This is a genomic window from Acidobacteriota bacterium, from assembly GCA_020349885.1.
Classification (GTDB): domain Bacteria; phylum Acidobacteriota.
In genome coordinates this window covers 1,260,439-1,316,368 of the sequence record CP070701.1, presented here as the reverse complement: position 1 = coordinate 1,316,368, position 55,930 = coordinate 1,260,439, and the positions used below count along the sequence as shown (strand labels likewise).

Below are 55,930 nucleotides of genomic sequence, written 5' to 3'. Positions count from 1 at the left end.
AAAGAAGCTGGTCAAAAAGGCCGTGATGAAGGTCCTCAGGATCGTTCCCCCGCCCAAGATTCCCCCTCCTCCCGCAAAGAAGGAGAAGAAAGTTCGCGTGATCGTTCCCGACCCCACGCCGGACGAGCCGGAGCCCATCCGCGAGCCGGAGCCTCCGGAAATTATCATCCCGCCGGGCGTGGAGGTCATGATCGGCATTCCCGACGGGCCGCCCGCGCCCGTCGGCGCCCTCGTCGCGGGCATGGCAGGCACCACGCCACCGAAGTGCGTTTACCGCGTCGAGCCGGATTACCCCGACGAGGCCAAGCGGGTGGGCCTGGAGGGCAATGTCTTCCTGAATGTTACCGTTGACGAAAGGGGAAACGTCGCCGATGTGGTAGTCGTCCAAGGAGGACCGCTCGGGATGACCGAAGAGGCCGTCGAGGCCGTCTGGAAGTGGAAGTACGAGCCCAGCACCCTTCACGGCAGGCCCATCAGCTTGCAGTTCAATGTGATCGTTCGGTTCACGCTCCAGTAGAAATCCAGTAGAAATCCCGCCCGCTGCCGCGCCTAGGCGCGGAGGCGCTCCACGCAGTGCTTGAGAATCCGCATCGCCTCAAGCACCTCCTCCCTCGTCGTGCTCTTGAGGGGTGCAAGGACAAGCGAGCTCTTGATGCGCTCGGGCGGAAGCCCCATGGCCTGAAGCACATGCGAGGGCTTTCCAATCTCAGAGGAGCACACCGAGCCGCTCGAGGCCGTGACGCCCTCTTCGTTCAGCAGAACGAGAAGCGCCTCACCGTCCACCCCTTCCACACAGAAGCTCTCGTGGCCGGGCAGGCGCTCCACGGGGTGACCCGTTAACGAGAGGCCGTCGAGGGATTGGAGCACCGCGCGGATTTCCCGCGCGAGTGATCCGAGGTGCGTGCCGCGCGAGTCCGCCTCCTCGCGCGCGAGGCGCGCCGCCTCCCCCAGGCCAGCGCAGCCAGCCACGTTCGGCGTCCCGGCGCGAAGGCCCTCTTCCTGGGCTCCGCCCTCGACGAGAGGCAGAAGGGAGAGGCCCTCCCGCCTGAAGAGCGCGCCCGCGCCCTTCGGCCCGTAGAAGTAGTGCGCCGAAAGGCTCAGAAGGTCGATGTTCATCTCACGGACATCGAGCGGAACGTGCCCGGCCGCATGGGTTGCGTCCACGAAAAAGGCGGCGCCGGCCTCGCGCGCGATTCGTCCCACACCGACGAGGGGCTCGAGCGTGCCCGCCTCGCCGCTTGCAGCCACCAGCGCCACGAGCGCCGCTTTCTCCCGCCGCAGCGTTTTCTGAACCTCGTCCGGATTCACCCGCCCCTCGGAGTCGACCGAAAGCCACGAGACGTCGAAGCCCTCGCGGCGCATGCGCTCGAGGGGGTGCCGGACGTGCAGGTTCTCGACGGGGGAAGCAAGGACGCGCCGCCCGGCGACGCGCGGGTGGCGCAGCAGGCCCTTGATCGCCCAGTTCGAGGCCTCCGCGCCGCCCGAGGTGAAGAAGATCTCCTCTGCCTTGCTTCCAACGAGCGCCGAGACGTCGGCGCGCGCCTTCTCAAGCGCAGCGGCCGGAGCGTCGCCCGCGCGGCCGAGGTTCGAGGGACTCCCCCAGTGCTCGCGCAGGTAGGGCTCCATGGTGCGAAAGACGCGCTCGTCGAGCGGCGTGGTCGTGATGCGGTCAAGGTAAATCACGAATAAACCCCTTTCGGGCGAAGGCCGATCCCGGCCGGCGGCTGAGCTACGGCACGCTGCTCCCCTAGACCGCCATCCCCTCGTAGGCGAAGGAAATTCCTTTCTCGAGGGCCTGCGCCGTGCGGAAGAGCGTGGCCTCCTGAAACGCGGGCGCCACGAGTTGAACTCCCAGTGGCAGACCTTCCGAGGTCTTGCCGCAAGGCATCGAAAGCCCCGGCAGGCCGCCAAGGTTGATCGAGACGGTGAAGATGTCGCAGAGGTACATCTGGAGGGGGTCGTCGATGTTTTCCCCGAGGCGGAACGCCGGCGTGGGCGTCGAGGGAAGAAGCAGCACACGCACGCGCTCGAACTTCTCGTTGAAATCGTTCGCGATGAGGCGCCGCCCCCGCTGCGCGCGGGCGTAGTAAGCGTCGTAGTACCCGGCGCTCAGCGCGTAGGTGCCGAGCATGATGCGGCGCTTCACCTCGGGGCCGAACCCCTCGCTCCGGGAGCGGACGTAGAGCTCCTCGACGTTTCCCGCCTCCGGGGCGCGGCGGCCGTAGCGCACCCCGTCGTAGCGGGCGAGGTTCGAGCTCGCCTCCGACGTGCAAAGAAGATAGTAGGTCGGAATCGCGTAGGAGATGGAAGGAAGCGAAAGGCGCTCCACGCGCGCGCCCAGGCCGCCGAGGATCTCCGCGGCCCGCTCGATGCCCTGCCGCACCTCCGGGGCCACGCCCTCGCCGAAGCCCTCCTCGACGAGGCCAACCTTGAGGTCCTTCACGCCCCGGTCGATTCCCTCAAGAAAATCCGCCTCGACCTCGACGGACGTGGAATCGCGCGGGTCGCGCCCCGCGACGGCGGCGAGAAGCGTAGCCGCGTCGTGCACGCTCCGTGCGAAGGGGCCGATCTGGTCGAGGGAGGAGGCGAACGCGACCAGCCCGTAGCGCGAGATGCGGCCGTACGTGGGCTTCATGCCGACGACGCCACAGAACGCGGCGGGCTGCCGGATGGAGCCGCCCGTGTCGGAGCCGAGCGCGACCGGCGCGCATCCCGAGGCCACGGCCGCGGCGCTCCCGCCGCTCGAGCCTCCCGTGACTCTTTCCAGATCCCAGGGGTTGTGCGCCGCGCCGAAGGCGCTGTGCTCGGTCGAGGAGCCCATGGCGAACTCGTCCATATTGGTTTTTCCGACGAAGACGGCGCCCGCCTCCTCGGCGCGCGCCACCGAGGTCGCGTTGTAGGGCGGGACGAAATTCTCCAGAATCTTCGAGGCGCACGTCATCCGCACGCCGCGCGTGCAGAGGTTGTCCTTGAGCGCCGTCGGGACGCCGTGAAGCGGTCCGCGCGACTTGCCCGCGCGGAGCTCCTCGTCGAGCGCCCGGGCCCGGGCGAGAGCCTCGTCGCGCATCACCGTGATAAAGGCGTTGAGCTTCGGGTTGACCTCCTCGATTCGCGCGAGCGCCTCCTCCGCCAGGGCGACGCACGTCGTCTCCTTTTTCTGCAGGCGCTCGGAGAGCGTGGCAAGCGGGGTGTTGCTCACGAGGATTCGATGACCTCCGGAACCTTGAACGCGCCGCCCTCCTGCTCGGGCGCGTTTTGAAGCGCCTCCTCGCGCGGGAGCGAGCTTTCCGTCGTATCGTCGCGCGCGGGGCAGACGACGTCGAGGGCGTGCGCGACCGGCTCGAGCCCTTCGAGAGGGGCTTTCTCCAGCACGCGGATGTGTTCGAGAATGGAGGCAAGCTCGCGCGTGAGGCGCTCAAGCTCATCCCCGGAGAGCGCCAGCTTCGCGAGCTTCGCGATGTGCCGAACGTCGTCTTTCGTAACGGCCATGACCCCTCTAGGATAAGCGCAACGGCGCGCAAACGCAACGGGAAAAGGGCCTGGCGTCATGGAAGTGTCCGCCGCGCTCCTCGGCGGATTCGGGGAAAAACCCTACGAGAAGGCGCCTATGCCCGTAAACGCCCTGCCGAGGATGAGGGTGTGAATGTCGTGGGTGCCCTCGTAAGTGATGACCGACTCGAGGTTGCACATGTGCCGCATGACTTGGTACTCGGAAGTGACGAAAGAGCGCAGGCTGCTGTCGCCGCGCCGCTCACGGAATGTCCCTTATTGGATAATGATGTCGTCGCCGAAGCGTTCACTCATGGCCCGGCGGATCTCGTCGCTTGGTTTCTCCTGATCCACGAGCGCCTGCAGGAGCGCCTTGGCGTCACGCTGGCCGGGCACTTTCGCGCAGTTGCATTCGATGAGCATGTGACCGCATCTGCAAGGGCAACGGAACTCGGTGGCGAGCACCTTCGAGCGCTGGCTCAGCTTCACCGGCGGCAAAGGCTCCGCAGGAGGCGTCACTTTGGGCGTGACCTGTATGGTACTATCGGTCGTAAGCGGCTGCGTTGCCGTGGGGTCGGCCGGAGAGGTTATCACTTCATCCAGCACCTCTTCCTCCGGCTGCCCGTGGTACTTCTGAACGACGATGATGCCGATCACGATGCCCACCACCAGAACGGCCACGAGGTTGATAATTTGGTACACACGTTCTTTCTTGGGATCCGCCATCAGAAATTCCTTTCGTTTTTAAGGTCGTGTTTCCCCATAGAATAGAAGAGCCTGGGCGTCTTGTCAACTCGAAGCGCGCCGCGATGCGGGCGGGAGGGCGGAATACTACTTGGACGGACGTGAACGCCGTCGTGAGCGCTTGCGCGGCGCGGATTTTTTCGCGGGCGAAAGGCTTTTTCGCCTGAGCGTGTTGCGGTGAATGCCCAAGGATTTCGCCGCGGCGGAGCGGCTGCCGTTGGCATGCTTCAGGGCCATCGCAATGTACTTGCGCTCGAAGTCTCGCACCGCCTCGTCGAGTTTAACGCCGTTTTCAATCATCTCCGAGACAATTCTCTCAAGCCGCTCTTTCAGCGACGGCATACCGATGGCACTCCTATTTCCCGAACGAGATACACCAGCCGCCTCCCTTCACGGGCGATTATGTGCTACCATGGTTGCGCCCCCACCGAAAGTAGTCTACGGAACGGCTGGCAAAAGTCAAGAGGCAATTCAGTGGATTCGAAAGAGACACTGCGCAAGCGCTTCCGCACCGCCCGCCAACGCCTCGAGGATACCGAGCGTCGGCGGCTTAACGCCGAGATTTTCGACCGCGTCGAGCGCTTTCCACTGGTTCAACGCGCCGCGAGTCTGCATCTCTATCTTTCCATGGCCGAGGAGGTCGAAACGCGCTCGATTCTGCGCGGCGCCCTTTCGCGGGGCAAGCGCGTGTCCGTGCCGGCGGTGGACGCCTCGAGCGATGCGCTGCTTGCGTGCGAGCTCACGTCCCCGGACGATCCCATGGAGCGCGACCCGTTCGGCATCGAGGCGCCCCGCGAGCGCCGCCCCGTCGATTCGGAATCTCTCGAGCTAGTCCTCGTGCCCGGAGTCGCGTTCGACTCCCGCGGCTTCCGACTCGGTTTCGGCCGCGGCTACTACGACCGCTTCTTGAAGAATCTCGCCGCCGCCCGCGCGGGGCTGGCCTACGAATGCCAGATTCTCGACGCGCCGCTTCCCGCTTCCCCAGACGACGTGCCGATGGATTTCGTCATCACGGAGCGCCGCGTCATCGCGCGGTGCAACGGGGCGGAGGAATTTCTTCTTCCCGCGGAACAGAAGCGCCTGCTCGGCGCCGCGCGCGGTGCCGTCGAACAATGGCTTGAACGGAGCGGGGGCGGCCGGACCGTGAAGGAAACGCCGCCTCTTTCGGCGAAGCGCGGCGCCTTCGTGACGCTTCGCGTGGACGGCGAACTGCGCGGCTGCATCGGTTACATCCAACCCACGCGGCCCCTCGCCGAGGTTGTTTCCCAATGCGCCCGCATGGCCGCGAGCGAGGACCTCCGCTTCGAGCCGCTTCGGGCCGAAGAGTTGCCTCGCCTGCACGTCGAGATTTCGGTCCTCTCGTCCCCCCGCCCCCTTTCCCGCCCCGAAGACGTCGACATCGGCCGGCACGGTCTTATCGTGGAACAGGGGGCGAGGCGGGGGCTTCTCCTTCCCCAGGTGGCGGTGGAGCACGCGATGGAGCGCGAGGAATTTCTGGAGCATACCTGCCTCAAGGCCGGCCTCTCGCCCGGCTCGTGGAAGGAGCCCGAGACGAAAATCGAGACGTTCACGGCGCAGGTCTTCGGTGAAGTGGCCGCCGGGGGTCATGGCCTGAAGCGCTTCCCGTTTTGACCCGAGAAAGCTGAGGAAAAATCGTCTGCGGCGCCTCCGTCGTGTATAATCATCCCTGATGGAAGGACGAGGACAGCGCTTCATCTTCTACGGCATCGTCGCGGGGGTGCTCGCGGGAGGTCTCTGCGGCTGGATCTTCGGCGAGCCCATGGCGCGCGTCAAGTTCCTGGGCGAGCTTTTCCTGCACGCGCTGTTTCTCCTCATCGTGCCCCTCGTCTTTTTCTCGATGATCGCGGGCATCGCATCGCTCGGGGACGTGAGAAAAATCGGCCGCACGGGCGGCGCGGCGCTCACCTACTACGCACTCACGACGCTTGCGGCGGTTTTCGTGGGCCTTCTCCTGGTGAACGTCATTCAACCCGGCCGTGGCTTTCAAGAGCATGCCGCAGCCCTGACCGACCCCGCCTTGGCTTCCCGCATCGAAGAGAGCATGGGCAAAACGCCCGCGGACGCTCTCAAGGACATCCTGTTCTCGATCTTTCCAAAAAACATTCTCGACGCGGCGGCACGGCAGCAAATCCTTCCCCTAATTGTGTTCGCCCTCGTGTTCGGGGGCGTGCTCACGACGCTCGGGAAGGCGGGAAAACCGGTGCTCGATTTCTGCCTCGGCGCGAACGAGGCCGTCATGGTTATGGTGCGCCTCGTGATGTACGCTGCGCCGGTGGGCATCTTCGGCCTCGTGGCGGGGCGCCTGGGAGAGCAGGGAGGCGGTGCGGCCGTCGGGCGCGAGCTCGCAGCCGTCGGGTGGTACGCCTCGACGGTTCTCCTCGGGCTCGCCGTGCACGCGCTCGTGGTGCTTCCGCTCCTTCTGTACTTTCTCGGCCGCCGCGCCCCGCACCGCTACGCGGCGGGGGTGGCGCCGGCGCTGCTTACGGCCTTTTCGACCGCGTCGAGCTCGGCGACGCTTCCCGTGACCATCCGCTCCATCACGGAGCGGAACCGGGTGCGCTCCGACGTGGCCACGTTCGTCCTTCCCATCGGGGCCACGGTCAACATGGACGGCACCGGCCTCTACGAGGCAGTCGCGGCCGTGTTCATCGGCCAAGCCTTCGCCGTGGCGGCGGGCATTCACATCGGTTTGGGAGGAATGCTCATTATCGCCGTTACCGCGACGCTTGCCGCCATCGGCGCGGCCGGAATCCCCGAAGCCGGCCTCGTGACGATGCTCATCGTGCTCACGTCGGTGGGCTACCCGCAGGAGGTCATCACCGCGGGCATGGCGAGCATTCTCTCGATCGACTGGCTCCTCGACCGCTGCCGCACCACCGTGAACGTCTGGGGTGACGCCGTCGGGGCCGCCGTGGTCGAACGCTGGGCGCCGCCCTCGTCGCCGGACTCGGAGCCGCATGAAGCAGCTAACTGATGAAATGCTATTCGCCGCGCAGCTTCGCTGCGGAAATTACACCCGTCCCCCGGCCCCGCCGTCGGAAAGAACCTCTAGCCCGAATAGGGAGGCTCGTACTCCTCGCCCTTCTTGATGGGATATTTTTCGCGGTCGGCGTAGTCGGGATGGTCTTCGAAGAATTTTCTGTTCTCTTCGATGTAGTGCTCCCACTGCGGCGGGGTGGCGCTTTCCTCGAAGACGGCGTCCACGGGGCACGCCGGCTCACAGAGGGCGCAGTTGATGCACTCCTCGGGATGGATGTAAAGAATCTTGCCCGCGTCGTAGATGCAGTCCACGGGGCAGACCTCGACGCACGCCGTGTCCTTGGTCCCGAGGCACGGTTCAGCAATAATGTAGGCCATAGCTCATTCTCCTGTTCACAGTTTTTCGCATCGCCAGCCGCTTATTCTATCATGCCATGGTAGAAGACAGAAAAAGAAAAATCAACCAAAATTCCGGCGCGGGCCTTCCATGACCTTTCTCGGCATCGACACCTCGTGCGACGAGACCTCCGCGGCCGTCGTGGAGCGGACGTCCGACGGGACGTGCCTCATCCGCTCGAACGTCGTCTCCTCGCAGATCGACCTGCACGCCCGGTTCGGGGGCGTGGTGCCCGAGATGGCCTCGCGGGCGCACATCGAGCGCATCGGCCCCGTCGTCGAGGCGGCGCTCTCGCAGGCCGGGGCGGGCGTCGACGGCCTCCATGGAGTCGCCGTGACCGCGGGGCCGGGACTCGTGGGCGCCCTCCTCGTGGGCGTTAACTTCGCCAAGGGCCTAGCCTACCAACACGGGCTGCCGCTCGTTTCGGTCCACCACATCCACGGCCACCTCGAGTCGGTTTTCCTCGCGCACCCCGGGCTGGAGAGGGAGCTTCCCTCGCTCGCCCTCGTGGTTTCTGGGGGCCACACGGCGCTCTACACCGTCGAGAACGGCAGACGCTCCGCGCGCCGCTACGCGCGCATCGGCACGACGCGCGACGACGCCGTCGGCGAAGCCTACGACAAGGTTTCCAAGCTCCTGGGGCTCGGCTATCCGGGGGGGCCCATCATCGAAAAGCTGGCGTGCAAGGGAAACGGAAACGCCGTCGAGCTACCGAGGCATCCCAAGATCGGAAAGACCGTGAACTACGATTTCTCCTACAGCGGGCTGAAGAGCGCCGTCGCGCGCTACGTGGCCTCGAAGAACATCGCCCCCGCCTCCTCGCACGAGGAGGCCCTCGAGCGGGGGGACATTTGCGACTTGGCGGCGTCGTTTCAAGAAGCGGCCGTCGAGATGCTCCGGTGGACGGCGAGGCGCGCCGCGAAGCGCATGAAGCCGCGAAGCCTCTCCGTCTCGGGAGGCGTCTCGGTCAACCGATACCTGCGGGAGCGCTTCGCGACGCTGGGCGAGGAGCTCGATGTTCCGGCCTACTTTCCGCCGCGCGAGCTTACGACCGACAACGGCGCCATGATCGCCTACTGCGGCATACTCGGACGACGCAGCGCCCTTTCCCCCGCAAAAGCCCTGGCCCTGAACGCCCGGGCCGACTGGCGGTTCTAGAATGCCCTTTTTTGAAGAAACACGCGATTTTCTTGACAAACCCGGAAATATGCGCTATTCTGTTTTGTTATGGACGTGCAGCCCGCTGGGGCCAACAATTATTTTTGGTGCTGGTATCGCCAGGGCGGGTGGAGTGCGTTCTGACGCCGGTTTAGCGACCCTTGAACGAAACCCGACCCGCCTTGAAGAAGGTGGGTTTTTTATTTGATGTCAGGTAGAAAAGAAATGTTGAGCCTGAAGGCTCTTCGGGAAAAAGCGCAGCGCGGGAACGTCATCCCGATGGTTTTCGAGATGACGTCGGACACGCTGACGCCCGTGGCGGCGTGTCTGCGCCTTGCCCTCCCCCGGCTGGAAAGCCGGGGGTCGGGTCGCGCTAAGACCCCGCACGGCGGAAGCTTTCTTCTTGAGAGCGTCGAGGGCGGTGACCGCCTGGCGCGCTATTCGTTCCTCGGCATCGAGCCCTACGAGACGCTTCGCATCCGGGACGGGCAGGCGTGGCTCGAGCGAGCGGGCGAGTGCCGCGCGCTCACCCCGGAGGGAGCGGGGCCCGAAGGAAATCCCCTGCGCGCGCTCGGGGCGTACCTCTCGCGCTTTCACGCCGTCGAGGACCCCGAGCTTCCCCGCTTCGCGGGCGGCGCCGTGGGCTTCGTGGCCTACGAGGCGATTCGTCATCTGGAAAAAATTCCCGTGCGCCCGCCGCGGAGCGGCGAGGACGAGGCGTGCCTGATGCTTTTCCGCTCCCTCGTCGCCTTCGACCACGTCCGCCACCGCCTTCTCCTTATATCAAACGTCATCACCGACCGTTCCAAGGATTTGCGCCGCGCCCACCGCGAGGCCGGCGACTCGATCGAATCCATGCGCGAACGCCTGCTCCGGCTCGAGGACGGCGCTGTCACCCGCGCGGCCTCCGGCAAGTCCCCGGTGCGTCGGGGCAGAACCCCGCGGATCCCCACCGAGGGTGCGATGGGGCGTGACGCTTTTTGCGAGGGCGTCCGCCGCCTCAAGCGCCACATCCGCGCCGGTGACATTCTCCAGGGCGTCCTGTCGGAACAATTTTCGCTTCCCGTCCGCGCCGAGCCTTTTTCCATCTACCGCGCGCTCCGCACCGTGAACCCATCGCCGTACATGTTCTATCTCAATACGGGCCGCGACGTGGTGCTGGGGGCGTCGCCCGAGATGCTCGTGCGCGTGGAGGGACGCACGCTGGAGACGTGCCCCATCGCCGGCACGCGCCCACGGGGCCGCACGTACGAGGAGGACCGGCGCCTCGAGCGCAACCTGCAGGCGAGCGTCAAGGAGCGCGCCGAGCACCTGATGCTCGTGGATTTGGGGCGAAACGACATCGGGCGCGTCGCGGCCCCGGGAAGCGTCTCCGTGAAAAACTTCATGCACATCGAATACTTCTCCCATGTCATGCACATCGTCACGTCGGTCCAGGGAAGGCTCCGAAAGACGCGCTCGCCCTGGGACGCCTTTTCATCATGTTTTCCCGCGGGCACGGTGACGGGAGCGCCCAAGATTCGCGCGATGGAAATTCTCGCGGACATCGAGCCCGTGCGCCGCGGGCCCTACGCGGGCGCCGTGGTGTATCATGATTTCCAGGGCAACCTCGACTCGGCCATCACCATCCGGAGCCTCCTCGTGAGGCCCTCCTCCCGCTCCGGCGGACGGGAGGCCGTCGTGCAGGCCGGCGCGGGCGTCGTGGCCGATTCGCGCCCCGAGCGCGAATGGCAGGAGGTCTTGAGCAAGTCCGGTGCCATGTTCGAGGCGATTCGACTCGCGGAGAACGCAATATGATCCTTTTGATTGACAATTACGATTCGTTCACCTACAACCTGTACCAGTATCTGTACGAGCTGGGGGGGCGGCTGCGCGTCGTGCGAAACGACAAGGTTACGGTCAAAGAGATTGAGAAGATGCGTCCCGAAAAAATCATCATCTCCCCGGGCCCCGGAACGCCCGACGACGCCGGCGTGAGCGTGGACGTGGTTCGCGCGCTGGGGGCGAAGGTGCCCACCCTGGGCGTCTGCCTCGGACACCAGGCGGTCGGCCGGGCCTACGGCGGCCGCATCACGCGCGCGCGGCGCCTCATGCACGGAAAGACCTCGGAAATCCGCCACGACGGCAAAGGCATTTTCCGGGGCGTCGCGAATCCCTTCACGGCGACGCGCTATCACTCGCTGGTCGTTGCGCGCAAGAGATTTCCCAAAGAGCTTGTGCTCGTCGCCCAGGCCGAGGACGGCACCGTCCAGGCCCTACGCCATAGGAAACATCCCGTGTTCGGCGTGCAGTTCCACCCCGAGTCCATCATGACCACGGAAGGGAAGAAGATTCTAAGAAATTTCCTGGAGGTAACCTCATGAGCGAATTCCGAAAGGCCCTGGAAACGGTGTTTGAGAAAAAGTCGCTCGGGCGCGAGGGCGCGCGCGAGGCGATGGCCTTCCTGATCTCGGGCGAGGCGACGGACGCCCAAATCGGGGCGTTCCTCGGCGCCATGCGCACGAAGGGCGCGACGGCGGAAGAGCTTGCGGGTTTCGTCGAGGGCATGCGCCGCGCCGCCGTGAAGCTCGAGGTTTCCCGCGAGCCCCTCATCGACACGTGCGGCACCGGGGGTGACGGGATGGGGAGCTTCAATTTTTCGACGGCGGCCGCTTTCGTCGCCGCGGGCGCCGGCGTAGCCGTCGCCAAGCACGGAAACCGCGCCGTCTCGAGCCGCTCGGGAAGCGCTGACGTGCTCGAGGCCCTCGGCGTTCCCCTGGACCTTCCGGCGGAACAGGCCAGGGAGGCGCTCGAGCGCCACGGCTTCGCGTTCCTCTTCGCCCCTCTCTACCACCCCGCGATGAAACACGTCGGAAAACCCCGCAAGGAGCTCGGCGTCCGCACCGTGTTCAACCTTCTCGGCCCACTCGCCAATCCGGCCGGCGTGCGCCGCCAGGTCGTGGGCATCTACGATGCCGCGTTCGCAGAAACCTACGCGCGGGTGCTCGGCCTGCTGGGCGCCGAGGCGGCCCTCGTGGTGCACGGCGAGGACGGCATGGACGAGCTCACCCTTGCTGGAAAAACCACCGTCCACCGTCTCGAGGGCGGAAAAGTTTCGCGGGAGGAAGTCTCTCCCGAGGACGTCGGCCTGGCGCGCGCCCCCGCCGAGGCGCTGCGCGGGGGCTCGGCGCAGGAAAACGCAAAAAAACTCGAAGCCGTTCTCCGGGGTGAAGAAAAAGGGCCGCTGCGCGACGGCGCCTTATTCAACGCCGCCGCGGCGCTCTGTGTGGCCGGCGTCGCCAACACTATTAAGGAAGGCGTCGAGGAGGCGCGAAAGAGCGTCGACTCGGGCGGCGCCGCCCGCGTGCTCGAGGCGCTGCGCGGCACCCGCAAGGAGGGCGCCTCATGAGCCAGCCTCTCGTGCAGCGCCGGAGCGTCGTGGACAAGATCGTCGCCGCGACGCGGGCGCGCGTCGAGCGCGAGAAAGAGAAGATTTCTCGCGACGCGCTCCGGACGATGAATCTCGAGCCGCGCCAGCCGCTCGATTTCGCCGCGCCCTTTCGCGAAGACGGCCTGCACGTCATCGCCGAGGTGAAGCTCGCGACGCCCTCCGAGGGGGAAATCGGAAAAAACCTCAACCCCCTCGACGTGGCGAACGCCTATGCCCGGAACGGCGCGGCAGCGATTTCCGTCCTGACGGAGCCGGAATTTTTTCAGGGAAACATAGATTATCTCGCGCGCATACGGAGAGACGTCTCCGTTCCGCTTTTGATGAAGGATTTCTTCGTGGACGACTACCAGGTTACGCAGGCGTGGGTCTACGGGGCCGACTGCGTACTTCTGATTGTATCCGTCCTCGGCCGCGACGGCCTTCACGATTTGCTTCAGGCCGCCAGGGAGTTGGGCCTTTCGGCCCTGGTCGAGGTGCACACGGAGTGGGAGACGGAGACCGCGCTCAAGGAAGGCGCCGTGCTCATCGGTGTCAACAACCGCGACCTGCAGACGCTCAAGACCGATTTGGAAGTTTCAAAGCGCCTGGCGCGCTACGCCGGGCGCGACGGCGTCGTGCTCATAAGCGAGAGCGGCATCCGAACGCGCGAGGAGATGGAGACTTTGCGCGGGCTCGGCTACCGCGGATTCCTCGTGGGAACGCGTTTGATAAAATCCGGTCGGCCCGGCGCGGCGCTTGCCGAGCTCCTTGGAAGGGAGGCTGCGTGATGGTCATTAAGATTTGCGGCGTCACGCGCAAGGAGGACGCGCTCCTTGCGGTGGACCTGGGGGCGTGGGCGGTCGGGTTCAACTTCTACGAGAAAAGCCCGCGCTGCGTGACCGTCGAGCAGGCGGCGAGCATGGCGGCGCGGCTTCCGCTCGGCGTGCGGCGCGTCGGCGTGTTCGTGAACGCCGGGCGCTCCGCCATCGAGCGCACCGTCGTGAGGGCGGGGCTCGACATGATTCAGCTCCACGGCGACGAGCCACCGGACATGTGCCGCAACTGGCCGTGCGAGGTGATAAAAGCTATGCCGCTCAGCTCTGGGGAGGACGCGGAGCGCCTCGCCGCATATAAAGTCTACCTGCATCTTGCTGATTCGGGGACCGGCGACGCCTACGGCGGCACCGGTAAACTCTCCGACTGGAAGCTTGCGGCCGAAGCGGCCGCCAGGCACCGCCTGCTTCTGGCCGGAGGCCTCACGCCGGAGAACGTGGCCGAGGCCGTCCGCGCCGTCCGTCCCTTCGGGGTGGACGTGGCGAGCGGCGTTGAGCGTGAACCGGGCGTCAAGGACGCGAGCAAAATGAAAGCCTTCTTCACCGCCGCGCGCGAAGCGGCCAAGGAGACGAAATCATGAGCGCAAAACAGATCGGCCGCTTCGGGGCCTACGGGGGCCAGTTCGCGCCGGAGACGTTGATGCATCCCCTAAGCGAGCTCATAGAGGCCTACGAGCGCTTTCGCCGGGACAAGGCGTTTAAGGATGAGCTCGCGGCGCTCCTGCGCGAATACGCCGGGCGGCCGACGCCGCTCACGCTCGCCGCGCGCATGGGCGAGGTGCTGGGCGGCCGCGCGAAAATTTACCTCAAGCGCGAGGACCTGGCGCACACCGGCGCGCACAAGATTAACAACACCGTCGGGCAGGTGCTTCTCGCCACGAAGATGTCGAAGCGCCGCGTCATCGCCGAGACGGGCGCGGGACAGCACGGCGTCGCGACGGCCACCGCCGCCGCGCTCTTCGGCCTCGAATGCACCGTCTACATGGGCGAGGTGGACATGGAGCGGCAGGCGCTCAACGTCTTCCGGATGCGCCAGCTCGGCGCCGAGGTCATTCCCGTCTCGGCTGGAAGCCGCACCCTCAAGGACGCCATAAACGAGGCGATGCGCGACTGGGTGACGAACGTCCGGACGACGCATTACGTGCTCGGCTCCGTCCTCGGGCCGCACCCTTACCCCACGATGGTTCGGGATTTCCAGAGCGTCATCGGGCGCGAGACCCGGAAACAAATCCTCAAGGCCGAGGGCCGCCTCCCTGACCTTCTCGTCGCCTGCGTCGGCGGGGGGAGCAACGCCATCGGACTGTTCTATCCGTTCCTGAAAGACAAGAACATCCGCATGGTCGGCGTCGAGGCCGGCGGCCTGGGAATCCCGAGCCTCATGCATGCGGCGCGCTTCGCCGGGGGCTCGCCCGGCGTCCTGCACGGCACCTACACCTACGTGCTCCAGGACGATGCGGGACAGATCCGCGAGACCCACAGCGTCTCCGCGGGACTCGATTACCCGGCCGTAGGGCCGGAGCACTCCTTCCTGTTCGAATCGGGGCGCGTCGAATACACCCACGTCACCGACTCGGAGGCGCTCGACGCCTTCACGCTCCTCGGGCACACGGAAGGCATACTGCCCGCGCTTGAAAGCGCCCACGCCATCGCGTACCTGAAGAAAACGGCTTCCGAGACGAAGCGCGACTCCGTGGTCATCATCAATCTTTCCGGCCGCGGCGACAAGGACGTCGAGACCGTACGCAAGAGTCTGGAGAAGGGCGATGGCCGGTCTTAGAAAACTCTTGGACAAGCTGAAGAACAAGGGCCGCACGGCCTTCATCCCCTATTTCACGGCGGGCGACCCCTCCATGGAATGGACTGATAAATTTCTGAAGACCCTCGCCTCGGCGGGCGCGGACGTCGTCGAGCTGGGCGTTCCGTTCTCCGATCCCATCGCGGACGGCCCGACGAACCAGCGCGCCGCCGAGCGCTCGCTCCGCGCCGGAACGACGCTCGCGGACATTATCGATTTCATCGAGCGCTTCCGCCGGGAGGGGAACAAGACGCCCGTCGTCCTGTTCTCGTACTTCAACCCCATCCTGCAGATGGGCCTCGAAGCGTTCGCCCGCCGCGCCCGGGAGGCCGGCGCGAACGGCGTTCTCGCCGTGGACCTGCCGCCCGAGGAGGCGCGCGAGTACGTGCGGGTGATGAAGGCGCACAAGCTCGACACCATATTCCTGGCCTCGCCCACGACGCCGCCCGAGCGCCTGCGCCTCGTGGACAAGGCCTCCTCCGGGTTCGTCTATTACGTCTCGCGCATGGGCGTCACGGGCGCGAGGGCGAGTCTCTCGGATACGCTCCGCGAAGAGCTCGCGCGCGTCCGCAAGGTGGTCAAGAAGCCAGTGGCCGTTGGCTTCGGCATCTCCACGCCCGAGCAGGCGCGCGAGGTCGCCGCCCGGAGCGACGGCGTCGTCGTGGGAAGCGCTCTCGTCTCGTTCGTCGAGAAGCACCCGCCGGAGCAGGCGCGGGAAAAGATGCGGGAATTGGCGTCGCAGATGGTTGCGGCGATTAGGAAATAATACTCATGGACAAACACAGAAAATGCATTGACCGGGTGGATCATGAGCTTTTGAAGCTCTTCAACGAGCGCGCCCGCGCGGTCGCCGCTATCGGCGAATGGAAGCGCGAGCACGGCGGCGAAATCTACGACCCGGAGCGCGAGGCGAGAATTCTCCGCAAGCTGACCCGCGCGAACCGCGGCCCCCTCGACCGGCGCACGGTGGTGCATCTTTTCGAGCGCATCATCGACGAGTTCCGCGGCTTCGAGCGCGCCGCCGCGGAGCGCCCCAAAGGAAGGAGGCGGCGGAAATGATCGTCGTCATGAAGGAAAGGGCGACGGACCGCCAGACGCGGCAGGTCATCCGCACCGTCGTGAACTGGGGGCTCGACGTGCACCGCTCCACGGGAACGCACCACGTCATCCTGGGCGTGGTGGGCGATTTGAGGAACGTGCCCGTCTCGGTGCTCGAGACGATGCCGGGCGTCGATCGCCTCATCTACATCTCCAAGCGCCCGCGCCGCATCGCCGCACCCCGCCCTACGGTGAAGCTCTCGAAGCCTCTCTCCGTCTCCATCGTGGGCCTCGGGCTCATGGGAGGCTCGCTCGCGAAAGCGCTCCGCGCGCAGTGGCCGGGCGCCACCGTCGTGGGCTACGTGCGCCCGAAGCCAGGGCGAAAAATCCCGCGCGGCATCCTGCGGCGCGTCACCTCGGACCCGCGCGAGGCGGCCTCGGCGGACCTCGTCGTCTTTGCAACGCCCATCGACGTGACCGTCCGAATGATTCGGGCATGGGCGAAGTGGGCCAAGCCCGGGAGCCTCTGGACCGACATGGGAAGCACGAAGGCCGAGGTGTGCCGCGCCGCGGCAAGCGCCCTGCCCAAGCACGCTACCTTCGTCGGGGGCCACCCCATGACGGGCTCCGAGGAGCGTGGCATCGAACATGCCCGCACCGACCTCTTCGAGGGCACGAAGTGGATTCTCACTCCCGTGCGGGGCAAGCGTCTGCCGCCGCGTGCGCGCATCCTGCGCAAGCTCGCGACCTCGCTCGGGGCGAAGACCATTTTGATGAATCCCCGTGAGCATGACCGGATCGTCGCCGCCACGAGCCACCTGCCCCAGCTTGTTTCGACGGTGCTCGCCGTCACCACGGGGCCGCCCCTGGCCCGAAGCCGGATGGCGCGCCGCCTCGTGGGGCCGGGGCTTCAGGGAATGACGCGCATCGCCTCCTCGCCTCACGCCATTTGGCGGGACATCTTCGCCACGAACCCCAAAGACATCAAGGCGGCCATGAAAATTTTTCTAAAACACCTTAAAGACCTGGAAACGCTCTCGCCGAAGCGAATCGAAGGGGCGTTCCGGCGCGCCCATCGGATGCGCCGAAACCTTAAACGCTAGATCGAAAGGAGAAATTGCGATGCTCATAGTCATGGATTCCATGCATACGGACGAACAACTGGAAACCGTCGTGAAGAAAATCGAAGGCATGGGCTTCAAGGCCCACGTCATTCCCGGCGCGCAGAACGTGGCCGTGGGCGTCACGGGAAACCCGGGCGCGCTCGACCCGGGAGAGTTCGAAATTCTTCCCGGCGTCAAGCAGGCGCTGCGCGTCACGAGGCCCTACAAACTGCCGGGGAGGGATTTCAAGCGCGAGAACACCGTCTTCCGCGTCGGGAAGGCGTCCATGGGCGGCAGCCAGTTCGTCGTGATTGCGGGTCCCTGCGCCGTCGAGACCGAGGAGCAGACGGTCCGCATCGCGCGCTTCGTCGCGCGCGCCGGGGCGCACTGGCTGCGCGGCGGCGCCTACAAGCCGCGCACCTCGCCCTACTCGTTTCAGGGGCTCGGCGAGGAGGGGCTGAAAATCCTCGCGGCGGCGCGCGAGGAAACCGGCCTCCCCGTCGTGACCGAAGTGCTCGACCAGCGGAGTCTCGAAAAGGTGGTAGAGTACGCCGACGTGCTTCAGATAGGCACGCGCAACATGCAGAATTTCGCCCTCCTGCGGGAGGTGGGCGAAGCCAAGAAGCCCGTCATGCTCAAGCGCGGCTTTTCGGCCACGATCGACGAGTGGCTCCAGGCGGCGGAATACCTGCTGAGCGGGGGAACGAGCGACGTCTTCCTATGCGAGCGCGGCATCCGCACGTTCTCGAGCCACACGCGCAACACGCTCGACCTGAGCGCCGTGCCCGTGGTCAAGCAGCTCAGCCACCTGCCCGTCATCGTGGACCCGAGCCACGGCGTGGGCGCCCGCGACAAGGTGATCCCCATGTCGCGCGCCGCCGCGGCCGTCGGGGCGCACGGCATCATGCTGGACGTGCACGACCGCCCCGAGGAGGCTCTCTGCGACGGCCCGCAGGCGCTTCTTCCGGACCAGTTCACGCTTCTTATGCGCGACCTGCGCGCCATGAGCAAGGCGCTCGGATTCGAGCTGTGACGACGCGGGCCGTGCATCCGGCCTCGAACCCGCTCCGCGGCGCCGTCGAGGTTCCCGGCGACAAATCCGTCTCGCACCGGGCGCTCATCCTCGGCGCCCTGGCGGAGGGCGCGACGCGAATCGAGAACCTCGCTCCCGGTGCCGACGTCGCGGCCACGCGGCGCTGCCTCGAGGCGCTCGGCGTGCGCGTGGAAGCGGAGGGCGAGACCGTCGTCGTGCACGGGCGCGGCCTCGAAGAGTCCCTCGCGCCCTCCCCGCACGCGCTCGACGCGCAGAACTCCGGCACCACGACGCGCCTTCTCATGGGCGTGCTCTCGGGACAGACGTTCGAGGCGGAAATCACGGGGGACGATTCGCTCCGCCGCAGGCCGATGAAGCGCGTGGCCGAGCCGCTGCGGCGGATGGGCGCCGAGATCGAGCTCCGGGACGGCGAGTATTCTCCGGTCAGGATTCGCGGCCGGCGCCCGCTCCACGCCCTCCGCTACGAGCTCCCCGTGCCGAGCGCGCAGGTGAAGTCGGCGCTTCTTCTCGCCTCGCTCTTCGCCGACGAGAAATCCTCGGTGCGCGACCCCTTCGGGACGCGCGACCACACCGAGCGCATGCTGAGCGCCATGACGACGAGCGAGGGCCTGAGCGCAAGCGGCGACCGCATCACGTTCCGGCCTACGGCGCTCCACGGAGGCTGCTCGATAAGCGTCCCGAGAGACGTTTCGTCGGCCTCGTTTTTTCTCGCGGCCGCGGCGCTCGTCGAGGGCTCCGACGTCACGCTCCCCGGCGTCGGCCTCAATCCCACGCGCACGGGCTTTTTAGAAATTATCCGGGAGATGGGCGGGCGCGTGCGCGCGAGCGGGAGGAACGAGGCGGAGGTGGAGCCGCGCGGAACGTTGCGCGCGCGCTTCTCGCCCCTGTACGGCGTGCGCGTCGAGGCGAGGCGCCTGCCCGCGCTCGTGGACGAGGTGCCGGTCCTGGCCGTACTGGCCACCCAGGCGCACGGCGCGACGCGAATCGAGGGCGCGGGCGAGCTCCGCGTGAAGGAATCGAACCGCCTCGAAGGCGTCGCGTCCAACCTGCGCCGGATGGGCGCGCGCGCCGAGGTGCAGGGCGACGCGCTCTGCGTCGAGGGGCCGACGCCGCTTCGCGGCGCGGAAGTGGATACGACGGGCGACCACCGGCTCGCGATGGCGTTCGCCGTCGCTGCACTCGTGGCCGAGGGCGAGACGGTCCTCTCGGACGCGCGGTGCGTTGAGGTTTCGTACCCGGGATTTTTCGAGGACTTGGAGAAACTCTCCTCATGAAATTCGCCGCCGTCATCGGCCATCCCGTGAAGCACTCGCTTTCGCCCGCGATTTTCCGCGCGTTCTCCGAAGCGATGCGCGCGCCCCTCGAATACACGGCCATCGACGTACGGCCGGAGGGCCTCGCCGCGACGCTCGACGCCGTCTGCGAGTCCCCGTGGGTGGGCCTCAACGTCACGCTTCCGCACAAGGAAAAAATCGTCCCGCTGCTCGACCGCACGGCCCCGGAGGCGCGGGCGCTCGGGGCGGTGAACGTGGTGCGGTTTCGCGGAGGAAAACGCAGCGGCTATAATACGGACGTGGCAGGATTTATGGCCCCGCTCAAGCGGCAGCGGACGACGCTCCGAGGGAAGGTATGCGTCGTACTCGGCGCGGGCGGGGCCTCCCGGGCTGTGTGCGCGGCGTTAAAGAAGGAACGCGTCGGGGCGATACATCTTTTCAACCGGACCCCGGCGCGCGCCGCGCGGCTCGCAAGAGAGATGAAGGGCAAGATCAACGTCCATTCGCTCTCGAGGAAGCCGCTTGAGGAAATTCTGGAGGAGGAAAAGCCGGCGCTCGTCGTGAACGCCACCTCCGCTGGCCTCGACGGCCGCTCGTCGCCGCTTCCGCGCGGCGTGCGTCTCCCGAAGGAAGCCGTCGCGTACGACCTGATCTACCGTCCAGAATGGACGCCGTTTCTCCGCGCGGCGCGCAAGCAGGGGTGCGACGTGGTCTTCGGCCTCGGCATGCTCGTCGCGCAGGCCGCCGAGACGTGGAAGATCTGGTTCGGGGAATCCATTTCGCCTAAAACGTTGCTTGCGATAGAGAAGGCATTACAAGACTAGGTATGGGCTTTGTACTTTTTCGGGCTCGGTCAAGAAGAATCAAGGGTGACAAAGAGCAGTGTCCTTGCATCTCTCTTAATGTTGCCATAGTAAGGTTTGCGAAGGAGATAATTGACATGCTCCCCAGCGGCTGCGCTACCCTTTCCGTTGAAAAGCTGGATGGTGGTGACATCTCTGCTACAATCGCTCCCCTCCGTTCTGGCGCTGCTGAGATCACCATAATCGGTGATGACGAGCCGCAATTCCCAAAATATTTTTCCCTGTCATTTGGCCGAGGAATCACGTACGAGGGGCCGTGGGATATTGAACATAGCAAAGATATCGAACAGGATGTCCGAGAACTCTGCCAAGCCGTGGTGGCTGGAAATTATGTGGAAACAGTTTGGCTGAAGAATGGAGTCGAGGTTGCTGAGCTAGCGGAAGTTAAAACTAAAGATAGAGTCGCTCGCAGCTATTGGAGTCATACGTTTGCCTTACCTATAAGTGATTTTTTCCGTGTGCTCTTCCGAAAGAGTGAAAAAAAGGAAATCCATTATGGTCCGTACTTCGACTCGTGTAAACAAAACGTTGAGGAAAGAGCATGCCACTCCGCTATCTGACCGCAGGTGAATCGCACGGGCGCGGCCTCGTGGGCATCCTCGAGGGCATGCCCGCCGGACTCGCGCTAGAAGCCGCCTACATCGACGCCCACCTCGCGCGCCGCCAGATGGGCTACGGGCGCGGCGGGCGTATGAAAATCGAAAGGGACAAGGCGGAAATCCTGAGCGGCGTCCGCCACGGGAAGACGCTCGGAAGCCCCATCGGGCTCCTGGTGCACAACCGCGACTGGAAGAACTGGGAAGAGGTGATGGCCGTGGAGGCGGGAGGCGACGAATCGCTCCGCGCGGTGCGCGTCCCACGCCCCGGCCACGCCGACATGCAGGGCGTCGTCAAGTACGGCTTCAGTGACGTGCGGAACGTCCTCGAGCGCGCAAGCGCCCGCGAGACCGCCATGCGCGTTGCGCTCGCGAGCATCGCGCGGAAATTTCTCGAAGAGTTCGGCATCCACGTCGGAAGCCGCGTCGTCTCCATAGGCGACGTGCGCGACGAGAGCGAAATTAATTTCCCGGTATCCGAGCTCAACACGCGCGCGGACGCCTCGCCGGTACGCTGCCTCGACAAGGGCGCGGAAAAGCGCATGGTGAAAGCAATCGACGACGCCGGGGAGGCGGGCGACACGCTGGGCGGCGTCGTCGAGGTCGCGGCCGGCGGCCTTCCCGTGGGCCTCGGGAGCTACGCCCATTGGGACCGCCGCCTCGAGGGCGCGCTCGCGCAGGCCTTGATGAGCCTCAACGCCATCAAGGGCGTCGAGGTCGGCCTCGGCTTCGAGGCTGCGCGGCGCCGGGGCTCCGAGGTGCACGACGAGATTTTCTGGAGCGGGGACAAAACGCGCGCCGAGCGGAAGACGAACCGCTCGGGCGGCGTCGACGGCGGCGTCACGACGGGCCAGCCGCTCGTCGTGCGCGCGGCGATGAAGCCGATCGCGACGCTCATGCGCCCCGTGCGGAGCATCAACCTCGAAACGAAAGAGGAGGCCGAGGCGCACGTGGAGCGCTCCGACGTCTGCGCCGTTCCCACGGCGGGCGTCGTGGCCGAGTCGCTCGTGGCGCTCGTGCTGGCGGACGCTTTTCTGGAAAAATACGGGGGCGATTCCATGGAGGAAATCAAGGCGCACCATGCCGCACGGCCGCACAAGTAAGAAAAATATCTACCTGACCGGCTTTATGGCCTCGGGAAAGACCACCGTGGGAAAGCGCCTGGCGCAGCGCCTCGGCTGGCGGTTTCACGATGTGGACAGCGCCATCGAGCACCGCGCGCGCAAACCCATCGCGAAAATCTTTTCCTCCAAGGGCGAAGCCGCCTTCCGCAAAATGGAGGAGCTGGAAATCCAACGCGCCGCAAGGAAGCGCCGAACCGTGATAGCGCTCGGGGGCGGCGCCCTCGCGAGCGAGCGGAACCGGCACGCCGTCGAGGAAAGCGGCCTCCTCATCTACCTGTGCGTCTCCCCCGCGGAGGCGCTTCGGCGGATCGAAAACGACGGGATCGAGAATCGCCCTATGCTCCGCGGCGTGCCGCCCGCCAAGCGGAAAAATTATCTGGCCGCCCTCCTGTCGAAGCGGCGCCCCCTCTACCGGCGCGCCTCGATCCGGGTCGCCACCGGCGGGTCGACGCCCCGGCAGATCGTCGAGCGCATTCTGAGAAAACTTTTGTGGGACGGAATCGCGCCCCCGCAGTCCAAGTCCTCCCGGCCCCGCCAATGAAAACCGTCCGCGTCGCCCTCGCGAGAAAACCCTACCCCGTCTACATCGGCGCGGGGCTCCTGGACAAGCTGCCGCACCTCATGGCGCGGCACGGGTTCAAGGAGCGGGCCGTATTGGTCACCGATTACCATTTAAGACACCGCCACGCGCAGCGCGCGGAGGAGGCCTTCCGTCGCGCGAAGTGGAAAGTATCCACCATGGCGCTTCCGTGCGGAGAGCGCGCCAAGGACCTGGACGTGCTTGCGCGCATCTACGACTTCCTTCTTCGAAACAACGTCGAGCGCCGCACGCCCCTCATCGCCCTGGGCGGCGGCACGGTGGGCGACGCGGCGGGATTCGCCGCCGGGACGTTCTACCGCGGCATCCCGCTCGTGCAGGCGCCGACGACGCTCCTTGCGCAGGTCGACAGCGCCATCGGGGGGAAGACGGGCGTCAACCACCCGCGCGCCAAGAACGCCGTGGGCGTTTTCCACCAGCCGCGCCTCGTCGTCTGCGACGTCTCGGTCTTGAAGACCCTTCCGCGCCGCGAGGTTCTCGCGAGCCTGGGCGAGGTCGTAAAATACGCGCTCGCCTTCGACCGGCCCTTCGTGCGCCACCTCGCACTGCACTGGAAGAAAATCCTCGCGTGCGACGCGGCGACGCTCGTGGACGTCGTGGCGCGCTCGGCGCGCCACAAGGCGCACATCGTGGCGAAGGACGAGCTCGACACGGCCGGCGTCCGCGAGTTCCTCAACTTCGGCCACACCACCGCCCACGCGCTCGAGTCGGCCACAAATTATCGGCACCTCCTGCACGGCGAGGCCGTCGTGTGGGGCATGCGCGCGGCGGTCGCGCTCTCCCGCGCGCGCGGGCTCCTCTCGGCGAAAGAGCACGAGGAGGCCGCGGCGCTCCTTGGGAAATTCTCGCCGCCCCCGTGCCCACGGCGGCTGCATTTTGCGGACATATTCAAACACCTGCGCTACGACAAGAAGGTGCGCGGCGCGAAGAACGTGTTCGTCCTGCTCAAGGGCCTCGGGAAACCCGTGCGCGTAAGCGACGTCACCCGCGCGGAGCTTCGCCGCGCGTTCCACGACGTGGGATTGCCGTCATGAACGTCAGGCGCGTCCTCGTCCTCCACGGCCCCAACCTGAACCTCCTCGGCGAGCGCGAGCCGGAGATTTACGGCACGATGACGCTCGCCAAGCTCAACCGGCTGATCCGCGCCGAGGCGAAGCGCCTGAAGCTCACCGTGCGCATCGTCCAGTCAAACGGCGAGGGCGCGCTCATCGATTGCCTTCATAAAAACCGCCGCTGGGCGCAGGCCGTGGTCATCAACCCCGGCGCCTACACCCACTACTCCTACGCGCTGCACGACGCCGTCGCCGGCGTGAACCTCCCCGCCGTCGAGGTGCACCTGTCGGACATCCGCAAGCGCGAGGCGTGGCGGCGGCGCTCGGTCGTCGCGCCCGCGTGCCGGAAGCAGATCATGGGAAAGGGGGCGGGAAGCTACCTCGAGGCGCTCCGGTACCTGGCGCGCCTGAAATTGCCCGATGGCCGGTGAGCGGGAGATCCTGCGCTCCGCCTCGGTAGTCGGCGCAAACACCCTCCTCAGCCGCATCCTGGGCTACGTGCGCGACCGCGTCATCGCGTACCTCCTGGGCACCTCGCTCTTCGCGGACGCGTTCTACGCGCTTTTTCGCCTCCCGAACACCTTCCGCCGCCTGATGGGTGAGGGCGCGCTCACGGCCGCCGTGGTTCCCGTCTTCACCGAGGTGCGCGAGCGCGAGGGCGAGGAGGCGGGCTGGACGCTCGCCGCGCGGCTTTTCTTCGTCGTCGGGGCCGTGCTGGCCGTCGTGACGCTCGCGGGCGTGGTCTTCTCGGCGCAGCTACTTTCCGTCACGGGCTTCGCCGAGCGGCATGCGGACGTCGTCCTAGATGACGCCGTCCTCCTGAACCGAATCATTTTCCCCTACCTCTTCTTCATATGCCTCGCCGCGCTCGCCATGGCGCTCCTCAACAGCGTGGGCGTCTTCGGGCCGTCGGCGTTCACGCCGGTGCTTCTGAATTTATCCATCATAGCCGCGGCGCTTGTTTTCGGGCGCCGCATGGAGGAGCCCGTGCGCGCCCTCGCGTGGGGCGTCCTCGCGGGAGGAATTCTTCAGCTTTCCTTCCAGATTCCGTTCCTCTGGCGGCGCGGCTTCCGCCTACGCGCGAGGGGAAAAATCCTGTCGCGGCGCGTCCTCGAGGTCGCGTGGCTTTTCGTTCCCGCCGCCTTCGGCGCGGGCATCACCCAAATCAACATTCTTGTGGGCACCTTGGTCGCCACCTACCTCGACCCGGGGAGCGTCTCCTCGCTCTACTACGCCGACCGCGTCATGGAGCTCACGTACGGCGTTTACGCCCTCGGCATCGCGACGGTCATCCTGCCCGCCATGAGCCGCTTCGCCGCGCGCGGCGAGCTCGAGCGCGTCAAGGAGACGCTCGTCTTCGCCCTTCGCGCCACCTTCTTCATCATGATTCCCTCCGCGGCGGGCCTCATCCTCCTTCGCGGGCCCATCATCGAGACGCTCTTTCTCGGCGGAAGCTACGACGCGCGCTCCGTGGAGATGACGGCGTTCGCGCTCCTCTTCTACGCCCTCGGGCTCGCGGGCTACGCGGCCGTGAAGGTGGTCGTGGCGGTCTTCTACGCGGAAAAGGACACGAAGACGCCCGTGCGCGCCGCGTTCGCGGCGTTCGCCGCAAACGTCCTGCTCATGGCGTGGCTCGTGGGGCCGCTCTCGCACGGGGGCATCGCGCTCGCGACCTCGTGCGCCGCCTACCTGAACGCGGGGCTCCTGTTCGCAGTCTTCCTCAAACGCAGGGGACGCGTCGCCCTGGGGGAATTGGGCGCCTCGCTTGCGCGCACCCTGGCGGCCACGGCCGTCATGGGGGCGGTCGTGTGGTTTGTCGCGGAGAAAATTTCTCTGCACGAGACCGCCGCGCTCGGCGAGAAGGCGTTGCGCCTGGGCGTTGTCATCGCCGTCGGCGCCGCGGTGTACTTCCTCGCGGCCGCGCTTCTTGGCGCCCGGGAAATCGGAGAGCTTCGCTCCGTGTTCCGGAGAAAACTTCCTGAATCTTCGAGAGGCGCCCATGAGTAAAGAGCCCGCGCGGACCGTCACCGTGTACGAGCACGGTTTTCTCACTACGTTCCGCTGGAGCGGCGGAAAGATTGAAAGCGTTGACATTAAGCGCACCAGCGCCGAAAGGGGAAAAAAAACCGAAGGCACCGAGAAGGAGCGCCGCTGGCTCCGCGCCTTCTTCGCGGGACGGAACGTGAAAGGCATCCCGCTCGACACGGGCGCGCTCACGTTTTTTCAGAAAAGGGTCTACAAGGTGGTAAGCGCCATCCCGCCGGGGAGGACGTTGACGTACGGCGAGGTGGCGAAAAGAATCGGCCGCCCCCGCGCGGCGCGCGCCGTGGGGCAGGCCATGCGCGCGAACCCCCATGCGCCCTTCATGCCCTGCCACCGCGTCGTAGCGGCGGACGGCCTCGGCGGCTACAGCGGGAAGATGCACTCGAAGACCAAGACGGCGCTCCTTGAGTGGGAGCGGGGAAGGCGGGAAAAATCGTGAAAGCCGTCGTCCAGCGTGTTTCCCGCGCGAACGTTTCCGTGGATGGGGAAAAAGTTGCGGAAATCGGCCGCGGCTTCGTCGTGCTCCTGGGCGTCGAGCGCGGCGACACGGATAAGGAAGCCGGGTGGCTCGCCGAGAAAATCGTCAACCTGAGAATCTTTCCGGCCGAAGGACCCGAGGGCGAGCACAAGAACATGGACCGCTCGCTACTCGAGGTGGGAGGCTCGATCCTCGCGGTCTCGCAGTTCACGCTCGCGGGCGACTGCCGCAAGGGGCGGCGCCCGTCGTTCGTGCGGGCCGCGCCGCCCGAAGAGGCCGAGCCGCTTTACGAAAAATTCGTCGCCGCATGCCGCGCGTGCGGCGTCCGGGTCGAGACGGGAAGATTCGGCGCCATGATGGGCGTGGAACTCGTGAACGACGGCCCCGTGACCATCCTGGTGGAGACGAAGGGGTAGCCGCCGCCCGGCCGGGCAAAACGAGCGGTTTGATGGTAAAATATCTGGATGACCTCACAAGGCACGGCATCAAGCAAGGGCCGGCGGCGAACGCGTAGGCCGCGCCCACGGCCACGCCTCCTCCCCGGCGGCAAGCCCCGATGCGTGCATCGGGGCAAGTCCCGAAAGAATCAAGGCATGGTGGTCGCGGACAGCCCCAAGAAAAAGAGCTATTCCCTGGACGCGGCGCTCAACAAGGTCATCCTGGGCGACGCCCTCGGAGTGCTCAAGAAACTGCCCGGGGAGTCGGTGGATATGGCCTTCCTGGACCCGCCGTACTTTTTGCAGCTTCCCAAGAAGACGCTGAAAAGATGGAGCGTCAAAACGCACGTGGACGGGGTGGACGATGCATGGGACAAGTTCGACTCGTTCGGGGAGTACGACCGCTTCATCCGAAGTCTTCTCCATGAAACCAAGCGCGTCATGAAGCCCAACGCGACCCTCTGGATCATCGCCACCTACCACAGCATATTCCGCATCGGTCGGATCATGCAGGACCTGGGCTACTGGATACTGAACGACGTAATCTGGCTCAAGACGAACCCCATGCCCAACTGGCTGGGCGTCCGATTCACGAACGCCACGGAAACGCTCATCTGGGCCGTGACGGACAAGAAGGCGAAGAAATACACGTTCGACAAGAAGTCGGCCAAGGAATTCGGCGTGGGCAAGGTCGGCGCGAACGTGTGGACGCTTCCCGTTTGCAACGGCAGGGAGAGGCTGAAGGGCGAAAACGGAGAAAAACTCCACTCCACGCAGAAGCCCGCGGAATTGCTCCGAAGGGTGATCCTAACTTCGACAAAGGAAGGAGACGTCGTGCTGGACCCCGTGGCCGGCGTCGGTACCACGGGGTATGTCGCTCAGGCGCTGGGACGGAATTTTATAATGATCGAAATCAACGGAAACTACGTGGAAGGCATAAGAGAAAGATTTCAAGAACCCCTGAAGCTCGGTGCTTCCCTACAACACAATTACGGAGGCGTAGCAATATGAAAGATTCTTCTGTAAAAGCCGTCACCCCCCCCGACCGCTGGGACGTCTCACTCCTGAAGGAACGCTTCGCGGATAAGGCCCAAGTGTACGCCTCGCCGCAGGGCGACGTGTTCGCCGAGGTGGCAAGGGAGCATGTCTTCGAGGTCGCGAAGGCGCTCCATGCCGAGGGCTACGACTACTGCGCCGAGGTGACGGCCGTGGACTATCTCAAGCACAAGAGTTACCGGCCGGAGGAGGGAACGCCGCGCTTCACCGTGGTCTACGTGCTCTACTCCACCGTGAAGAACACGCAAATCATCCTGCGCGTGCCCGTGCCGGAGGACGACTGCAAAGCGCTGTCGCTTGCGCCCATCTGGAAGGGCGCGGACTGGTTCGAGCGCGAGGTCTACGACACGATGGGCGTCGTGTTCGAGGGGCACCCCGACCTGCGGCGCATTCTGACGTGGGAGGGCTTCGAGGGACATCCCGAGCGCAAGGATTTTCCATGGCGCGACCCCGAGTGGGAGAGCCCGTGGAGGAACCGGCACCCGGGGAAAGTCTAGGTAAGTAGCCAGTGGCTGCTTAAATGCAAGAAAGTCTCCTCGTTCTCGACTTCGGCTCCCAGTACACGCAGCTCATCGCGCGGCGCGTCCGGGAGCTGAACGTCTATTCCGAAATTCTTCCCTTTTCCGTCCCGGTGGACGAGATCAAGCGCCTTGCTCCGAAGGGGCTGATTCTCTCGGGCGGTCCCCAGAGCGTCTACGACAGGGGCGCTCCCCAGGGCGACCCTGGAATTCTGGAGCTCGGCATTCCCGTACTCGGCATCTGCTATGGGATGCATTGGATGTGCCGGGCGCTCGGGGGGAAGGTCGCGGCGTCCGCAAAGCGCGAGTACGGCCACGCGGAGATTTCTCCGCAGCACGAGAGCATTTTCTTCCGGGGTCTTTCGGAGAAAGGAAAAGTCTGGATGAGCCACGGTGACCGCGTCGAGGCGCTACCCGAGGGGTTTCAAAGCATCGCCGCGTCGGACAACTCCCCCTTCGCGGCCGTCGAGCATCCGGATAAAAAGATGGTCTGCATCCAGTTCCACCCCGAGGTCTCGCACACGCCGCAAGGAAAGCCGATGCTCCGGAATTTCCTTTATGAAATTTGCGGATTCCGGGGCGGCTGGACGAGCGCGCGGTTCATCGAGGAGGCGGTCGAGGCGATCCGGAAAAAAGTCGGCGGCGGCGCCGTGGTGTGCGGCCTCTCGGGCGGCGTCGACTCGTCCGTCGCGGCGACGCTCATCCACCGGGCCGTGGGCGACCAGCTGCAGTGCATCTTCGTGGACACGGGCCTTCTGCGCCTCGACGAGGGCGACGTCGTCATGGAGACTTTCGCGGAAAAGCTGCGCTTGAAGGTGCACCGCGTGGACGCGGGCGAGCGCTTCTTCGCCGCCCTGAGCGGCGTCGAGGACCCGGAGGAAAAACGCCGGATCATCGGCGGCCTCTTCATCGAGATATTCGCGGAGGAGGCCAGGAAATTCAAGGACGCGAAATTCCTGGCGCAGGGAACGCTCTATCCCGACGTCATCGAGAGCACGTCGGTGAAGGGGCCCTCGGCGGTCATCAAGACGCACCACAACGTGGGCGGCCTCCCCGAGGTGCTTCCGTTCGAGCTCGTCGAGCCGCTCCGGTTCCTCTTCAAGGACGAGGTGCGGCGCGCGGGGCTCGAGCTCGGCCTTTCGGAAGAAATTATCTGGCGCCATCCCTTTCCCGGCCCCGGGCTCGCCGTGCGCATCCTGGGCGAGGTGACGCCGGAGCACGTCGCCGTGCTTCAGCGGGCCGACGACATTTTCATCTCGGAGCTCCGCGCCGAGGGGCACTACCGCGGCACGGCGCAGGCCTTCGCCGTGCTGCTTCCCGTCAGGAGCGTGGGCGTGATGGGCGACGGGCGCAGCTACGAGAACGTCGTGGCGCTCCGGGCCGTCACCACCGAGGACTTCATGACGGCCGACTGGGCGCGCCTGCCCGACGCGCTCTTGAACCGCGTCGCCACGCGCATCGTGAACGAGGTGAAGGGAGTCAACCGCGTCGCCTACGACGTGACGACGAAGCCGCCCGCTACGATCGAGTGGGAGTGAGCGCATGACCGGGTGGATCGTCGCGATTGTTCTCCTTGTTCTCGCGCTTCCCGTTGCCTGGTGGCTGGGACGGGGCAAACAAACCGCGTCGGCGACGGGCGGGGAAGATCGTTGGGGAACCGTCGACAACCTGCTTCAGAACATTCAGCGTGTAATCGGGGACCAGACGAAAGCGATCGCCGCGTTGGAGGAGCGGACGAAATTTATCTATACAAAGGCAGAGGCGCATTCGGGAGAGCTTCACAAGATCTCCTCTTTTTCGGAGCAAGATATTAAGGCGCAGGAGAAAGTCCAGAAGCAGATAGGAGAAACCCAGACGCTCATCGTCAAGATGAAGGCCGATTATGAGGCGCGCCTTCAGGAGGAACAGCGCATCGCCGAAGCCGTCGGAAAACTCGAGGCCAAGCTTCTTGGAAGTCAGAGCAAGGGAGAAGCGGGGGAGAACCTCGTGGCGGACATTCTGGGTGCGCTTCCCACCGATATGGTGCGCACCAATCTCGTGATCAAGAACAAGCCCGTCGAGTTTGCCATTAAACTTCCCAACGGAAAGTTCGTGCCTCTTGATTCCAAGATGAATGAGAATTTTGATAAAGCGGTCCGGGACGTGCAGCAATACATCGACACGAACGTGACGGAAAGCTACGCGATATTGGCCCTTCCCGACAGCCGCCATGTCGAGACACGTCGCTCCCACTACGAGGCGTCGCGCCAAGGGGTGTTCGTGGTTTCCTACAGCATGCTGCTTCCCTATCTTCTGACTCTTATGCAGATGCAGCGGCGGTTTCAGACCCGCCTCGACCTCGATCGCCTCCACCAGTCCGTCGAACGCTTCGCCGTGCTCACGGAAGGACTGAGCGAACGGCTCGAGGGGCACATGGCGCGCGGCCTCACTATGATCCAGAACGCCCACCAGGAGTGCCAGCAATCCGTGGGCCAGCTGCGCGCCCTGTTGCTTCAGATGAAGGCCATGGACGAGATGGCGGTGAGTGACGGCGATTCGGGCGGAGAGACTACCCCCGCCCTATTTCCTTCTTCGGATTAATCCGCGACTTCCGGCCCTCCCCGCTCGGCGTCGAGGCCCGCTCCATCGCTTCCGTGCCGTGGAACCCTGCGGGGCCGGGGCGTGTTATATAATGGAAGCCTCATGAAATTCCGCGGCGCGCTCGTAGCCATCCTGATTCTCGCGGGCCTCGTGGCCTACCTCTTCCTCGTGGAGTTCCCCGGGCAGAAGGCAAAGAAGGAGCGCGAGAAGGAGGAGAAGAGCGTCTTCTCGCTCGTGCGCGACGACGTCGCCCGCGTCGCCCTGAAGCGCCTTGAGGGAGAATCTTTGGAATTCGAGCGGCTCGACGCGGAGGCACCCGAAGCCAGGGATAAACTCTGGGAGTGGCGCTTGAAGAATCCTCTCGAAACCTACGCCGACAAGGTGCGCGTCGAGGACCTCCTGCGCGAACTCGAGGACCTGCGCAAGCAGCACGACCTGGAGTCCGTGGACTTCGCGCAATTCGGGCTCGCGAACCCCGAGGTGCGCGTGGAGATCGAGATGCGCGACGGGCGGAGCCTGGGGCTCAGCGTCGGTGCTGACGCGCCAGTGGAGGCCGCCGCCTACGCACGCGCCGACCACCAGGGCGGCGTTTTTCTCATCGACCGGTCCGTAAAAGAATCCCTCCTGAAGGATACTTTTCACTTCCGCGACCGCCGCGCCGTTAACTTCGACGCCATGCACCTCCTGCGCATGGCCGTGCGCCGCCCGGAGGAATCGCTCGCGCTCGAAAAGCGCGACAACGCGTGGCGCCTCGTGGAGCCGCAGGCATCGCCCGCCGAAAAGGAGGCCGTGGACGATTTCCTCTACGCCCTCGAACACATGAGCGCGTCTTCCGTCGTCTCCGAGCATGCCGCGGGCACCGAACGCAGGGCCCACGGCCTGGGCGCGCCGTACCTCGACGTCGAGCTCGTCGAAAAACGCGGTGAGGGCGAGCGTACGACGGACGTCTTGTTTGGCAAGGAGGACGACAAGCTCTACGCGCTGCGCGACTGGGACCAGGCGCTCCTGGAAATCGAAAGCCCGAGCTGGGAAAAACTCGACGTTTCCTTCGACGCGCTGCGCCGCAAGCGCCTCTTCACGCTCCCCAAGTGGGAAGTTTCCCGCGTGGAGGTGAAGAATCCCGAAGGCTCCTACGTCCTCGCGAAAGAGGACTGGACGTGGCGCGTTCTCGAGCCCGAGGGCGAGAAAGACCCCGACCGCATGCAGGCCGACGACGTTATTTCGACAATCACCCACTTGAGGGCGTCGGGGTTTTCCCCCGTGCCCGAGGACGAGGCGCCCCTCGGCCTCGACGAGCCGTTTCTCCAATTGCGAGCCGGAAGCGACGAGCGCTCCGAGTCCGCGTCCTTCGGGCGCGGCCCGGAGGATGGCCGCGTCTACGCCCGCGTCGAGGGGTGGGACGACACGCTACTCGTCGTGGAAGAGTCCTCCCTGGAGATTCTCCTCAAACCCTACGCGTATCTTCTCGAGCCCACGCCCGAGCACGAGAAGCTGTCGGAAGAGCTGATGAAGCACTAGGGGAAGAGGAAAGGGGAGGGGTAACACCAAGACGGCAGGGATTCTAAATTAGGTATCTGCCGATTCGCTGTTTTCTTCGGATTCAACTGGTTTGCTAAGATATCTTGCAATCAATTTTGCAAATTTCTTGGCGTCTTCAAGATTATAGAAGGTGTCAATAGAGATCTCTTGTTTTCCCGTATGGATGGCGACAGCCCACAGCAGCCGATTGTAACTCCCAGCCAACGTGCTTGAGACCCACACTTTCTCTATGTTTTCGAAGTGAATCTGTTGATTAAAAGCAAGTCGGCGGCCCAGGAAGACAATTTCTTCTTTGCGGTCTATAGTGAACACTCTGTGGTTCGCAAAGGCAAAGAATCCTACTGCTATCATAAGAAACCAAAGAAAAACCCATAGCCACCAACGCCAATCATATTGTGATAGTGCCATAATCGGCCCACCTGCCTCAAAGCTCTTTCCTTGAAAAAACATCCATGTTACCCACAGCATGAAGAGAGAAAATCCAATCAATAAAAGACTTCCAAGCCTTAAGAAGAACCTTTCTTTTAAATGTAGCCGTCCGTCTTCCTGAATGGCGTTTCTATAGTTAAAATGCGGGATTGTTCCGCTCATTGCAGACCGTTCTGTATGGAAAGTAGAAAGAGAGCAATGTTGCGCTTCAGCACAATCATCGCCTCACGCCACCATCGAGATTTTCCTAATTTCCTTCACCACGCTGGGAAGCACCTTCAGCACGTACTCGATATCCTCCTCGGTGGTGCCGACGCCGAGGCTGAAGCGGATGCTCGCCTTGTTGTCCTCCTTGGAGATGCCGAGGGATTCGAGCACGGGCGAGGGATCGACCGAGCCCGAGGAGCACGCGGAGCCCGTCGAGACCGCGACGCCTTTCAGGTCCAGGCTGATGAGCACGGCCTCGCCGTCCACGCCCTTGAACGAGACGTTTAGGGTGTTCGAGACGCGGCGCTCGCGCGAGCCGTTCACCTGCACGTTCGGGATTTTTTCGAGGATGCCTTTCTCCAGCTTGTCGCGCAGGGCCGCCACATGCGGCGCGGCCTGAAGGAATTCCGTCCGGGCGAGCTCCGCAGCGCGCCCCATGCCCACGATGCCCACGACGTTCTCCGTGCCGCCGCGGCGGCCCTCCTCCTGGTGGCCGCCCGTGACGAAGCACTCCATTGGGGTGTCGCGCTTGACGTAGAGCGCGCCCGCGCCCTTCAGGGCGTAGAACTTGTGCCCCGAGACGGAAACCAGATCCGCGCCGAGCGCCCTGACGTCCACGGGAATCTTTCCCACGGCCTGCACGGCGTCGCAGTGAAAGAGCGCGCCGGCGTCGTGCGCGACGGGCACGAGCTCCTCGACGGGCTCGATGACGCCTATCTCGTTGTTTGTGAGCATCACGCTCACGAGCACCGTCTCCTTGCGAAGGGCCTGGCGCAGGACATCCGGGGTCACGAGGCCTTCCCGCGTCACGGGAAGGTAAGTGACGTCGCAACCTGTGTCCTTGAGCGCCTCGGCCGTGTCCGCGACGGCGGGATGCTCGATGGCGCTCGTGATGACGTGGGGGCGCTCCGCCTTTTGGCGCAGGGCGCGCACGGCGCCGTGGAGCGCCAGGTTGTCCGACTCGGTGCCGCCGCTCGTGAAGACGATCTCGTCCACGTCGGCGTTCAGAAGCCGCGCCACCTGCTCGCGCGCCCGCTCCACCGCGGCCCTCACGGCCTGGCCGAAGCGGTGGACGCTCGAGGGGTTCCCGAAGTCACCCTCGAGGAACGGCGCGACGGCGTCGCGGACGCGCGGGTCGACGGGACACGTGGCGTTATGGTCGAGGTAGACGCGTTTCATGAGTGCTCACCAAAGGGGATGCGTGCTGCGATGCATCGCTTCTGTCTTAGGATAGCGCAGGCACGGACGAAAAATCAAAGCTCCGGGTTTCCAAAAGACCGGAGGGGGCACGGGTTTGTCAAGCCGTTCATGAAACATTACACTGGAGAGGGAAGCGCTTGTTCGCGAAAAGAAATTCCTGATGGCAAAACCACTCCGGCTTCGGATCAACGAAATTTTTTTCAGCCTCCAGGGCGAAACCACGCGCGCCGGCCGGCCGTGCGTCTTCGTGCGCCTGACGGGCTGCGACCTCCGCTGCGTCTGGTGCGACACGGAATACGCCTTCTACGAAGGCCGGCAGATGACCCTGGCCGACGTGCACGGCGAGGTGCGCCGCCACCCGTGCCGCCTCGTGGAGTTCACGGGTGGCGAGCCCATGCTCCAGCACCGCGCGATGGTGCCGCTGATGCGCCGCCTCCTGAGCGAGGGCTACGACGTGATGGTCGAGACGAGCGGGGCGCGCGACGTTTCGCCGCTTCCGCGCGAGGTCATTAAAATCGTGGACCTCAAATGCCCCTCAAGCGGCGAGTGCGAGCGAAACGTTTACGCCAACCTGGAGCTCCTTGGAGAAAGGGACGAGGTCAAATTCGTCATCGCCGACCGCGGCGATTACGAGTGGGCGCGCGCCAAGACGCGGGCCCTGCGCCTCGCGGAGCGCTGCCCCGTGCTCTTCGCGCCCGTCTGGGGACGGATGGCGCCCGCGGTGCTGGCCGAATGGATTCTTGAGGACCGCCTTCCGGTGCGCTTCCAGCCGCAGCTCCACAAGATTCTCTGGGGCGAGCGCCGCGGCGCGTAGGGATAATCCCCGCACGCCGCGAGGGTTCCCCGAAACCGCCGGAAGCTCCGCTCTACTTTTTCTCCTCCGCCTTCGCCTTGGCCGCTGCGTCTATTTTTTCGAGGAATTCTTCCGGGTTCTTGCGGAATCCCCCGATGCAGCCGCTGCAGCAGAAGCGCACGAGGCGGTCGTCGTGGACGTAGTCCACGGGCTCGCCCATCGAGCCGAGCTTCATGCCGCTTACGACACACGTGTCGAGCGGGTAGTCCTCTTTCTGCTTGGCGAAGGAGGCCGCGTCGAGCTTTTTGAGATATTCCTCGGGCTCCGCCTGGAACCTCTTGATGCAGCCCTTGCAGCAGAAGCGCACGAGGCGGCCGTCGTGGTCGTAGTCCACGGGCTCGCCCATCGAGCCGAGCTTCTTGCCGCTTACGACACACGTGTCGAGCGGGTAGTCCTTTGCCTGCGGCTTTTCGTCCGCGGCCTTTGCCTCCTCCTGGGCGGAGGCGCAAGAGACGGTCAGCGCCAGCCCCAGTGCGGCAACCCCCAGCGCGAGCACCGCCACGGTGAGTTTGGTTCGCAGCTTCATGTTCGTTTCTCCTTCCTTATTGAGTGAATGGCTGTCCATTAATCGCCGTCCAAGGCGGGGGCTCCCTTGCCGTCCTCCGCCGGAGAACGCGGGCTATGCTTGACCTCGCCGTGCCACTTCCATAAAAGGTAAACGGCGGGATACACGGCGAGTTCCATGAGGAACGAAGTAAAGAGGCCGCCCACCATCGGCGCGGCGATGCGCTTCATCAGGTCCGCGCCCGTGCCCGTGCTCCACATCAGCGGCAGGAGGCCCGTGAACGTCGTCGCCACGGTCATGACCTTGGGGCGCACGCGCTGGACGGCGCCGTGGTGGATGGCGTCCTTGAGGTCGGCGAGCGTGCGCATCCTGCCCTTGCGCTTCCTCTCGTCGTAGGCCAGGTCCAGGTAGACCAGCATGAAGACGCCCGTCTCCGCGTCGAGCCCGAGGAGGGCGATGAGACCCACCCAAACGCCGATGGAAAGGTTGTAACCGAGGGCGTAGAGAAGCCAGATCGCCCCGATGGCCGAGAAGGGAATGGCGAGGAGAACGATGAGCGTCTTCGCCACGGAGCGCGTGTTGAAGAAGAGGAGCATGAAGATGATAAAGAGCGTAATCGGCACGACGAGAAGGAGTTTTTCCCTCACGCGCTCCATGGACTCGTACTGCCCGCTCCAGCGCAGGAAGTAGCCCTCGGGCAGGTCCACGCGCTCGTTCACGGCGCGCTTGGCGTCGGCCACGTAGGAGCCCACGTCGCGCTTCGCCATGTCGAGGTCCACGTAGACGTAGGAGGCGAGCATGCCGTTTTCGTTTCGTATCATGCCCGGCCCCGTCGTGTAGCGAAGGTCGGCTAGCTGCGCGAGGGGAACGTTTGCCCCCGACGGCGTGTTCACGAGGACGCGCTCCAGGCGGGCGAGGTCGTCGCGCAGCTCGCGCGGGTAGCGGATGTTCACTGGGTAGCGTTCGCGCCCCTCGATGGTCGTGGTGACGTTCTGGCCGCCGATGGCGCCCATGACGACGTCGTGGACGTCGTCTATGGTGAGGCCGTAGCGCGCGAGCTCCTCGCGGCGCGGGTCGAAGTCGAAGAAGTAGCCGCCGGCCACGCGCTCGGCGAAGACGCTCCGCGTGCCCGGCACGTCATGGAGCGCGGCTTCAACCTGCTCGCCGATGCGCTCTAGCTCCTCCAGGTCGGAGCCCATAATTTTGATTCCCACCGGAGTGCGGACGCCCGTCGTGAGCATGTCGATGCGCGCCTTGATGGGCATCGTCCAGGCGTTCGTCCAGCCCGGGAAGCGCATGGCCCTGTCCAGCTCGTTCACCAGGTCGTCCCACGAGATGCGGTCGGGCCATACGGGGCGAAGCGCGGCTTGAGCCCACTCCGGCGCCCACGAGGAGTACCAGCGTTCCTTTTTGCGCCATTCGTTCGGGGGCTTCAGAAGAACCGTGGTCTCGACCATGGCGAAGGGTGCCGGATCGGTCGAAGTGTCCGCGCGGCCGATCTTTCCGAACACGCGCTCCACCTCGGGAAACCCGCGGAAAATTTTGTCCTGCGTCTGCAGGATCTGCATGGCCTCCGTCACGGAGATCCCGGGAAGGGTCGTCGGCATGTAGAGTATGCTCCCCTCGTTGAGCGGCGGCATGAACTCCTTCCCGAGCTGGAGATAGGCGGGCACCGTGCAGAGCACGGCAAGCGCGGCAAGCAGAATAACAACCTTGGGCCAGCGCAGGACGAAATTGACGACGGGCTCGTACAGGCGGTGCAGGAGGCGGCTCACGGGATGCTTTTCTTCGCTCCAGATTTTTCCCACCACCACCGCGTTGGCGACGGCGGCGAGGAACCTCGGGCGGAAGGCGAAGCGCTTGAGGCGGGTGACCGCGAGCAGCACGGCCGGCGAAAGCGTAACCGCCAGGATGGCCGCCATGAGCATGGCGAGGTTCTTGGTGTAGGCGAGCGGCTTGAAGAGCCGGCCCTCCTGTTCTTCAAGGGCGAAGATTGGGATAAACGCCACGGCGATGACAAGCAACGCGAAGAACGCCGGCCTTCCCACTTCCTTGGCGGCTTCGATGATGACCTCCCGGTAGTCGCCCTTGCCGCCTCCTTCGGCGCGCCAGGCTTCGATCTTTTTGTGCGTGTTTTCGACGAGCACGATGGCGGCGTCCACCATCGCGCCGATGGCCACGGCGATGCCTCCGAGCGACATGATGTTGCTTCCCACGCCCATCCACAGCATCGGAATGAACGAAAGCAGCACGGCCACGGGGAGCGTCAGGACGGGGACGAATGACGAGGGCGCGTGAAGCAGGAAGAGGAAAATCACGACGGCGACCACGATCATTTCGTGCTCCAGCGTCCTCGTGAGCGTGGCGATGGATTTCTTGATGAGCTCCGAGCGGTCGTAGGTCACGACGAGCTCGACGCCTTCGGGGAACGCCTTCTGCTCGCGCAGTTCCTCGATGCGCGCCTCGACGCGCTCGATGACCGTCAGGGCGTTCTCGCCGTAGCGCATCACGATGATGCCGCCCACGACGTCGCCCTCGCCGTCGAGGTCGGCCACGCCGCGCCGGATGTCGGGGCCGAGCTGAACCCTGGCGATGTCCCTCAAAAGGAGGGGCACGCCCTGCGGGTTGGCGCGGATGACGATTTGCTCGAGGTCCTCGATGCTCTGGATGTAGCCGCGCCCGCGCACCATGTACTCCGTGCCGGCAAACTCCAGGAGGCGGCCGCCCACCTCGTTGTTGCTCGCGCGAATCCTGCGCCCCACGTCGGTGACGGAAAGGTTGTGCGCCAGCAGCAGGTTCGGATCAATCGTGACCTGATACTGCCGCACGAAGCCGCCGAAGGTCGCCACCTCGGCCACGCCTTCGACGCCCTGGAGATAGTAGCGCAGGTACCAGTCCTGGAAGGAGCGCAGCTCGGAAAGGTCGTTCGTTCCGCTTCGGTCCACGAGGGCGTATTCGAACACCCACCCGACGCCCGTGGCGTCGGGACCCAATTCTGTTTGAACGCCCTCGGGAAGGCTTGGAATAATCTTGGAGAGATATTCCAGCACCCGGCTCCGCGCCCAGTAGATGTCCGTGCCGTCCTCGAACAGGACGTAGACGTAAGAGAATCCAAAGTCCGAGAACCCTCGGATGTCCTTGACGCGGGGGGCGCCGAGGAGCGCCGTCACCAGGGGATAGGTCACCTGGTCCTCCATGATGTCGGGGCTTCGTCCCGGCCACTTGGAGTAGACGATGACCTGCGTGTCGGAGAGGTCGGGGATGGCGTCGAGTGGGATCTGCTCGAGGCTCCAGGCGGCGTAGACGGCCGCCGCCGCCACGCACAGGATCACGATGAAGCGGTTGCGCGCGCAGAACTCGATGACGCGCTCGATCATGGCACGACCTCCTCTAGTGCCCCTCGTGTCCGCCGGCCGTCATCTGGTCGAGAGCGGCCTTGATGCGCGACTCGGAGTCAATCATGAAGTTGGCGTTCGTGACCACCTCGTCGCCTTCACGAAGCCCGCCGAGCACTTCGTAGTATCCCTCGGCCTCGCGGCCTACGGTGATATCGCGCGGCTCGAATCTCCCGTCGCCCAGGGCCACAAACACGATCTTGCGCGTGCCCGTGTCCAGGACGACGTCCCGCGGTACGGAGAGCGCCCTGCCCAGCGGAATTTCCATGTTCACGTTGGCGTACATGTCGGGCTTGAGATGAAACTCCGGATTTTCAAATTCGAACCGCACCCGCGCCGTGCGCGTTTTGGCGTCCAGCGTGGGGTAGATGTAGATGACCTTGCCGTAGAAACGCCGCCCTGGAAAGTACGAGAGCGTAAGCCACGCATTCTGACCTTCTTTTATCAGGCCGAGCTCGTATTCGTAGACGGCCGCCTCGACCCACACCCACGAGAGGTCGGCAAGGGAGAACAGCTCCATTTCTGGCGTGACGTACATGCCGTGGCGCATGGTGATGCGTTCGACGAAGCCGTCCATGTAGGAATGGAACGTCACCGCCCGCTGCGGCTTGCGCGTACTCTCGAGGCGCTCGATCTCGCGCGGCTCGATGTCCCACAACTGGAGGCGCTGTCGCGCGGCTTCAAGAATGGCCTGCGCGCCCAGCGCGGCCTCGCTCTGCTCGCCTTTGCCGATTTTCCGCACAGTCTCAAGCGCCAGGACAAACTCCTGCTCCGTGGCGAACAGCTCGGGACTGTATAGGGTGAACAGGGGTTGTCCCCTGTACAGCTTCTGTCCCTCGTAGGTGACGAACGCCTCCTCGATCCAGCCGTTGACTTTAAGGTGCGTGTGGTAGATGCGATCCTCGTCGAATTGAACGACGCCCACGGTGCGGAGCTTTTTCGTAAGGGCGCGCCGCTCCACCGCCGCCGTGCGGACGCCGATGAGCTGCTGGCGTTCGGGGCTGAGCTTCACCGTGGCGTACCCTTCGGGTGTGGACGCGTCGTCCTCGTGCCCCCCGTGCCCTTCTTCCTCCACCTCCACGATGTCCATGCCGCAGATGGGGCACGCCCCGGGCTGGTTCGACATGTAGGTCGGGTGCATCGGGCAGTGGTACAGTGGGGCTTCCCCTTCTTACTGCTCTTGCTCCACCTCCACGATGTCCATGCCGCAGATGGGGCACTCCCCGGGACGGTCGGAGGTGTATGTCGGGTGCATCGGGCAGTGGTAGAGAGTGCTCTGTTCGGCGGTCCGCGAGCCCTTGCAGGCCGTCACCGAGAGCGCCGCCGCTCCCAGCGCAAGTGCCAGAACAAAAAGCGGAAAAATTTTCTTACCCGTCATGGCGATCCTCCACCTTTGGCTGCGACACCGAAACGCCGACGAGCGCTTTGAGGCGCGCGATTTGTTTTTCGTAATCCGTCCATTCGCGCATCTCGTTCAACTCGGCGCGAAGGAGCGCGAGGAAATCTTCGAGATAGGCGTCGAAGTCCACCTGGCCGACGGCGTAGGCGCTCTCCGAAGAGCGAAGCGACGCGCGGGCCTGGGGAATCAGGGCGTCGCGGTAAAGGTTGCGCGTCTCCTCGGCGCGCCGTAGCCGCTCGTAGGCGTCGCGGATTTCGTAAAACACCTCGAGTCGCTTGGCTTCGAGCGCGTCTTCGCTCGCTCCCAGGCGGGCCCCGGACTCCACAATTTGCCGGCGCTGTTTGTTCCGTGCGTAGAGCGGCACTTCGACGCCGATGAAAGCTTCCCACAGTGGCTCCAGCCCGCCGCGATTCCAGTAGCCGCCCTGGATGACAAAATCGGGCCGCCGTTCCCGCTTGGCGAGCCGAAGCGCAGCGTCCCCTCGTTCCACACCGAGGCGTGCCGCGGCAATGGCGGGCGAGTAGCTCTCGGTGAGGCGTTCCAGCTCTTCCAGGGAATACGAGAGCGCGCTTTCCCCGAGAGTTTCCAGCCGCCCGAGGGGCATGAACGGCGAGCGTCCGAGCGTTCGATTGAGAAGGGCCGTCGCGGACTCTTGCTCCTGCCGAATCGCGAAGATCTCTTCCCCGATCTCTGAAAGCGCCACCTCGGCGCGGAACGCATGCTGCTGGATGCCGCGCCCCGTGGCGTACTGGGCGTTCACGGCCTCGGTCATGCTTTGCAGGTACGCTTTGCTTTCAAGCAGAACGGTCTCCGCCCGGTCGAGATACAAAAGGTCGAAGACGAGCGTCCGCACCTGCATCTCGACGCGAAGGCGCTCGGCCTCGTAGCGCAGCTGCGCCTGCTCCATCTCGATTCGCGCCACCTCTGACCGGAGGGAGCGCGTGCCCGGCGAAGGGAACTTCTGGGACACGTGAACTCCGGCTATGGTCATTTCTTCCTCGCCGAGGGTGAAGTCGTCGAACGAGACGTTGCGAACGTGTGCGATCAACAGGGGATCGGGCAGCGCCCCCGCCCGAGGCGGCACGGCTTCGAGCGCGTCGAGCTCGGCCGCGAGGCGCCGCAAATCCGGGTTGTTGCGTAGCGCCTCCTCGACGAGGTCGTCGAGCACCGGCCCCCGGTCCGCCGGGGCAGGCGGAGACGCCTCTCCGGTCGACCCGCCAAAGAGCGGGACGGCGCACGCAAGCCACGTTGTCAAAACGATCCGTTTTCTCATAAAAATCACTCCTTGCCAATTGTTAATTCCAGCTCAGGGGAATCCGCACGTGCGGACCCATGAAAGAGAAATCCTTCGTGCACCTTAGTTTATTTTAACATAAAGACAGCCACACCGCCGTCGGGGGCGCACGAAGGATCGGAAATCACAATCGAAGGGGAGAAGAAAGGGGAGGAGGGGAAAGGTCGCCCGCCTGGAAGAGGGGAGCCGGAACGTTCGCGGCGGGGCGAACTTCGGCGCTCAGGACGGGGAATTCCAGGCTCGCGAGCGCAAGCGGAGGGAGCACGGGCGCCTCGGTCGAGACGGCGTCGCGCCGCTCTAGCACCAGGGTGGTCAGCTCGCAGCAATTGGTCTCTGGCGCCTCGGCCTCGCAACAGGCCTCCATGGAGCACATGCAGGTGCCCAGCTTGCTGTTTACGACCAGCATCTCCAGATTGGTGCAAAGCGGCGTAAAATAGATGCCTGCCGTCAGCCCAATGAGTCCCAGCGCTAAGGTTTTGGCTCCCATACAGCCTCCAATGTCTGAGCATAGCACATGGTTCCGGAAATTGCGAATTTTCAGGCAGGCCGACAGCTTCCCACCGGCCTTGTTGCAGGCGGGTATGGTAAAATGGTCTTTCTATATAGCCAAACAGGGACATTCAACGAAAGTCTCATGAACGATCTCCGCCGACTGCTCCGCTACGTGAAACCCTACCGAAAGCGCGTGGCCCTGGCCATCGCCAGCATGGTGGGCGTGTCGATGTGCACCGGCGCCTACATGGCCATCGTGAAATTCATCTTCGACGACCTCCTTGTTTCGAGGGGTGAAACATCGACCAAATTTGCCGAGATGCTCAACCGCCTAGGCCTGGGAGTGGCCGAGGACGTTCGCTCCAACCTCGTCTATATCCTGTCGGCCTTCGTGGCCCTGGCCTTTCTCAAAAGCCTGTTCGCGTACTTTTCGAGCTACCTCATGGGGCGCGCCGGACAGCACGTCGTCGAAGACGTCCGCAACGACCTGTATCGAACCTACCAGACCCAGTCGCTCTCCTTCCACCACCGGTACCCCACGGGCAACCTGATCAGCCACCTGATCAACGACGCCAACCAAGTCCAGGTAGCCGTCACGGGCAATCTCATCTCCCTGTTGCAGCAGTTCCTTACTATCTTGGTGCTGTTCGGCGTGATGCTCTACTACGATTGGGCGCTTGCCCTGGCGGTTTCCCTGGGAGGGCCGGTGGCCTTTGCGCTCATCTACCGGATGGGAAAGCGCCTCAAAAAGACAAGCCGCCGAACCCTCGAGCAGCTCTCGGGCCTCACGATGCTCCTCCAGGAGGTTCTGGCGGCGGTACGCATCGTCAAGGTTTTTCTAATGGAGACCTACGAAGTGGAACGCTTCCAGAATATGAACACCCGCCTGCGCCGGCTGGCCGTGCGCGCCACGCGCGTGCAGTCCATATCGTCGCCGCTGATGGAATTCGGCGGAGGGCTTCTGGCGGCGGGGCTCATCTGGATAGGACACATGAAGATTTCCAGCGGGGCGCTCTCGACGGGGGATCTCGCCGCGTTCCTGGCCTCCATGTTCAGCATCTACACCCCGCTCAAGCATCTCAGCAACGCCAACAACCAAATTCAGACGGGGCTGGCCTCGGCACGGCGCTTGTTCACGATGATGGACTCCGTGCCGAGCGTGCGGGAGCGCCCCGGAGCCGTCGAACTCGAAGGCGTTAAACGGAGCATCGAGTTCAAACACGCCGACTTCCAATACGAAGGAGCGGAAACACGGGCCCTGTGCGACGTATCTTTCTCCGTGGCCTCCGGCGAGGCGATCGCGCTCGTCGGCCCGAGCGGCGCCGGAAAGACCACCCTCGTCAATCTCCTGCCCCGCTTCTACGACGTCACGGAAGGCTCCATCGAGATCGACGGGCACGACATCCGTGACTGCACGCTTGCGTCGCTTCGCGGCCGCATCGCCATCGTTCCCCAGGAGACCCAGTTGTTTGACGACACGGTCGCGAACAACATCCGCTATGGGCGCCGGGACGCGGCCCCGCACGAGGTCGAGGCCGCGGCGCGCCACGCCAACGTCCACGAATTCGCCGCGGAGCTGCCGCAAGGTTACGAGACCATGATCGGGGAAAACGGGCACCTGCTTTCGGGAGGCGAGCGGCAGCGCCTCGCCATCGCGCGGGCACTTCTGAAGAATCCCGACATCTTGATTCTGGACGAAGCCACGAGCGACCTCGACGCCCGAAGCGAGGCCGCCATCCGGCAGGCCCTCGAGCGGCTTCTGGAAGGGCGGACGGCCTTCGTCATCGCCCACCGCCTCGCCACGGTGCTCCGCGCCGGCCGCATCGTGGTGATGGACCGGGGGCGGGTGGTAGCCCAGGGAACCCATGAGAGTCTTCTGAAAAGCTGTCCTCTCTACCGGGAGCTTTATGAACTGCAGTTCATGAAAGAGGCCGCGAATGCATGAGCGTTTCTCCGCAGCGCCGCCTGCCCGCTCCTCGTGTTAGCGTCGTCATCCCCACGTACAACCGTGCCCGCTACGTCGCGGAAGCGCTGGAAAGCGTCTTCGCTCAAACTTTCAAAGATTACGAAGCAATCGTCGTGGACGACGGCTCTACGGACAACACTCAAACCGTCCTTCAGCCCTACATGGAGCGCATTCGCTACGTGCGGCAAGAAAACCGCGGCCTCGCCGCGGCCCGGAACCGGGGCATACGCGAGGCGCGCGGGGAGTTCGTCGCGTTTCTGGACTCGGACGACTGCTGGGAGCCCCGGATGATCGAGGGGGTCCTCAGAACCTTTGAGAAACACCCGGACATGGGCGCGGTGTTCGTCGCGGAGCGCGAGATGGACGAGCAGGGCAATCTCTTGAAACGCGTCCACACGAAGCGCTCGCCCGGCCTTTTCTTCACTCCCGAGAGCATGGTCTCAAAGGACACGGGCGTGGGCTGCGGCCGCCCGCCCGTGGTGCGGAGAAAATGGCTCGACGCCCTGGGAGGCTTCGACGAGAGCATGCGCTCGGCCGTGGACTGCGAGATGTGGATACGCTACTCGTTCCACGTGCCGATGGTTCTGCACCCCGAGCCGCTAGTCCGGCGCCGCGTCCACGAAGGCCACCTGAGCGGTGACCGCGGCGTAAACGCCGAGCACTGGCTTCGCATTCTCGAAAAACTCAAGCGCGAGCACCCGGAGTTTGTCCGCGAGCATCCCTTGATTTACCGACGTGCCGTGGGAAAAGAGAAGCTGCGCCTCGGACGCGAGCGATTGGCCCAATGTGCGGAGAATCGACGGAACCTGCACGAGGCGCGGCGGGTGCTCCGCCAATCCATCCGCGCTTATCCTTTCTTTTTGCGCGCCTATCTCTACCTCGCGTGGAGCTATCTCTTCCCCTCGTCCTACGGCACATGGAGGAACTGGGAACGAAGGCGCACCTGATGCACCACGCCAGCAAGCAAGCAGACTCGCCGCTTCCACGTTGCGACCCATGAGGGCCTTGGAAAAACGCGCCTCTCTCGCGGCCATAGGCATTGCGGTCTTGGTGTTTTTTGCCATGGCGCGCAAGGCGGACGAGCCCTTGCGGGATTACGGCGCGGGCTGGGACGAGGCCCTCGCGCTTACTGCCGGCGAGCACTTCGCCCGCGACGGGTTCCTTAAACACCGCCTCGCGCCCTACCTTCAAATCTCCCCGCTCGAAGCAACTCCCCCAGCGTATCGCGTCTATTACGTGCACTCCCAGCCTCTTTCCTTTCTCACGCACGGACTGCTCCGGCGGCTTGGAATGCAGGATATCGCGCCGTTCCGCTGGCTCGGCTCGGCGGTCTACGCCTTGGGCGTCGTCGCCTTCTTCGTGTTTTTGCGCATGGCCGTCTCCGCGCCGGTCGCCCTCCTCGCCACGTGGCTCTGCGCATGGACTCCCACGATGTACCTTTACGGCGACAGCCTGACCTTCCATTCCTACGTTCCCATTTTCCTCTTCGCGCCGCTTGCGCTGTGGCTCCATTTGGAAAATTGCCCGCAAGCGGGAAAGTGGGGCTGGCCGCTGCTTTGGCTCCTCCTTGTGCTTCAGATGCTCTACACGCAACACACGTACGCAATTTATTCCCAGTTGTTCTTTTGGAGCTATGTGATTGCATTTCGCAAAAAATGGTCATGGAGAAAATTTTCCCTTCTGCTGTCCGCACCCGCCGCGGCCACGGCGCTGATTCTTGCCAGGAACGCATGGCTTCTGGGCTGGCACGATGCGTTGTGGGACATTGTCGGAGTGGTCGTGTGGAGGATGTTCGAATGGGAAGCTGGCCCCTACAGCACCATGAAGGAATCCCATTTCGCGATAGGGACGCTTCTTTCGGCCCTGGCGAAACGAATGATACGCGATTTCGGCGTTCCGCTCGCGGCGGCAGGCGCGGCCGCGGGAATGGCACGGCGGCTGTCCGGAAAATTCCCCGCAACGCCCGATTACGCCTGCCGGGTGCGTCTTCTGGCGCTGGCCCTTTTCGTTCCCGCCCTGCTCTACGCCGCGGCGTTCCAGGAGGAAATTTTCACGCATGGGTTCCATCTTCGCAATTTCGCGCCGGCATTCTGCCTGCTCGCCGCCTGGTGGTTCTGGAAAGGATGGAAGCGGAGCGCGGCGTCGGAAAAGAAACTCGCCAGGACGGCCGCGGCCATGCTGGGTATAATTATGCTGGCCTGCACGCCGGTGCGAATGCTGCGGAAGGAAGCGAGACACACACCCCCCTTCCAGGAAGAGCGCGCCCTCGCCGAGACGCTCCCCAGAAACGCCGTGTGTATTTATTCCTGGATCAACCCAACTCTTATACGGTATGTCAACCGCCCCTACGCCGCAGTGGCGAGCGTGCCCGACGGGCGCACGTACTACACGGAAACGATTCCGACAATGGAGCGCCTGCTCAACGTCTGCGAAGAGGCCCGGCGCACCTGGGGCGGCGAGCATCCCATGTATTTCGTTCTGTTCAAAGGGCGGCCGGAAACGGTGGCGCTCCGGAAAGCTCTAAGCGAATCGGAGCACCGGCTGCTTTGGACCTACGAAGCCGTGGAAGTCTACCGCCTGGATTGCGAGCGGCTTGCCGCCGAACCGCCGCCCCGAACGGAGGCTCCCCGTGTCTAACCAGATGCGATTCGCCGCAAGCGTCGCCGTTCTCCTTCTGGCCGCAGCCGTAGTGTGGATCGCCCTGTACGACCGCTTTCGCCGGCCCGCACCCCGCATGTATCTTCCCGTCGTCCGTCCCACGGCTTTGGACGCATGGGAGCCGACCGCACCGGAGCGGGCAGACGCCGAGCCCCCCGGGCCGCCCTGCGAGGATTTGCCGCAAAAGTGGATGGTGTTTTGCTGGGACGGCGCCGATTGGGATATCGTGCTTCCGCTTCTCGAGGATGGAAAGCTGCCCCATCTGTCCCAGCTGATGCAGAAGGGAGCGTACGGGAACCTCTACACGATTCAACCCTCTCTGTCCCCCGTGTTATGGACGAGCGTCGCGACCGGCGTATCGCCCCGGCGGCACGGCATTCTGGCGTTTGCGAAGCCGCGCACCCGCATTCAGAAGATTGTGAACACCACGCGCCAGCTCTATTCCAACGCGGACCGAAACGTGAGGGCGCTTTGGAATCTTCTGTCAGAGCACGGCAGGCAGGTGATGATGGTCGGCTACCACAACACCTACCCCGCCGAAGAGGTCGAGGGGCTCATGGTTTCCAGCTATCTCGTGCACCAGCACATGGTGCGAACGCTTCAAAAGAGAACCGAGGTGGAAGAAGGGTTTTCCCGCGGTTTGATACATCCTTATGAATTTCTTAAAGAAGTTCTTTCCATGCAGCGCCCGATGGAAGACGCGACGCCGGAGGAGCTGGCCCGCTTTGCAATAATGGAGCCTCAAGAAAGCGACGTCCCGCCTTCGAAGGACGCCGCATGCGGAGAGGCCACGAGGCGGGAATTCCTGCGCAGGGCCTACCTGTACGACACGTTCCACGCCGACGTCGCCCGGCGTTTCTTGCCGCGCATCGAGCCCGACGTCATGGCCCTGCACTTTCAAGGCATGGATTGGGCCGCGCATTATTTCCTGTTTTTCCATGAGCCGGAGCCGTCCGCCCTGCTGAACTGGCCGAAGGACGTTTCCAATGCGCTCTCGGGGGAAAGGCGCAAACATCGAAACACGGTAAAGGCTTTCTACGAGTACGCCGACGAGTGGCTGGGGCGGTTTCTCGAGTTGCGCGACCCCGGCACCGGCGTGCTGGTGCTGTCGGACCACGGATTTGAACCGGAGCACAACTGCGAGCGCACCGGCTATCACGACGAAGCCCCTCCTGGCATCGTGGTGATCGAGGGGCCCGGCGTCCGACGGGGCGAGCGCCTTAGCTCGGCTACTATTTACGACATACTGCCCACGCTCATGGCCAGCCTCGGCCTTCCCGTGGCCCGCGACCTCGACGGGAGGGTGCTGCATGAAGCTTTTTGTTCCGACGCCCTGCCCCCCGACTCAATCGCCTACGTGGATACATACGAGAAAGGCGAGCGGTACGTACCGCACGCGGCGCTCCCGCCCGTTGTGGACGAGGAAATTCAAAAGCAGCTCGAATCGCTGGGCTACCTTAACTAACGGAAAGAACTATACCGTGCGGACATGAGCAACTCTCCAACGGCGGGCGCGGCGCCGAAGAATCCGCGCACGTGGCCATGGCTCGGCCTCACGGTCGTGCTGCTGATTATGCTGGCCATGGTGGCACGCAAGGCCGACGAGCCGCTTCGGGAATACGGCGCGGGGCGCTTCCAGGACCCCGAGTGGCTCCTGGCGGGTGAGCGCTTCGAGAAGGACGGCCTCATCAAAACACGGGCGGTGCCCCTTCTTCAAATAGGGCCTCTCGAGGAAGCCCCCCTGGGCAAAGAATATCCTTACCTTCACGGCTACGTGCTTCACTTCGCCGTGGGGAAGGTGTTGCGGGTGCTCGGAATGCATTCCCTTGCGGGATTTCGCATGTGGGCGGCGTGCGTATACGCGCTGGGGGTCGTTTGTTTCTTCTGGCTCGTCGCCCAGGCGACCGGGAACCGGTGGCTGGCCCTTTTGGCCGCGTCACTACTCGCGTTCTCCAGCCCCTTGTACGCGCATGCCGACAGCGTCGCATGGTATTCGCAGGTGCTCTTCTTTGTCTTCGCCCCGCTCTCCCTGTGGATGTATTCCGTTCGACGTCCCGACTGCCGGACGTGGGCGTGGTGGGGCGTCGGCATACTGCTCGTGCTACAGTGCCAGTTCGTTCTGATTACGGCCTACGCTCTATATTCCCAAGCCTTTTTCTGGCTTTTCGCCATACTCGTCGGCATTCCATGGCCCAAGCGGCAGCTTCTGTGGCTCATGGGCGGCCACGCGGCGGGCGTGGGATTGGTGCTTGCCAGAAACGCGTGGCATTTCGGACTCAAGAACACCCTGATTGACATCACGGCGGCCGTGGTATGGCGAATATCGAACACGGAACTGCCCGGTCTCACGTTCGCGCGCGAAGAGCTCGTGTTGGGCATGGTCCCGGACTGGAACTTGTTGACCTACCTCGGAACAATTATTAATCGGCTCTCGCGCACGTTCGTGGGATTCCGAGGCGTAATCGGGCTGATGGTTTTTCTTGCCCTCCTTGCCGTCACCCTGTATCGAATCTGGAAATTGCCATCTCTCAAAGCCGGCGCACGGGAGAAAAAATTCCGCCGCGCTTTCCTGTTCGGCCTTGCCCTGTTGCTTTCGTCGGTCCCGTTTGCGCTGATTTTCATGCAGAACGTCGTCACGCACCACTTCACGGGCGTGGACTATATTCCCGGCGTCGCGGTGCTGCTCGCGGTGTTAGTATGGCGCCTGTCGTGGACGCGGCGAAAACTGGCCGTCGTCCTGGCGGCCCTGTTCGTTCTGGGGAGCGTCGCCGACTGCCTAAGAAAGGAAATCCAGCGTCCGGGGCATTACGGGGAGACGGCGAAGATCGGCTCGGCGCTTCCCGATGACGCCGTCGTCGGAATGTCGAGCCACCTGCCCGTGATCGCCTACTACGTCCACCGCCCCTTCGTGCGCTCCCTGGAAACCGTCGAACAAGTGGAAGAGTTTCATCAAAAGGCCAGGGGGCAATTTCCCGACCGTCCCCTTTATTTCGTGCTCACCCCCACGGTGGTAGCCCCCTATGAGCCTCTGCGGAGGCATCTGGACTCACACTACTCCTTCATCATGGAAGTCCAAAGCATAGGGCCTACCCGCGTCTACGAACTGGGCGCCTCCCCCACCCCGTTGAGTGGTGGGCCTGGACAGACTCGAACTGTCGACCTTACGCTTATCAGGCGTACGCTCTAACCACCTGAGCTACAGGCCCGCGACGCGCGTCCATGTTAGCACACAAGCGATGGTGGAGCTGAGCGGGCTCGAACCGCCGACCCCCTGCGTGCAAGGCAGGTGCTCTCCCAACTGAGCTACAGCCCCGCATTCCGCGCGCGGCAAGGCTCAGTATAGCAAATCCCGGCGGAACGGGACAGGCTCGCTTAAGCGACGCCGCCCACCACCATCTTGGGAATGCGCAGCGTCGGCTGTGCGTTCGAGACGGGCACCCACTGGCCGTCCTTGCCGCAGGTGCCGATGCCGAAGCCGAAGTCGCTTCCCACCATGTCGACGCTTTTCAGAACATCCGGCCCGCACCCCGTGAGCGTCGCGCCGCGGACGGGACGGTCGAGGCGGCCGTCGCGGACGAGATAGCCTTCGCTCACGTGGAATACGAAGTGGCCGCTCACGACGTCCACCTGCCCGCCGCCCATCTTCGCCACGTAGAGCCCGTCCTTCACGGACGCGACGATGTCCCGGGGATGGGTTTCGCCCCGTGCCACGTAGGTGTTGCGCATGCGCGGGATGGGGAGGTGGCGGAAACTCTGGCGGCGGCCGTTCCCCGTGAGTGGCATCGAGAGCGCCCGCGCCGTCTTGAGGCTGTGCAGGAAGCCCTTCAGCGCACCGCGCTCGATGAGGACGACCTTCCTCGTCGCAGCGCCCTCGTCGTCCATTTTCTCGGTGCCCCGGGCGTTGGGCATGGCGCCGTCGTCCACGACCGTGACGAGCGGCGAGGCGACCCGCTCCCCCACGCGGCCGGCGTAGATGGAGACGCCCGACATGACGAGGTCGCCCTCGAGGCCGTGGCCGCAGGCCTCGTGAATCATGACGCCTCCAGCGGAGGCCCCGAGCACCACGGCCATCTCGCCCGCGGGCGCGGGTGCCGCCTCGAGCTGAAGAACGGCGATGCGCGCCGCCTCGCGGCCCACCTCGAAGGGGGACTCTTGCTTAAATAGCTCGAACCCGACCGTCCCGCCCGCCGACTGGAAGCCCGTGAACATTCGCTGTTCGTCGCGCGCGACGGCCTCGACGAAGAGCGTCGTGCGGACGCGGCGGTCGGTGTCCCAGACCCCGTCGGAGTTCGCGACGAGGACGTCCTGCGCATGGTCGAGGTAGGTGGCGCGCACCTGGCGGACGCGGGCGTCGCGCTCGCGGGCGCCGCGCTCAGCCTCGCGCACGACCCCGGCCTTGGCTTCGAGAGAAATTTCCCCCGGCTGCACCTCGACCGGCGAGGGCGAGGCGAGGCTGCGCCGCGCGAAGTCCGGGCAGGAATTTTCCCGCTTCGCGCCGACGCCCCGGGCCACGCTCCGGGCGAGGGCCGCAAGCGCCTCCAGTGAGGCTTCGTTCGTCGAGGCGAAGTGAACCGTCTCCCGCCGCTCGACGCGGAGCCCAGCGCCGCCCGTCTGGCCCGAGGAAACGCGCTCGATGGAGCCGTCCTCGAGCGCGAGCTGCGTGTGGAACGAGTTTTCGTGGAAAAGCTCCGCGAACGTCCCGCCGAGGGAGAGCGCCTCGTCGAGGATTCGCCGGACCTCGCCGGGGGAAAGCGTCGTCATTTTGAAATTTTTCCCGTCAGCCGGGTGAGTGAACCGTACAACCGCAGCACCTGTCTCCGCGTCGCGCCGAGGCCCCCGGAGTTGTCCACGACGAAGTCGGCGTAGCGCCGCTTCTTGCGAAGCGGCATCTGGGCGCGGACGCGTGCGAGGGCCTCGCTCCGGCGAAGTCCGTCGCGCTCGCGCAGGCGCCGTATGCGCACGGCCTGCGGCGCATACACGACCACCACGACGTCGTACCGGGCGTGCAAGCCGGCCTCGACCAGTAGCGCCGCGCCCACGACGAAGAGGCCACGCTTTCCCTCCCGCGCCCACCGGCGCAGCATCCGCCGCTCGCGCTCGATGATTAGCGGGTGAAGAATCGACTCCAATTTCCTGCGCGCGGCGGGCTTTTCGAAAATTATCTCGGCCAGTCGCCCGCGGTCCAGTTCGCCGCCGGGCGCGAGAACGCCCCGCCCGAACGCCTTCACGACGCGCCTCCATCCCGCTTGCCCGCGCGCGGTGACCTCGCGGGCTATCGAGTCGGCCTCCACGAGATGCACCGCCCCCGTTGACGCGGGGCGCTTCGACGCGCCGAGCCGCCGCAGCATCCGGGCCACCGTGCTCTGGCCGGAGGCGATGCCTCCCGTAACTCCCACGGTCACGATGCCCGAAGGCAGGCGAAGCGAAGGTGCGCGCTTGCACATGGAAATCCATGGTAGCGGCGCTTCCCGCACGGAGCAAACGGGTACCATAGGTGCCACATCCGATTTAGGCCAATAACACGTAAAATCCAAGCCAGGAGGTGCTGGAATATTCGCCTGGAAAGCCCGCGGAACTCAGGCCCCGGGGGGCGGTTCCGTGACGACGCGTCCGGGATGGGTGAAGACGGTCGCACGGGTCTCGCGCACGAAGGCGCACAGGGTGACGTTGCACCTTGAGGCGACGTCGATCGCAAGCGCCGTGGGCGCGGAGACGGCGGTTATCAGCTCTATCCCGGCCCGGACGCACTTGGCTATCATCTCCAAGCTGACCCGTCCCGACAGCGCCGCCCCGCGGCCGGCGGTGGGAATGCCCTCAAGCAGGCACTTGCCGATCGCCTTGTCGAGCGCGTTGTGGCGGCCGATGTCCTCGGCGCAGGAGAGGATGTTCGCCTCCGCGTCGAAGATCCCAGCAGCGTGCGTGCAGCCGCACGCATCGAACAGGGTTTGCTTCTTCCGGAGGGAGTCGTAGACCGAGCGCAGCTTCCTGCCCTCGATCCGGAAGGCGTCGCCGATCGGCGGCAGCGCGTCGAGCCGCGCCCGGAGCTCCTCGCTGCCGCAGGCGCCGCAGGAGGAGACAATCAAGAGGTTGCGGCCGCGTTCCCCCTCCCGGGGAGGCTCGCCGGCGAGTCGCACGCGGACGGTGTCGGGATCCTCCCCGCATTCTCGGAGAACGCCGACATCGGCGAGGCCGTCGATTAAGCCTTCGGAGAACAGGAAGCCGAGGGCCAAGGCCCGTTTGTCGTCGGGGGTGCCCAGAACCGTATAGGTGCCCACTCCCTCCACGTCGATCGTCAGGGGGGCCTCCAGCGCCACGCCGATGCGCTCCTTCCGCCGTCCCCGATCCTCGCCGCCGGTGGAGATGCGATGGGCCTCCACGTAGGTCACGGCGCCGGAGGGTTTTTCAGGCCCGTTCATTGTAGTGTCCTCGAACAAACCGGAGATGCGATTTCCCGAATCAAGAATAGTTCCGCCCGGGTCAGTGAGGTGGTAGAAGGCCGATGCCCGGTTTCGGTTCCTTGGGCCGGGCGATCCGCCGGAACTCGAAGCCGGCGATGTTCAGCGTCGGCAGGGTCCCGCAGACCAGCACCGCCTGCCGCAGTATCAGCCCGCCCACGAGGCCGAGCAGGGCGCCGGCGGCGACGACCGGAAGAATCCCGGCGGCGTCCGCCCCGGCCATCCGGCGGTACGCTATCAGCATCAACACCAGCGGGGCGGCCAGTCCCAGGATGAAGTACCCGATGACGAACGACCGTTTCCGCAGGATCCGTTCCGCCGACTCCCGTGAGTCGGGCTGCCGGAAAGCCGCCTGCAGGAAGAAGACGATCGCCAGCACCTCCAGGACCACCAGTCCCGCCGCCTCCAGAGCCATCGTCCGCAGCGGCTCAAGGGCGGCCCCGCCGCCCGGAAGGGACATTCCTATCATGATGGTGAAGTGGCCGGTCACCAGGGCGGAGATAACGAAGACCACCGGCACCACCCCGGATCGCCAGAAGGGAATCCCCTTGGAGGCGCTGAGCAGGACGCCGGTGTAGGCCATCGTCAGAACGGCGAGGACGATCCCTCCTATCGCGATGAGGTTGATGGCCGTGCGCCCGCCGGCCGACCCGTCGACGTTTGTGAATACCTTGAGAACCAGGTGCAGGAGGGCCAGCGCCATGAAGCCCGAGATGATCCAGGTTCCCCGGGCGATCCAGGAGGTTCTCGGTTTGAGGCCAGCCAGGATGGCCCGGCTCGGCGAGCCCAGGTCGGCCAGCAGGAAGGCGCAGCCGACGGCGAGCGCCGGAAAGCCGATCCACAGCCCCACCGTCGTCGCCGCCTCCAGGCTCTCTCCGAGAAACCCGTTGACGGCGGCGATCGTGTAGGCACCGGCCCCGACCCCGCCGAGGAAGAGGTAGGCCGCGATCAGCCAGCCCCATTCCTTCTGCAACTGACCGTCTACTTTCGGATCCATAGCGTTTCTCCCTCCGTCATCTCGGGACGAGGTAGTATACTTTGGGCTTGTTTCCGAGCTCCGGGTTCAGCACCTGGCCGCGATGCCGCTTGACCAGGGTCGAAACCTCGCTGTCCGGATCATCCAGGTCGCCGAACGTGCGGGCCCGTGCAGAGCAGACCTCCACGCAGGCAGGCAGGCCGCCGTTTGAGATCCGGTCCCGGCAGAAGTCGCACTTCGTCGCGACGCCGACTCCCGATTTCTCCTCCCATGCTCGGCGGGTGAATTCCTCGTAGGCCGACAGCGGCAGCCCCTCGGGGAAATAACTCTCCCACTTTTCCACGCTGTACCGCGCCCCGTAGGGGCAGGCCATGATGCAGTACTTGCACCCCATGCACTTGTCCTTTTCCACGACGACGATCCCGTCGTCCGTCTTGAGGGTGGCGCCGGTGGGGCACACCTCCAGGCACGACGGCTCCTCGCACTGCATGCAGAGAACCGGCAGGTCCTGCCGGACGGCGTTGGGAAAGGTGCCCGCCTCGGCCTTGAGGAGCCGGGCCCAGAAAACCCCCGGCGGGGTGTGGTTCGCCACCTTGCAGGCCATGACGCAGGCGTAACAACCGTAGCACCGCTTGAGATCTATGACCATTCCGTAGCGCGGCATGGCTATCTCCGATAGGAGCGATTCGCGGACATGCTGGTTCTCCGGCCGTCCATCAATCCGCTTTGTAGATCTTTACGTGGGCGCATATGTCCTGGTTGAAGGTGAGCGGGTCGGTGTGTGCCAGATCCATCTCGACCAAGTCGTTGAAGAACGTGCCCTTGCCCTTGGCGACCGGCATGTACTTTCCCCAGTGGCCGGCGACGGCGGCGATCGCCAGGTGCCGGGGCTCGATCCCCTCGGTCAGGGCGACCCGGCCCTTCACGCGATGGCCCCGCGTGTTCTCCAGCCAGACCCGGTCGCCGTCGGCGATGCCCTTCCGCCGGGCGGTTTCCCGGTGCATCTGTATGGCGTAGACGTACGGGTCCTCCTGCGAGCACTCGTCGAGATAGGGGTTCTGCTGGGTCATCGAGTTGCAGTGCATGACCGCACGCCAGTAGAAGGTGACCATGTCGTACTGGGGATCGGTCTCGGTGTGGGCGGGACAGGGATACCAGTCGGCGAGGGCCTTGAAGCGCGACCAGTCGAAATCGAAGAAATCCTTCCCGCCGTACTCGTTCCACAGCCTGTCTATCTGTTCGCCGGAGTCGATGAAGTACTCGAAGTAGACCGGCACCCGCGCGGGGTTGAACCACTTCCAGTAGACATCCTCCTTCTTCTTGGGCCAGGTGAAGACGGCCTTCTCGCGGACGTGCTCGAGGCCGTTCTCATCGCCGAAGCGATCCTTGAGCAGGCGGTCGCAGACGTCCTCCCAGGAATGCTCGACGCTGCCGTCCTCCACCAGCTTGTACTTCTCGCTCATCTCGCCGCCGTAGCGTATGCCGATCGAGTCGTTGAGCCCCTTGTAGTACCTGCCCAGGATGCCGAGGCGCTTGCAGATCTCCAGCATGACCACGTTGAAGTCGCGGTGCTCGTACAGCGGCTCGATGACCGGCTGCCGGATCGACCATCCCCAGTCGTCCTCGCCCTGCGGGTGGGAGAAGGTCGAGGGAAAGCTGACCGCGGGCGTGTAGCGCTCGAGGAAGCAGGCGTCGGGCAGCACTATGTCGGCCACCGCCTCCTCGAACTCCGTGACGTACAGCTGGAAGGAGAAGATGAAGTTGAACTTCTTGAGGAAATTCTCGGTCACCGCCTCCGCGTTGCCCATCGTCATCACGGAATTGGAGCCGAAGTTTATCATGACGTCCGGCCGGTACGGTATCTTGAACCGCTCAAGCATCTCGAACCACCGGGGGCTGGTGATGGTGAACGCGTTGTAGATC

General features: G+C 64.6%; 56 protein-coding genes, 2 tRNA genes and 1 pseudogene (1 of these 59 cut by a window edge). 35 read left to right on the top strand and 24 right to left on the bottom strand.

The features are described 5' to 3' along the window. Positions 1–517 carry the 3' portion of an energy transducer TonB gene (locus JSV08_05705; GenBank protein UCF80018.1) on the top strand. The gene continues 206 nt to the left of window position 1, outside the view, so 517 of the gene's 723 nt are visible here — the last part of the coding sequence; the start codon falls outside the window, past its left edge; it ends in the stop codon at positions 515–517. 32 nt (positions 518–549) lie between these two features. Here JSV08_05705 and JSV08_05700 read toward each other — a convergent pair whose 3' ends face one another. From JSV08_05700 to JSV08_05675, 6 genes and pseudogenes are all read right to left on the bottom strand, one after another. Next, entirely contained in the window at positions 550–1,683 is a 1,134-nt protein-coding gene (locus JSV08_05700) for a cysteine desulfurase (GenBank protein UCF80017.1), read from the bottom strand. Between the two features lie 64 nt (positions 1,684–1,747). After that, complete coding sequence (gatA, locus tag JSV08_05695; GenBank protein UCF80016.1) at positions 1,748–3,199, bottom strand: Asp-tRNA(Asn)/Glu-tRNA(Gln) amidotransferase subunit GatA; 1,452 nt, start codon at positions 3,197–3,199, stop codon at positions 1,748–1,750. Then, on the bottom strand, positions 3,196–3,489 hold the full coding sequence (gatC, locus tag JSV08_05690) for an Asp-tRNA(Asn)/Glu-tRNA(Gln) amidotransferase subunit GatC (protein UCF80015.1): 294 nt from the start codon (positions 3,487–3,489) through the stop codon (positions 3,196–3,198). The genes gatA and gatC overlap by 4 nt, the downstream gene beginning before the upstream one ends. A 102-nt stretch (positions 3,490–3,591) precedes the next feature. Next, positions 3,592–3,720, bottom strand: a pseudogene (locus JSV08_05685) (acyl-CoA dehydrogenase). A 45-nt stretch (positions 3,721–3,765) separates the two neighbouring features. Continuing rightward, the gene (locus tag JSV08_05680) at positions 3,766–4,191 is read right to left on the bottom strand and encodes a cytochrome c-type biogenesis protein CcmH (GenBank protein ID UCF80014.1); all 426 of its coding nucleotides are present in this window, start codon (positions 4,189–4,191) and stop codon (positions 3,766–3,768) included. A 129-nt stretch (positions 4,192–4,320) separates the two neighbouring features. Next, positions 4,321–4,575 carry a hypothetical protein gene (locus JSV08_05675; GenBank protein UCF80013.1) on the bottom strand — a complete coding sequence of 85 codons (255 nt, stop codon included), beginning with the start codon at positions 4,573–4,575 and terminating at the stop codon, positions 4,321–4,323. A gap of 132 nt (positions 4,576–4,707) precedes the next feature. Between JSV08_05675 and amrA the strand changes: the two genes are divergently transcribed. Then, on the top strand, positions 4,708–5,865 hold the full coding sequence (gene amrA / locus JSV08_05670; GenBank protein UCF80012.1) for an AmmeMemoRadiSam system protein A: 1,158 nt from the start codon (positions 4,708–4,710) through the stop codon (positions 5,863–5,865). A 58-nt stretch (positions 5,866–5,923) separates the two neighbouring features. After that, a complete protein-coding gene (locus tag JSV08_05665; GenBank protein ID UCF80011.1) occupies positions 5,924–7,228 on the top strand; it encodes a dicarboxylate/amino acid:cation symporter in 1,305 nt (434 codons plus the stop codon). Between the two features lie 74 nt (positions 7,229–7,302). On the opposite strand, the gene JSV08_05660 is transcribed toward JSV08_05665, so the two are convergent. Further along, positions 7,303–7,611, bottom strand: coding sequence for a ferredoxin family protein (locus JSV08_05660; GenBank protein ID UCF80010.1), 309 nt, complete (start codon positions 7,609–7,611; stop codon positions 7,303–7,305). Positions 7,612–7,720: 109 nt separating this feature from the next. On the opposite strand from JSV08_05660, the gene tsaD reads away from it, so the two are divergent. The 27 genes from tsaD (at position 7,721) to JSV08_05525 (ending at position 32,157) form a co-directional block, all read left to right on the top strand. Then, positions 7,721–8,788 (top strand): tRNA (adenosine(37)-N6)-threonylcarbamoyltransferase complex transferase subunit TsaD, encoded by a 1,068-nt coding sequence (gene tsaD / locus JSV08_05655; protein UCF80009.1) that lies wholly within the window; start codon positions 7,721–7,723, stop codon positions 8,786–8,788. A 1-nt stretch (position 8,789) separates the two neighbouring features. Continuing rightward, positions 8,790–8,996 (top strand): hypothetical protein, encoded by a 207-nt coding sequence (locus JSV08_05650; protein ID UCF80008.1) that lies wholly within the window; start codon positions 8,790–8,792, stop codon positions 8,994–8,996. A gap of 17 nt (positions 8,997–9,013) precedes the next feature. Next, positions 9,014–10,585, top strand: a complete 1,572-nt coding sequence (locus JSV08_05645) for a chorismate-binding protein (protein ID UCF81842.1) — start codon at positions 9,014–9,016, stop codon at positions 10,583–10,585. Then, positions 10,582–11,151: an aminodeoxychorismate/anthranilate synthase component II gene (locus JSV08_05640; GenBank protein UCF80007.1), complete on the top strand. Its 570-nt coding sequence runs from the start codon at positions 10,582–10,584 to the stop codon at positions 11,149–11,151. Before JSV08_05645 ends, JSV08_05640 begins: the two co-directional genes overlap by 4 nt. Continuing rightward, positions 11,148–12,176, top strand: coding sequence for an anthranilate phosphoribosyltransferase (gene trpD / locus JSV08_05635; GenBank protein ID UCF80006.1), 1,029 nt, complete (start codon positions 11,148–11,150; stop codon positions 12,174–12,176). The genes JSV08_05640 and trpD overlap by 4 nt, the downstream gene beginning before the upstream one ends. Then, positions 12,173–12,985, top strand: a complete 813-nt coding sequence (gene trpC / locus JSV08_05630) for an indole-3-glycerol phosphate synthase TrpC (GenBank protein ID UCF80005.1) — start codon at positions 12,173–12,175, stop codon at positions 12,983–12,985. The genes trpD and trpC overlap by 4 nt, the downstream gene beginning before the upstream one ends. Next, a complete protein-coding gene (locus JSV08_05625; protein ID UCF80004.1) occupies positions 12,985–13,611 on the top strand; it encodes a phosphoribosylanthranilate isomerase in 627 nt (208 codons plus the stop codon). The genes trpC and JSV08_05625 overlap by 1 nt, the downstream gene beginning before the upstream one ends. Continuing rightward, on the top strand, positions 13,608–14,807 hold the full coding sequence (gene trpB, locus JSV08_05620) for a tryptophan synthase subunit beta (protein ID UCF80003.1): 1,200 nt from the start codon (positions 13,608–13,610) through the stop codon (positions 14,805–14,807). Before JSV08_05625 ends, trpB begins: the two co-directional genes overlap by 4 nt. Next, entirely contained in the window at positions 14,794–15,591 is a 798-nt protein-coding gene (locus tag JSV08_05615; protein ID UCF80002.1) for a tryptophan synthase subunit alpha, read from the top strand. The genes trpB and JSV08_05615 overlap by 14 nt, the downstream gene beginning before the upstream one ends. After that, positions 15,591–15,884 carry a chorismate mutase gene (gene pheA / locus JSV08_05610; GenBank protein UCF81841.1) on the top strand — a complete coding sequence of 98 codons (294 nt, stop codon included), beginning with the start codon at positions 15,591–15,593 and terminating at the stop codon, positions 15,882–15,884. Before JSV08_05615 ends, pheA begins: the two co-directional genes overlap by 1 nt. Then, the gene (locus JSV08_05605) at positions 15,881–16,966 is read left to right on the top strand and encodes a prephenate dehydrogenase/arogenate dehydrogenase family protein (protein UCF80001.1); all 1,086 of its coding nucleotides are present in this window, start codon (positions 15,881–15,883) and stop codon (positions 16,964–16,966) included. Before pheA ends, JSV08_05605 begins: the two co-directional genes overlap by 4 nt. 19 nt (positions 16,967–16,985) lie before the next feature. Further along, positions 16,986–17,999 (top strand): 3-deoxy-7-phosphoheptulonate synthase, encoded by a 1,014-nt coding sequence (gene aroF / locus JSV08_05600; GenBank protein UCF80000.1) that lies wholly within the window; start codon positions 16,986–16,988, stop codon positions 17,997–17,999. After that, the gene (aroA, locus tag JSV08_05595) at positions 17,996–19,294 is read left to right on the top strand and encodes a 3-phosphoshikimate 1-carboxyvinyltransferase (protein ID UCF79999.1); all 1,299 of its coding nucleotides are present in this window, start codon (positions 17,996–17,998) and stop codon (positions 19,292–19,294) included. Before aroF ends, aroA begins: the two co-directional genes overlap by 4 nt. After that, positions 19,291–20,118: a shikimate dehydrogenase gene (gene aroE, locus JSV08_05590; protein UCF79998.1), complete on the top strand. Its 828-nt coding sequence runs from the start codon at positions 19,291–19,293 to the stop codon at positions 20,116–20,118. The genes aroA and aroE overlap by 4 nt, the downstream gene beginning before the upstream one ends. Positions 20,119–20,234: 116 nt before the next feature. Beyond that, on the top strand, positions 20,235–20,717 hold the full coding sequence (locus JSV08_05585; protein UCF79997.1) for a hypothetical protein: 483 nt from the start codon (positions 20,235–20,237) through the stop codon (positions 20,715–20,717). Then, positions 20,699–21,856 (top strand): chorismate synthase, encoded by a 1,158-nt coding sequence (gene aroC, locus JSV08_05580; protein UCF79996.1) that lies wholly within the window; start codon positions 20,699–20,701, stop codon positions 21,854–21,856. The genes JSV08_05585 and aroC overlap by 19 nt, the downstream gene beginning before the upstream one ends. Beyond that, on the top strand, positions 21,834–22,418 hold the full coding sequence (locus tag JSV08_05575; GenBank protein UCF79995.1) for a shikimate kinase: 585 nt from the start codon (positions 21,834–21,836) through the stop codon (positions 22,416–22,418). The genes aroC and JSV08_05575 overlap by 23 nt, the downstream gene beginning before the upstream one ends. Beyond that, positions 22,415–23,509: a 3-dehydroquinate synthase gene (aroB, locus tag JSV08_05570; protein ID UCF79994.1), complete on the top strand. Its 1,095-nt coding sequence runs from the start codon at positions 22,415–22,417 to the stop codon at positions 23,507–23,509. The genes JSV08_05575 and aroB overlap by 4 nt, the downstream gene beginning before the upstream one ends. Continuing rightward, positions 23,506–23,958, top strand: a complete 453-nt coding sequence (aroQ, locus tag JSV08_05565) for a type II 3-dehydroquinate dehydratase (protein ID UCF79993.1) — start codon at positions 23,506–23,508, stop codon at positions 23,956–23,958. The genes aroB and aroQ overlap by 4 nt, the downstream gene beginning before the upstream one ends. Beyond that, the gene (murJ, locus tag JSV08_05560) at positions 23,948–25,534 is read left to right on the top strand and encodes a murein biosynthesis integral membrane protein MurJ (protein ID UCF79992.1); all 1,587 of its coding nucleotides are present in this window, start codon (positions 23,948–23,950) and stop codon (positions 25,532–25,534) included. The genes aroQ and murJ overlap by 11 nt, the downstream gene beginning before the upstream one ends. Beyond that, positions 25,527–26,009 carry an MGMT family protein gene (locus tag JSV08_05555; GenBank protein ID UCF79991.1) on the top strand — a complete coding sequence of 161 codons (483 nt, stop codon included), beginning with the start codon at positions 25,527–25,529 and terminating at the stop codon, positions 26,007–26,009. The genes murJ and JSV08_05555 overlap by 8 nt, the downstream gene beginning before the upstream one ends. Continuing rightward, the gene (locus tag JSV08_05550; GenBank protein ID UCF79990.1) at positions 26,006–26,464 is read left to right on the top strand and encodes a D-tyrosyl-tRNA(Tyr) deacylase; all 459 of its coding nucleotides are present in this window, start codon (positions 26,006–26,008) and stop codon (positions 26,462–26,464) included. The genes JSV08_05555 and JSV08_05550 overlap by 4 nt, the downstream gene beginning before the upstream one ends. A gap of 177 nt (positions 26,465–26,641) precedes the next feature. Next, positions 26,642–27,496: a site-specific DNA-methyltransferase gene (locus tag JSV08_05545; GenBank protein UCF79989.1), complete on the top strand. Its 855-nt coding sequence runs from the start codon at positions 26,642–26,644 to the stop codon at positions 27,494–27,496. Beyond that, a complete protein-coding gene (locus JSV08_05540) occupies positions 27,493–28,038 on the top strand; it encodes an NADH-quinone oxidoreductase subunit C (GenBank protein UCF79988.1) in 546 nt (181 codons plus the stop codon). The genes JSV08_05545 and JSV08_05540 overlap by 4 nt, the downstream gene beginning before the upstream one ends. A 23-nt stretch (positions 28,039–28,061) precedes the next feature. After that, positions 28,062–29,597: a glutamine-hydrolyzing GMP synthase gene (gene guaA / locus JSV08_05535; GenBank protein ID UCF79987.1), complete on the top strand. Its 1,536-nt coding sequence runs from the start codon at positions 28,062–28,064 to the stop codon at positions 29,595–29,597. A gap of 4 nt (positions 29,598–29,601) precedes the next feature. Continuing rightward, the gene (rmuC, locus tag JSV08_05530; GenBank protein ID UCF79986.1) at positions 29,602–30,639 is read left to right on the top strand and encodes a DNA recombination protein RmuC; all 1,038 of its coding nucleotides are present in this window, start codon (positions 29,602–29,604) and stop codon (positions 30,637–30,639) included. Positions 30,640–30,741: 102 nt separating this feature from the next. Continuing rightward, positions 30,742–32,157 carry a DUF4340 domain-containing protein gene (locus tag JSV08_05525; protein ID UCF79985.1) on the top strand — a complete coding sequence of 472 codons (1,416 nt, stop codon included), beginning with the start codon at positions 30,742–30,744 and terminating at the stop codon, positions 32,155–32,157. A 48-nt stretch (positions 32,158–32,205) separates the two neighbouring features. On the opposite strand, the gene JSV08_05520 is transcribed toward JSV08_05525, so the two are convergent. Continuing rightward, positions 32,206–32,769 carry a hypothetical protein gene (locus JSV08_05520; protein UCF79984.1) on the bottom strand — a complete coding sequence of 188 codons (564 nt, stop codon included), beginning with the start codon at positions 32,767–32,769 and terminating at the stop codon, positions 32,206–32,208. 63 nt (positions 32,770–32,832) lie between these two features. After that, positions 32,833–33,993 carry a cysteine desulfurase gene (locus JSV08_05515; GenBank protein ID UCF79983.1) on the bottom strand — a complete coding sequence of 387 codons (1,161 nt, stop codon included), beginning with the start codon at positions 33,991–33,993 and terminating at the stop codon, positions 32,833–32,835. Between the two features lie 181 nt (positions 33,994–34,174). On the opposite strand from JSV08_05515, the gene JSV08_05510 reads away from it, so the two are divergent. Beyond that, on the top strand, positions 34,175–34,828 hold the full coding sequence (locus JSV08_05510; GenBank protein ID UCF79982.1) for a radical SAM protein: 654 nt from the start codon (positions 34,175–34,177) through the stop codon (positions 34,826–34,828). Between the two features lie 52 nt (positions 34,829–34,880). On the opposite strand, the gene JSV08_05505 is transcribed toward JSV08_05510, so the two are convergent. The 6 genes from JSV08_05505 to JSV08_05480 form a co-directional block, all read right to left on the bottom strand. Then, positions 34,881–35,393, bottom strand: coding sequence for a hypothetical protein (locus JSV08_05505; protein UCF79981.1), 513 nt, complete (start codon positions 35,391–35,393; stop codon positions 34,881–34,883). 38 nt (positions 35,394–35,431) lie between these two features. After that, positions 35,432–38,749, bottom strand: a complete 3,318-nt coding sequence (locus JSV08_05500) for an efflux RND transporter permease subunit (protein UCF79980.1) — start codon at positions 38,747–38,749, stop codon at positions 35,432–35,434. Positions 38,750–38,762: 13 nt separating this feature from the next. After that, complete coding sequence (locus JSV08_05495) at positions 38,763–39,908, bottom strand: efflux RND transporter periplasmic adaptor subunit (GenBank protein ID UCF79979.1); 1,146 nt, start codon at positions 39,906–39,908, stop codon at positions 38,763–38,765. 30 nt (positions 39,909–39,938) lie between these two features. After that, on the bottom strand, positions 39,939–40,145 hold the full coding sequence (locus JSV08_05490; protein ID UCF79978.1) for a hypothetical protein: 207 nt from the start codon (positions 40,143–40,145) through the stop codon (positions 39,939–39,941). After that, on the bottom strand, positions 40,135–41,439 hold the full coding sequence (locus tag JSV08_05485; protein UCF79977.1) for a TolC family protein: 1,305 nt from the start codon (positions 41,437–41,439) through the stop codon (positions 40,135–40,137). Before JSV08_05485 ends, JSV08_05490 begins: the two co-directional genes overlap by 11 nt. 145 nt (positions 41,440–41,584) lie before the next feature. Next, on the bottom strand, positions 41,585–41,947 hold the full coding sequence (locus JSV08_05480) for a hypothetical protein (GenBank protein UCF79976.1): 363 nt from the start codon (positions 41,945–41,947) through the stop codon (positions 41,585–41,587). A 147-nt stretch (positions 41,948–42,094) separates the two neighbouring features. Between JSV08_05480 and JSV08_05475 the strand changes: the two genes are divergently transcribed. Genes JSV08_05475 through JSV08_05460 form a run of 4 tightly spaced genes read left to right on the top strand, consistent with a single transcriptional unit; the run spans position 42,095 to position 48,041 of the window. Next, a complete protein-coding gene (locus tag JSV08_05475; protein ID UCF79975.1) occupies positions 42,095–43,897 on the top strand; it encodes an ABC transporter ATP-binding protein in 1,803 nt (600 codons plus the stop codon). Then, positions 43,894–44,865, top strand: coding sequence for a glycosyltransferase family 2 protein (locus JSV08_05470; protein ID UCF79974.1), 972 nt, complete (start codon positions 43,894–43,896; stop codon positions 44,863–44,865). The genes JSV08_05475 and JSV08_05470 overlap by 4 nt, the downstream gene beginning before the upstream one ends. 49 nt (positions 44,866–44,914) lie before the next feature. Beyond that, positions 44,915–46,555, top strand: a complete 1,641-nt coding sequence (locus tag JSV08_05465; protein UCF79973.1) for a hypothetical protein — start codon at positions 44,915–44,917, stop codon at positions 46,553–46,555. After that, on the top strand, positions 46,548–48,041 hold the full coding sequence (locus JSV08_05460; protein ID UCF79972.1) for an alkaline phosphatase family protein: 1,494 nt from the start codon (positions 46,548–46,550) through the stop codon (positions 48,039–48,041). The genes JSV08_05465 and JSV08_05460 overlap by 8 nt, the downstream gene beginning before the upstream one ends. A gap of 672 nt (positions 48,042–48,713) precedes the next feature. Here the strand turns inward: JSV08_05460 and JSV08_05455 are convergent. The 9 genes from JSV08_05455 to JSV08_05415 all read right to left on the bottom strand — a co-directional run. Further along, entirely contained in the window at positions 48,714–49,217 is a 504-nt protein-coding gene (locus JSV08_05455) for a hypothetical protein (GenBank protein ID UCF79971.1), read from the bottom strand. Positions 49,218–49,705: 488 nt separating this feature from the next. Beyond that, a tRNA-Ile gene (locus JSV08_05450) sits at positions 49,706–49,782 on the bottom strand. A 31-nt stretch (positions 49,783–49,813) separates the two neighbouring features. After that, positions 49,814–49,889 (bottom strand) — tRNA-Ala (locus tag JSV08_05445). 59 nt (positions 49,890–49,948) lie between these two features. Then, the gene (locus JSV08_05440) at positions 49,949–51,337 is read right to left on the bottom strand and encodes a TldD/PmbA family protein (GenBank protein UCF79970.1); all 1,389 of its coding nucleotides are present in this window, start codon (positions 51,335–51,337) and stop codon (positions 49,949–49,951) included. Continuing rightward, positions 51,334–52,068 (bottom strand): dephospho-CoA kinase, encoded by a 735-nt coding sequence (locus JSV08_05435; GenBank protein ID UCF79969.1) that lies wholly within the window; start codon positions 52,066–52,068, stop codon positions 51,334–51,336. The genes JSV08_05440 and JSV08_05435 overlap by 4 nt, the downstream gene beginning before the upstream one ends. A gap of 84 nt (positions 52,069–52,152) precedes the next feature. Next, entirely contained in the window at positions 52,153–52,992 is an 840-nt protein-coding gene (fdhD, locus tag JSV08_05430; GenBank protein ID UCF79968.1) for a formate dehydrogenase accessory sulfurtransferase FdhD, read from the bottom strand. A gap of 61 nt (positions 52,993–53,053) precedes the next feature. Beyond that, a complete protein-coding gene (gene nrfD / locus JSV08_05425; GenBank protein UCF79967.1) occupies positions 53,054–54,028 on the bottom strand; it encodes a polysulfide reductase NrfD in 975 nt (324 codons plus the stop codon). A gap of 16 nt (positions 54,029–54,044) precedes the next feature. After that, positions 54,045–54,656: a 4Fe-4S dicluster domain-containing protein gene (locus JSV08_05420; protein UCF81840.1), complete on the bottom strand. Its 612-nt coding sequence runs from the start codon at positions 54,654–54,656 to the stop codon at positions 54,045–54,047. A 67-nt stretch (positions 54,657–54,723) separates the two neighbouring features. Further along, positions 54,724–55,930: molybdopterin-binding protein (locus tag JSV08_05415; protein ID UCF79966.1), on the bottom strand; the 1,207-nt coding region annotated here is incomplete at its 5' end.

Coding starts and splice junctions, on each gene's coding strand:
- gatC (UCF80015.1), bottom strand. CDS start 3,489: ATGGCCGTTACGAAAGACGACGTTCGGCACATCGCGAAGCTCGCGAAG.
- JSV08_05675 (UCF80013.1), bottom strand. CDS start 4,575: ATGCCGTCGCTGAAAGAGCGGCTTGAGAGAATTGTCTCGGAGATGATT.
- JSV08_05665 (UCF80011.1), top strand. CDS start 5,924: ATGGAAGGACGAGGACAGCGCTTCATCTTCTACGGCATCGTCGCGGGG.
- JSV08_05660 (UCF80010.1), bottom strand. CDS start 7,611: ATGGCCTACATTATTGCTGAACCGTGCCTCGGGACCAAGGACACGGCG.
- tsaD (UCF80009.1), top strand. CDS start 7,721: ATGACCTTTCTCGGCATCGACACCTCGTGCGACGAGACCTCCGCGGCC.
- JSV08_05650 (UCF80008.1), top strand. CDS start 8,790: ATGCCCTTTTTTGAAGAAACACGCGATTTTCTTGACAAACCCGGAAAT.
- JSV08_05645 (UCF81842.1), top strand. CDS start 9,014: ATGTTGAGCCTGAAGGCTCTTCGGGAAAAAGCGCAGCGCGGGAACGTC.
- JSV08_05640 (UCF80007.1), top strand. CDS start 10,582: ATGATCCTTTTGATTGACAATTACGATTCGTTCACCTACAACCTGTAC.
- trpD (UCF80006.1), top strand. CDS start 11,148: ATGAGCGAATTCCGAAAGGCCCTGGAAACGGTGTTTGAGAAAAAGTCG.
- trpC (UCF80005.1), top strand. CDS start 12,173: ATGAGCCAGCCTCTCGTGCAGCGCCGGAGCGTCGTGGACAAGATCGTC.
- JSV08_05625 (UCF80004.1), top strand. CDS start 12,985: ATGGTCATTAAGATTTGCGGCGTCACGCGCAAGGAGGACGCGCTCCTT.
- trpB (UCF80003.1), top strand. CDS start 13,608: ATGAGCGCAAAACAGATCGGCCGCTTCGGGGCCTACGGGGGCCAGTTC.
- JSV08_05615 (UCF80002.1), top strand. CDS start 14,794: ATGGCCGGTCTTAGAAAACTCTTGGACAAGCTGAAGAACAAGGGCCGC.
- JSV08_05605 (UCF80001.1), top strand. CDS start 15,881: ATGATCGTCGTCATGAAGGAAAGGGCGACGGACCGCCAGACGCGGCAG.
- aroF (UCF80000.1), top strand. CDS start 16,986: ATGCTCATAGTCATGGATTCCATGCATACGGACGAACAACTGGAAACC.
- aroE (UCF79998.1), top strand. CDS start 19,291: ATGAAATTCGCCGCCGTCATCGGCCATCCCGTGAAGCACTCGCTTTCG.
- JSV08_05585 (UCF79997.1), top strand. CDS start 20,235: ATGCTCCCCAGCGGCTGCGCTACCCTTTCCGTTGAAAAGCTGGATGGT.
- aroC (UCF79996.1), top strand. CDS start 20,699: ATGCCACTCCGCTATCTGACCGCAGGTGAATCGCACGGGCGCGGCCTC.
- JSV08_05575 (UCF79995.1), top strand. CDS start 21,834: ATGCCGCACGGCCGCACAAGTAAGAAAAATATCTACCTGACCGGCTTT.
- aroB (UCF79994.1), top strand. CDS start 22,415: ATGAAAACCGTCCGCGTCGCCCTCGCGAGAAAACCCTACCCCGTCTAC.
- aroQ (UCF79993.1), top strand. CDS start 23,506: ATGAACGTCAGGCGCGTCCTCGTCCTCCACGGCCCCAACCTGAACCTC.
- murJ (UCF79992.1), top strand. CDS start 23,948: ATGGCCGGTGAGCGGGAGATCCTGCGCTCCGCCTCGGTAGTCGGCGCA.
- JSV08_05555 (UCF79991.1), top strand. CDS start 25,527: ATGAGTAAAGAGCCCGCGCGGACCGTCACCGTGTACGAGCACGGTTTT.
- JSV08_05545 (UCF79989.1), top strand. CDS start 26,642: ATGGTGGTCGCGGACAGCCCCAAGAAAAAGAGCTATTCCCTGGACGCG.
- JSV08_05540 (UCF79988.1), top strand. CDS start 27,493: ATGAAAGATTCTTCTGTAAAAGCCGTCACCCCCCCCGACCGCTGGGAC.
- guaA (UCF79987.1), top strand. CDS start 28,062: ATGCAAGAAAGTCTCCTCGTTCTCGACTTCGGCTCCCAGTACACGCAG.
- rmuC (UCF79986.1), top strand. CDS start 29,602: ATGACCGGGTGGATCGTCGCGATTGTTCTCCTTGTTCTCGCGCTTCCC.
- JSV08_05525 (UCF79985.1), top strand. CDS start 30,742: ATGAAATTCCGCGGCGCGCTCGTAGCCATCCTGATTCTCGCGGGCCTC.
- JSV08_05520 (UCF79984.1), bottom strand. CDS start 32,769: ATGAGCGGAACAATCCCGCATTTTAACTATAGAAACGCCATTCAGGAA.
- JSV08_05515 (UCF79983.1), bottom strand. CDS start 33,993: ATGAAACGCGTCTACCTCGACCATAACGCCACGTGTCCCGTCGACCCG.
- JSV08_05510 (UCF79982.1), top strand. CDS start 34,175: ATGGCAAAACCACTCCGGCTTCGGATCAACGAAATTTTTTTCAGCCTC.
- JSV08_05505 (UCF79981.1), bottom strand. CDS start 35,393: ATGAAGCTGCGAACCAAACTCACCGTGGCGGTGCTCGCGCTGGGGGTT.
- JSV08_05500 (UCF79980.1), bottom strand. CDS start 38,749: ATGATCGAGCGCGTCATCGAGTTCTGCGCGCGCAACCGCTTCATCGTG.
- JSV08_05495 (UCF79979.1), bottom strand. CDS start 39,908: ATGCACCCGACCTACATGTCGAACCAGCCCGGGGCGTGCCCCATCTGC.
- JSV08_05490 (UCF79978.1), bottom strand. CDS start 40,145: ATGACGGGTAAGAAAATTTTTCCGCTTTTTGTTCTGGCACTTGCGCTG.
- JSV08_05485 (UCF79977.1), bottom strand. CDS start 41,439: ATGAGAAAACGGATCGTTTTGACAACGTGGCTTGCGTGCGCCGTCCCG.
- JSV08_05480 (UCF79976.1), bottom strand. CDS start 41,947: ATGGGAGCCAAAACCTTAGCGCTGGGACTCATTGGGCTGACGGCAGGC.
- JSV08_05475 (UCF79975.1), top strand. CDS start 42,095: ATGAACGATCTCCGCCGACTGCTCCGCTACGTGAAACCCTACCGAAAG.
- JSV08_05470 (UCF79974.1), top strand. CDS start 43,894: ATGAGCGTTTCTCCGCAGCGCCGCCTGCCCGCTCCTCGTGTTAGCGTC.
- JSV08_05465 (UCF79973.1), top strand. CDS start 44,915: ATGAGGGCCTTGGAAAAACGCGCCTCTCTCGCGGCCATAGGCATTGCG.
- JSV08_05440 (UCF79970.1), bottom strand. CDS start 51,337: ATGACGACGCTTTCCCCCGGCGAGGTCCGGCGAATCCTCGACGAGGCG.
- JSV08_05435 (UCF79969.1), bottom strand. CDS start 52,068: ATGGTACCCGTTTGCTCCGTGCGGGAAGCGCCGCTACCATGGATTTCC.
- fdhD (UCF79968.1), bottom strand. CDS start 52,992: ATGAACGGGCCTGAAAAACCCTCCGGCGCCGTGACCTACGTGGAGGCC.
- nrfD (UCF79967.1), bottom strand. CDS start 54,028: ATGGATCCGAAAGTAGACGGTCAGTTGCAGAAGGAATGGGGCTGGCTG.
- JSV08_05420 (UCF81840.1), bottom strand. CDS start 54,656: ATGGTCATAGATCTCAAGCGGTGCTACGGTTGTTACGCCTGCGTCATG.